At 33.2% G+C, this 57,671-nt stretch carries 51 protein-coding genes (2 of these 51 cut by a window edge); 37 read left to right on the plus strand and 14 right to left on the minus strand.

Features of this window, described 5'->3' with window-relative positions; genetic code table 11:
• Window positions 1-252, plus strand: partial view of a bifunctional metallophosphatase/5'-nucleotidase gene (locus DFR66_RS02245; RefSeq protein ID WP_114753229.1) — the 3' end only. 1,449 nt of this gene lie to the left of the window's left edge; 252 of the gene's 1,701 nt are visible here — the last part of the coding sequence; its start codon lies off the left edge, out of view; the stop codon is at window positions 250-252.
• A gap of 137 nt (window positions 253-389) precedes the next feature.
• A complete protein-coding gene (locus DFR66_RS02250) occupies window positions 390-1,820 on the plus strand; it encodes an OprD family outer membrane porin (protein WP_114753230.1) in 1,431 nt (476 codons plus the stop codon).
• A gap of 353 nt (window positions 1,821-2,173) precedes the next feature.
• On the opposite strand, the gene DFR66_RS02255 is transcribed toward DFR66_RS02250, so the two are convergent.
• Window positions 2,174-2,620 (minus strand): tellurite resistance TerB family protein, encoded by a 447-nt coding sequence (locus DFR66_RS02255; protein ID WP_114753231.1) that lies wholly within the window; start codon window positions 2,618-2,620, stop codon window positions 2,174-2,176.
• Between the two features lie 386 nt (window positions 2,621-3,006).
• On the opposite strand from DFR66_RS02255, the gene katG reads away from it, so the two are divergent.
• A complete protein-coding gene (katG, locus tag DFR66_RS02260; RefSeq protein WP_114753232.1) occupies window positions 3,007-5,259 on the plus strand; it encodes a catalase/peroxidase HPI in 2,253 nt (750 codons plus the stop codon).
• A 164-nt stretch (window positions 5,260-5,423) separates the two neighbouring features.
• On the opposite strand, the gene DFR66_RS02265 is transcribed toward katG, so the two are convergent.
• Complete coding sequence (locus DFR66_RS02265; RefSeq protein WP_114753233.1) at window positions 5,424-7,004, minus strand: NADP-dependent glyceraldehyde-3-phosphate dehydrogenase; 1,581 nt, start codon at window positions 7,002-7,004, stop codon at window positions 5,424-5,426.
• A 66-nt stretch (window positions 7,005-7,070) separates the two neighbouring features.
• The gene (locus tag DFR66_RS02270; protein ID WP_114753234.1) at window positions 7,071-7,382 is read right to left on the minus strand and encodes a rhodanese-like domain-containing protein; all 312 of its coding nucleotides are present in this window, start codon (window positions 7,380-7,382) and stop codon (window positions 7,071-7,073) included.
• Window positions 7,383-7,667: 285 nt separating this feature from the next.
• On the opposite strand from DFR66_RS02270, the gene DFR66_RS02275 reads away from it, so the two are divergent.
• The 9 genes from DFR66_RS02275 to DFR66_RS14120 all read left to right on the plus strand — a co-directional run bounded on the left by DFR66_RS02275 (window position 7,668) and on the right by DFR66_RS14120 (window position 13,116).
• A complete protein-coding gene (locus DFR66_RS02275; RefSeq protein ID WP_114753235.1) occupies window positions 7,668-8,294 on the plus strand; it encodes a Crp/Fnr family transcriptional regulator in 627 nt (208 codons plus the stop codon).
• A gap of 65 nt (window positions 8,295-8,359) precedes the next feature.
• Window positions 8,360-9,148: a sulfite exporter TauE/SafE family protein gene (locus DFR66_RS02280; RefSeq protein ID WP_114753236.1), complete on the plus strand. Its 789-nt coding sequence runs from the start codon at window positions 8,360-8,362 to the stop codon at window positions 9,146-9,148.
• A 79-nt stretch (window positions 9,149-9,227) separates the two neighbouring features.
• The gene (locus DFR66_RS02285) at window positions 9,228-10,643 is read left to right on the plus strand and encodes an MBL fold metallo-hydrolase (protein WP_114753237.1); all 1,416 of its coding nucleotides are present in this window, start codon (window positions 9,228-9,230) and stop codon (window positions 10,641-10,643) included.
• A 37-nt stretch (window positions 10,644-10,680) separates the two neighbouring features.
• Entirely contained in the window at window positions 10,681-10,872 is a 192-nt protein-coding gene (locus tag DFR66_RS02290) for a YgaP family membrane protein (protein ID WP_449404031.1), read from the plus strand.
• A 1-nt stretch (window position 10,873) separates the two neighbouring features.
• A complete protein-coding gene (locus tag DFR66_RS02295) occupies window positions 10,874-11,710 on the plus strand; it encodes a methyltransferase (protein ID WP_114753447.1) in 837 nt (278 codons plus the stop codon).
• 25 nt (window positions 11,711-11,735) lie between these two features.
• Window positions 11,736-11,942: a hypothetical protein gene (locus DFR66_RS02300; protein WP_114753239.1), complete on the plus strand. Its 207-nt coding sequence runs from the start codon at window positions 11,736-11,738 to the stop codon at window positions 11,940-11,942.
• Window positions 11,935-12,234 carry a thioredoxin gene (trxA, locus tag DFR66_RS02305; RefSeq protein ID WP_114753240.1) on the plus strand — a complete coding sequence of 100 codons (300 nt, stop codon included), beginning with the start codon at window positions 11,935-11,937 and terminating at the stop codon, window positions 12,232-12,234. The genes DFR66_RS02300 and trxA overlap by 8 nt, the downstream gene beginning before the upstream one ends.
• A gap of 150 nt (window positions 12,235-12,384) precedes the next feature.
• The gene (locus DFR66_RS14115; RefSeq protein WP_317048666.1) at window positions 12,385-12,885 is read left to right on the plus strand and encodes an LOG family protein; all 501 of its coding nucleotides are present in this window, start codon (window positions 12,385-12,387) and stop codon (window positions 12,883-12,885) included.
• 78 nt (window positions 12,886-12,963) lie between these two features.
• A complete protein-coding gene (locus DFR66_RS14120; RefSeq protein ID WP_317048667.1) occupies window positions 12,964-13,116 on the plus strand; it encodes a hypothetical protein in 153 nt (50 codons plus the stop codon).
• Between the two features lie 6 nt (window positions 13,117-13,122).
• Here the strand turns inward: DFR66_RS14120 and DFR66_RS02315 are convergent, their stop codons facing one another.
• Both DFR66_RS02315 and DFR66_RS02320 read right to left on the minus strand, forming a co-directional pair.
• A complete protein-coding gene (locus tag DFR66_RS02315) occupies window positions 13,123-15,237 on the minus strand; it encodes a PAS domain-containing hybrid sensor histidine kinase/response regulator (protein WP_114753241.1) in 2,115 nt (704 codons plus the stop codon).
• A gap of 491 nt (window positions 15,238-15,728) precedes the next feature.
• Window positions 15,729-22,469: a PAS domain S-box protein gene (locus DFR66_RS02320; protein ID WP_158634637.1), complete on the minus strand. Its 6,741-nt coding sequence runs from the start codon at window positions 22,467-22,469 to the stop codon at window positions 15,729-15,731.
• A gap of 348 nt (window positions 22,470-22,817) precedes the next feature.
• Here DFR66_RS02320 and DFR66_RS02325 point away from each other — a divergent pair, with 348 nt between their 5' ends.
• From DFR66_RS02325 to DFR66_RS02385, 13 genes are all read left to right on the plus strand, one after another.
• The gene (locus DFR66_RS02325; protein WP_114753243.1) at window positions 22,818-23,273 is read left to right on the plus strand and encodes a MarR family winged helix-turn-helix transcriptional regulator; all 456 of its coding nucleotides are present in this window, start codon (window positions 22,818-22,820) and stop codon (window positions 23,271-23,273) included.
• A 14-nt stretch (window positions 23,274-23,287) separates the two neighbouring features.
• Window positions 23,288-23,920 carry an NAD(P)H-dependent oxidoreductase gene (locus DFR66_RS02330; protein WP_114753244.1) on the plus strand — a complete coding sequence of 211 codons (633 nt, stop codon included), beginning with the start codon at window positions 23,288-23,290 and terminating at the stop codon, window positions 23,918-23,920.
• Window positions 23,921-23,965: 45 nt separating this feature from the next.
• Window positions 23,966-24,535: a YceI family protein gene (locus tag DFR66_RS02335; protein ID WP_114753245.1), complete on the plus strand. Its 570-nt coding sequence runs from the start codon at window positions 23,966-23,968 to the stop codon at window positions 24,533-24,535.
• 348 nt (window positions 24,536-24,883) lie between these two features.
• A complete protein-coding gene (locus DFR66_RS02340) occupies window positions 24,884-26,284 on the plus strand; it encodes an anthranilate synthase component I family protein (RefSeq protein ID WP_114753246.1) in 1,401 nt (466 codons plus the stop codon).
• 94 nt (window positions 26,285-26,378) lie between these two features.
• Window positions 26,379-26,945: an anthranilate synthase component II gene (locus DFR66_RS02345; RefSeq protein WP_114753247.1), complete on the plus strand. Its 567-nt coding sequence runs from the start codon at window positions 26,379-26,381 to the stop codon at window positions 26,943-26,945.
• A gap of 73 nt (window positions 26,946-27,018) precedes the next feature.
• Window positions 27,019-28,011, plus strand: coding sequence for an anthranilate phosphoribosyltransferase (gene trpD, locus DFR66_RS02350; RefSeq protein ID WP_114753248.1), 993 nt, complete (start codon window positions 27,019-27,021; stop codon window positions 28,009-28,011).
• 88 nt (window positions 28,012-28,099) lie between these two features.
• The gene (gene trpC, locus DFR66_RS02355; protein ID WP_114753249.1) at window positions 28,100-28,885 is read left to right on the plus strand and encodes an indole-3-glycerol phosphate synthase TrpC; all 786 of its coding nucleotides are present in this window, start codon (window positions 28,100-28,102) and stop codon (window positions 28,883-28,885) included.
• A 134-nt stretch (window positions 28,886-29,019) separates the two neighbouring features.
• Window positions 29,020-29,652: a phosphoribosylanthranilate isomerase gene (locus tag DFR66_RS02360; protein WP_449404032.1), complete on the plus strand. Its 633-nt coding sequence runs from the start codon at window positions 29,020-29,022 to the stop codon at window positions 29,650-29,652.
• Between the two features lie 12 nt (window positions 29,653-29,664).
• A complete protein-coding gene (trpB, locus tag DFR66_RS02365; protein WP_114753250.1) occupies window positions 29,665-30,846 on the plus strand; it encodes a tryptophan synthase subunit beta in 1,182 nt (393 codons plus the stop codon).
• 128 nt (window positions 30,847-30,974) lie between these two features.
• Window positions 30,975-31,292, plus strand: a complete 318-nt coding sequence (locus DFR66_RS02370; protein WP_114753449.1) for a gamma-glutamylcyclotransferase family protein — start codon at window positions 30,975-30,977, stop codon at window positions 31,290-31,292.
• 122 nt (window positions 31,293-31,414) lie between these two features.
• Complete coding sequence (gene trpA, locus DFR66_RS02375; protein ID WP_114753251.1) at window positions 31,415-32,176, plus strand: tryptophan synthase subunit alpha; 762 nt, start codon at window positions 31,415-31,417, stop codon at window positions 32,174-32,176.
• A 503-nt stretch (window positions 32,177-32,679) separates the two neighbouring features.
• Window positions 32,680-33,357 carry a hypothetical protein gene (locus tag DFR66_RS02380; protein WP_114753252.1) on the plus strand — a complete coding sequence of 226 codons (678 nt, stop codon included), beginning with the start codon at window positions 32,680-32,682 and terminating at the stop codon, window positions 33,355-33,357.
• 246 nt (window positions 33,358-33,603) lie between these two features.
• Window positions 33,604-34,119: a GNAT family N-acetyltransferase gene (locus DFR66_RS02385; RefSeq protein ID WP_114753253.1), complete on the plus strand. Its 516-nt coding sequence runs from the start codon at window positions 33,604-33,606 to the stop codon at window positions 34,117-34,119.
• Between the two features lie 91 nt (window positions 34,120-34,210).
• Here the strand turns inward: DFR66_RS02385 and DFR66_RS02390 are convergent, their stop codons facing one another.
• Entirely contained in the window at window positions 34,211-34,768 is a 558-nt protein-coding gene (locus DFR66_RS02390) for a DUF4494 domain-containing protein (RefSeq protein WP_114753254.1), read from the minus strand.
• Window positions 34,769-34,905: 137 nt separating this feature from the next.
• Here DFR66_RS02390 and DFR66_RS02395 point away from each other — a divergent pair, with 137 nt between their 5' ends.
• The 4 genes from DFR66_RS02395 to DFR66_RS02410 all read left to right on the plus strand — a co-directional run bounded on the left by DFR66_RS02395 (window position 34,906) and on the right by DFR66_RS02410 (window position 39,676).
• Window positions 34,906-35,604 (plus strand): TetR/AcrR family transcriptional regulator, encoded by a 699-nt coding sequence (locus DFR66_RS02395; RefSeq protein WP_114753255.1) that lies wholly within the window; start codon window positions 34,906-34,908, stop codon window positions 35,602-35,604.
• The gene (locus DFR66_RS02400; protein WP_114753256.1) at window positions 35,594-36,925 is read left to right on the plus strand and encodes a TolC family protein; all 1,332 of its coding nucleotides are present in this window, start codon (window positions 35,594-35,596) and stop codon (window positions 36,923-36,925) included. The genes DFR66_RS02395 and DFR66_RS02400 overlap by 11 nt, the downstream gene beginning before the upstream one ends.
• Before the next feature lie 10 nt (window positions 36,926-36,935).
• Window positions 36,936-38,015 (plus strand): HlyD family secretion protein, encoded by a 1,080-nt coding sequence (locus DFR66_RS02405; protein WP_114753257.1) that lies wholly within the window; start codon window positions 36,936-36,938, stop codon window positions 38,013-38,015.
• 77 nt (window positions 38,016-38,092) lie between these two features.
• Complete coding sequence (locus DFR66_RS02410; protein ID WP_114753258.1) at window positions 38,093-39,676, plus strand: DHA2 family efflux MFS transporter permease subunit; 1,584 nt, start codon at window positions 38,093-38,095, stop codon at window positions 39,674-39,676.
• Window positions 39,677-39,750: 74 nt separating this feature from the next.
• On the opposite strand, the gene yaaA is transcribed toward DFR66_RS02410, so the two are convergent.
• Window positions 39,751-40,509, minus strand: a complete 759-nt coding sequence (yaaA, locus tag DFR66_RS02415) for a peroxide stress protein YaaA (RefSeq protein ID WP_114753259.1) — start codon at window positions 40,507-40,509, stop codon at window positions 39,751-39,753.
• A gap of 170 nt (window positions 40,510-40,679) precedes the next feature.
• Between yaaA and DFR66_RS02420 the strand changes: the two genes are divergently transcribed.
• The 3 genes from DFR66_RS02420 (at window position 40,680) to DFR66_RS02430 (ending at window position 43,892) form a co-directional block, all read left to right on the plus strand.
• A complete protein-coding gene (locus DFR66_RS02420) occupies window positions 40,680-41,201 on the plus strand; it encodes a GNAT family N-acetyltransferase (RefSeq protein ID WP_114753260.1) in 522 nt (173 codons plus the stop codon).
• 3 nt (window positions 41,202-41,204) lie between these two features.
• Entirely contained in the window at window positions 41,205-42,485 is a 1,281-nt protein-coding gene (locus DFR66_RS02425; protein WP_114753261.1) for an MFS transporter, read from the plus strand.
• A 144-nt stretch (window positions 42,486-42,629) separates the two neighbouring features.
• Window positions 42,630-43,892 (plus strand): NAD(P)/FAD-dependent oxidoreductase, encoded by a 1,263-nt coding sequence (locus tag DFR66_RS02430; RefSeq protein WP_262510415.1) that lies wholly within the window; start codon window positions 42,630-42,632, stop codon window positions 43,890-43,892.
• 627 nt (window positions 43,893-44,519) lie between these two features.
• Here DFR66_RS02430 and DFR66_RS02435 read toward each other — a convergent pair.
• Window positions 44,520-44,990 (minus strand): NUDIX domain-containing protein, encoded by a 471-nt coding sequence (locus DFR66_RS02435; protein ID WP_114753263.1) that lies wholly within the window; start codon window positions 44,988-44,990, stop codon window positions 44,520-44,522.
• A gap of 236 nt (window positions 44,991-45,226) precedes the next feature.
• Window positions 45,227-46,846: a SulP family inorganic anion transporter gene (locus DFR66_RS02440; RefSeq protein ID WP_242008621.1), complete on the minus strand. Its 1,620-nt coding sequence runs from the start codon at window positions 46,844-46,846 to the stop codon at window positions 45,227-45,229.
• A gap of 281 nt (window positions 46,847-47,127) precedes the next feature.
• Here DFR66_RS02440 and DFR66_RS02445 point away from each other — a divergent pair, with 281 nt between their 5' ends.
• Complete coding sequence (locus DFR66_RS02445; protein WP_114753451.1) at window positions 47,128-48,546, plus strand: amidohydrolase family protein; 1,419 nt, start codon at window positions 47,128-47,130, stop codon at window positions 48,544-48,546.
• An 87-nt stretch (window positions 48,547-48,633) separates the two neighbouring features.
• On the opposite strand, the gene DFR66_RS02450 is transcribed toward DFR66_RS02445, so the two are convergent.
• The 4 genes from DFR66_RS02450 to DFR66_RS02465 all read right to left on the minus strand — a co-directional run bounded on the left by DFR66_RS02450 (window position 48,634) and on the right by DFR66_RS02465 (window position 53,824).
• The gene (locus DFR66_RS02450; protein ID WP_114753264.1) at window positions 48,634-51,102 is read right to left on the minus strand and encodes a zinc-dependent metalloprotease; all 2,469 of its coding nucleotides are present in this window, start codon (window positions 51,100-51,102) and stop codon (window positions 48,634-48,636) included.
• A gap of 222 nt (window positions 51,103-51,324) precedes the next feature.
• Window positions 51,325-51,855 carry a C40 family peptidase gene (locus DFR66_RS02455; protein WP_158634636.1) on the minus strand — a complete coding sequence of 177 codons (531 nt, stop codon included), beginning with the start codon at window positions 51,853-51,855 and terminating at the stop codon, window positions 51,325-51,327.
• A 309-nt stretch (window positions 51,856-52,164) separates the two neighbouring features.
• Window positions 52,165-53,208, minus strand: coding sequence for an RluA family pseudouridine synthase (locus DFR66_RS02460; RefSeq protein WP_114753266.1), 1,044 nt, complete (start codon window positions 53,206-53,208; stop codon window positions 52,165-52,167).
• The gene (locus DFR66_RS02465) at window positions 53,201-53,824 is read right to left on the minus strand and encodes a PASTA domain-containing protein (RefSeq protein WP_114753267.1); all 624 of its coding nucleotides are present in this window, start codon (window positions 53,822-53,824) and stop codon (window positions 53,201-53,203) included. The genes DFR66_RS02460 and DFR66_RS02465 overlap by 8 nt, the downstream gene beginning before the upstream one ends.
• A 241-nt stretch (window positions 53,825-54,065) precedes the next feature.
• On the opposite strand from DFR66_RS02465, the gene DFR66_RS02470 reads away from it, so the two are divergent.
• The 4 genes from DFR66_RS02470 (at window position 54,066) to DFR66_RS02485 (ending at window position 56,842) form a co-directional block, all read left to right on the plus strand.
• Window positions 54,066-55,046, plus strand: a complete 981-nt coding sequence (locus tag DFR66_RS02470; RefSeq protein WP_114753268.1) for a D-alanine--D-alanine ligase — start codon at window positions 54,066-54,068, stop codon at window positions 55,044-55,046.
• Window positions 55,047-55,661 (plus strand): zinc-ribbon domain-containing protein, encoded by a 615-nt coding sequence (locus DFR66_RS02475; RefSeq protein WP_114753269.1) that lies wholly within the window; start codon window positions 55,047-55,049, stop codon window positions 55,659-55,661.
• Window positions 55,662-56,117 carry a pantetheine-phosphate adenylyltransferase gene (coaD, locus tag DFR66_RS02480; RefSeq protein ID WP_114753270.1) on the plus strand — a complete coding sequence of 152 codons (456 nt, stop codon included), beginning with the start codon at window positions 55,662-55,664 and terminating at the stop codon, window positions 56,115-56,117.
• A gap of 146 nt (window positions 56,118-56,263) precedes the next feature.
• Window positions 56,264-56,842, plus strand: coding sequence for a PhnA domain-containing protein (locus DFR66_RS02485; protein ID WP_114753271.1), 579 nt, complete (start codon window positions 56,264-56,266; stop codon window positions 56,840-56,842).
• 181 nt (window positions 56,843-57,023) lie between these two features.
• Here the strand turns inward: DFR66_RS02485 and DFR66_RS02490 are convergent, their stop codons facing one another.
• Window positions 57,024-57,671, minus strand: partial view of a DEAD/DEAH box helicase gene (locus DFR66_RS02490; protein WP_114753452.1) — the 3' portion only. 699 nt of this gene lie beyond the right edge of the window; only the last 648 of its 1,347 coding nucleotides appear in the window; the start codon falls outside the window, past its right edge; it ends in the stop codon at window positions 57,024-57,026.

Raw genomic sequence — 57,671 nt, forward strand, 5'->3', positions numbered from 1 at the left:
ATACCATTAGAACTTGATAAAATGTATTCGATAATGGCCTGTGAACGGGACGGAGATCCTGTGGATATGCTTTGCAGAATGAAAGGCGTGATGGATGCTAAAAACACTAATGATACCTTACATTCAGTAATGAGAGACTATTTAACACAAAATTCTCCAGTAACTCCTACACCAGAAAAAAACGCAATCATTCTTGATGCTCCGGAAACATTGCTTTCGCAAGTTACAGGTGTTGATTATATTTTCAGATAGTAATTCAGTCATAAAGTCAAAAGTTATAAAGTCGAATGTGTAAAGCATTCGACTTTATTTTTTGAGCAAATGTGATAAAAGTTACTTCCCATGTATAACGATGTGAATATTTTTGTACCAAATCTAAAAGTTCAAAAATGAAAAAGTTTTTAACTATCATTTATATCATTATTACTTCCCTTTTTTCTATAAATACAAAAGCACAACATCAAGAAGTTTCAGAAAAACCAACAGTTTGGAAAGAGAAAGATGATGAAAAAATTGATTCCACTTCGATTTTAAATGCTTTCAAAAATGGAAATTTCAGCGGACATTTTCGTTATTTTTTTATGAATACAAATAATGAAAAGGGCTTGACTGATTATTATGCGAATGCACTTGGAGGTGGCGTTAAATTTGAAACCGCTAAATTTCATAATTTTCAATTTGGCGTTAGTGGTTATTATATTTTTAATATTGGGTCTTCCGATTTTACAAAAAAAGATTCTATTACAAATGCTAGCAATCGATATGAAATAGCCCTTTTTGACATTCAAAACCCGTCAAAAAAAGACAATTTAAGTAGGTTAGAAGAATTGTACTTGAAATACAATTATAAAAATTCGACGATAACTCTTGGAAAACAACTCCTGAATACTTCCTTTATAAACCTTCAAGACGGCAGAATGCGTCCCACAGAAGTAGATGGAATATGGATTGATTTTAATGAACTCGAAAAAACTAAGATTAATGTGGGTTACCTATACGGAATTTCTCCACGAAGTACCATGCAATATTTTAGCGTTGGAGAATCAATAGGAATCTATTCCACGGGCGTGAATCCTGACGGAACAAAATCCGATTATGCAGGAAATCTAAAAAGCAACGGAATTATTATTGTTGGCATACAAAATGAATCGATTCAAAATTTAAAAACACTTTTGTGGGATCAATACGTAGAAAATATATTCAATACGGCTTTGTTCCAAATGGACTATAAATATCCTTTAAATTCAAACTCAAAACTTCTTTTTGGGTTTCAGACGATATATCAAAACGCATTGAATTTTGGTGGAAATCAAAATCAAAGCAAAACTTATTTTGAAAAGAATGGTTCTTCTCAAACTTTTGGCGGAAGATTAGGCTGGCAAAATAAAACGTTAGAATTAACTTTAAACTATAACCGAATTACAGCTAAAGGAAGGTATTTAATGCCACGAGAATGGGGACGGGATCCTTTTTATACCTTTATGCCACGCGAACGAAATGAAGGTTTTGGAGATGTGCATGCGGTGACAACTAAATTACAATATACGAACCCTAAAAAGACTTTTAAATCAAACCTTGCTGTAGGTTATTTTGATTTACCAGATGTAAAAAATGCAGCTTTAAATAAATATGGTCTGCCTTCCTACCTGCAGACTAATTTAGACTTTCGGTATGAATTTCAAGGATTCTTAAAAGGTTTTGATGCACAGGTATTGTATGTACATAAGTTTAATGTGGGTGAAACCTATGGGAATAAAAATTATATTTTCAATAAAACGAATATGAGTACTGTTAATTTTATACTGAATTTCAATTTTTAAAACCCTTTTATTCCAAGTGATAAAATTTCATTATCAAATACTTCACTAGTAGATACAACAATGTACCTACCACAGCAAGGGATATGACAAAGCTAATCAAGTTAAGCACAATATTAGGAATAAACTTCAATCGCGGATGCGTGATGTAGGGTTCCCGATGTAGTCTTTGTTTGAATTTTTTCTTAGCGATTATGATTTTCTTTTTAATAGCCTTAGGTTTTTAAAAACAATAGTAATTGTAACTACTGATTCTGGTTTATTGATTTGATATTCTAAATTACGTAATATTTTTAAGATAGAAAACTACAATATGTATATCGACCGCATAAAGTATCATTTATGTCAATTAGCATTTATATACCTTTGATATTTCCTTTATTTTTCAAGAAAATGACTTCAATTATTTTACTTGTCATTTCAGAATCAATTTTAAGGTGATTGGATAAAATTTCAATTACATTTTTTTCTTCTTTTTCCAATGTTCCGTCTGCTAACAACACTTCTAATGCAAGAGCAAAGACAGTTTCTCTATTTTCCTCTTTTACTAATTCGCAACAGGCCGAAATGTACTTTAATTGTCCATGTTGTTTTCTTACATCAAATGCTTTCTTATATAAAGGAGCAATATCAATTCCTACAAACATCTGTTTCGAATACAACAATCTTGATAACGTTGCTGTTTCCGAATTCGAAATTTGATTATCAGCAGAAATACACGAATATAAAATACCAACCCATGCTTCAAGCTCTGAGGTTACAAAATTTAGTTGGCTATTATTTTTATCTTCAATTGAATTCATATTTTTATTTTTTACCAAAGTTACTATTTACCTGCCAACACATTGTTCGAGTTTAATAACAAATTACGATTTATTTTTTTTGGAACAGTAAACTTCCTAATATGTCACTACAAATTCCATAAAATTACACCCCTATTTATATGTGACATCCGATAATAGTTTGAAAATAATTAAAGTTTAAAGATAACGATTCTCCCAAATTAATGAATTTAACAATAAGGTTATAATATCCTGATAAACTGATATTGATTAAATTAAACATTTTTAGTAAATTTATCAATCACTAAAATCATTTCTAACTATAGTTTTTATCTATCGAAATTAAAATTAGGTAAGGAGACTTTTTGGTAAATTTGCTTTAAGAAAATTAAAAAATCAATCATACCATGGAAAATAATTCAAAATCAACCTCTTACAATGTCAACGGTGAAAGTAAATGTCCTTTCTCAGGAGCATCAGCTTCTGCTCCTAAACAAAGCGTTACTCACGGTAGAACTAATCGTGACTGGTGGCCTAATCAACTTAGTTTAAATATTCTGCGTCAAAACTCATTAGAGAACAACCCAATGGGGGCCAACTTTAATTATGCCGAAGAATTTAAAAAAGTAGATTTAGAGGCTTTAAAAAATGATATTAAAGAAGTAATTACAACCTCTCAAGACTGGTGGCCTGCAGATTACGGAAGCTACGGACCTTTCTTCATTAGACTAGCGTGGCACAGTGCAGGAACATACCGTATTGCTGATGGTCGTGGTGGAGCAGGTTTTGGAACACAAAGATTTGCACCATTAAACAGCTGGCCTGATAATGCCAACTTAGACAAAGCTCGTTTACTTTTATGGCCAATAAAACAAAAATATGGCAACAAAGTTTCATGGGCAGATTTGATGGTTTTAGTGGGGAACTGCGCCTTAGAATCAGCTGGATTTAAAACTTTTGGTTTTGCTGGAGGCCGTGTTGACGTATGGGAACCACAAGAAGATATTTATTGGGGACCTGAAAAAGAATGGTTGTCATTAAGCACAGAGCCGCACAGCCGTTACTCTGGAGATCGTGAGCTTGAAAATCCGCTTGCTGCAGTACAAATGGGTCTTATTTATGTAAACCCAGAAGGACCAGACGGAAATCCTGATCCACTATTAGCAGCACGCGACATTAGAGAGACATTTGCTCGTATGGCCATGAATGATGAAGAAACAGTAGCCTTGATTGCAGGTGGACACACATTAGGAAAAACTCACGGTGCAGCAGATCCTAATGTATATGTAGGCGCTGAGCCAGCAGGAGCATCTATTGAAGAGCAAAGTTTAGGATGGAAAAATACGTATGGTACAGGAAACGGTGCTGATACTATTACAAGTGGACTTGAAGGAGCTTGGACTACTACACCAGTAAACTGGAGTAATAATTATTTTGAAAACCTGTTTGATTTTGAATGGGAATTAACAAAAAGTCCAGCAGGAGCTCATCAATGGAAGCCAGTAGATAATGGCGGTGCGGGAACAATTCCTGATGCTCATGATGCATCAAAAACACACCAGCCAATGATGCTTACCACAGATTTATCTTTACGAGTTGACCCAGCATACGAGAAAATTTCTCGTCACTTTTTAGAAAATCCTGATGCGTTTAACGATGCTTTTGCTAGAGCATGGTTTAAATTGACTCACAGAGATATGGGACCAAAAGTGCGTTATTTAGGAAATGAAGTTCCAGCTGAAGAGTTGATTTGGCAAGATCCAGTTCCTAATGTTACACACGAATTAATCAATGAGCAAGATGCTGAAGCACTTAAAGCAGCTGTTTTATCATCTGGGTTAAATATTTCAGAGCTTGTAAGTACTGCATGGGCATCAGCATCTACTTTTAGAGGATCTGATAAACGTGGTGGAGCAAACGGTGCTCGTATTAGACTAGAGCCACAAAGAAATTGGAAAGTAAATAATCCTTCACAATTAGATCGTGTTTTAAAAACACTTGAGAACATTCAAAATGATTTCAATGCACAAAACACAAACAAGCAAGTTTCTATTGCTGATTTAATTGTACTAGCAGGAAACGCAGCCGTTGAAAAAGCTGCAGCTAATGCAGGTGTATCTGTACAAGTTCCTTTTGCTGCCGGACGTACTGATGCTTCTCAAGAGCAAACAGATGTAGAATCGTTTGCTGTTTTAGAACCACAAGCTGACGGATTTAGAAATTATGTAAAAACAAAATATACTGTTTCTGCCGAAGAAATGTTGATAGACAAAGCACAGTTATTGACATTAACAGCGCCAGAAATGACAGTTTTAGTAGGTGGAATGCGCGTATTGAATACTAATTTTGATAAATCTCAAAATGGAGTATTTACAAGCAGACCAGAAACACTTACTAATGATTTCTTTGTAAACTTATTAGATTTAAGAACTACATGGAAAGCCGTTTCTGAATCTGATGATGCTTTTGTAGGAAGTGATAGAATGGCTGGTGGATTAAAATGGATTGGAACAAGAGTTGATTTAATTTTTGGTTCTAACTCAGAATTAAGAGCACTTGCAGAAGTTTACGGATACCATGATGCACATGAAAAATTTGTTACTGATTTTGTTGCTGCATGGACTAAAGTAATGAACTTAGATCGTTTCGATTTGGTTTAATTTTAGATTTATAATTTGTTCAAAAAGGTGGTCTAGCAATAGGTCACCTTTTTTGATTTATAGCTTGCTTGAAGATTAATAAAAATCATATCACCAACCTTAACTCCAAAAAAAAGCCGCATCGAAAAAAACGACACGGCTTAGATTTTTTAATTAAAATTAAATTATAAAATATAATCGGTATTAATAAAATTAGATTCTTTACTGCTCAATAATTCTTGTAAAATAGCATTGTTATACTCATTGTCTTTAGACGCTACAAAGGTTCTAATCGAGAATGAACGCAAAGCATCATGAATACTCAATGTTCCTACAGCTGAATCTTTTCGTCCTGTAAAAGGTAAAACATCAGGTCCTCTTTGGCAAGAACTATTCAAGTTTACTCTGCAAACTAAATTTACCAAAGCATCAATGAGCGGTGCAATCGTTTTAATGTCTTTTCCAAACAAACTTACTTGTTGTCCATAATTAGATTCGGCCATATCATTCAAAGGCTCTTGAATGTCTTTGAAAGAAATAATAGGCACTACCGGTCCAAATTGCTCTTCGTGATACACACGCATTTCTTTATTTACGGGAAATAAAACTGCTGGAAATATATAATTAGAGGAATGCTTCCCTCCTTTTTCATTGATTATCGCAGCTCCTTTATTGGTAGCATCATCAATCAATTCCTGAATGTAAGCCGGTTTTTCTTTTTCGGGTAAAGGCGTCAAAAACACCGATGCATCCCACGGATTTCCAAAAACTAACGCATCCACTTTGGCAGCAAAACGTTTGTTAAACTCATCGGCAATAGACTCATGTACATACAACACTTTCAAAGCCGTACAACGCTGTCCATTAAACGATAAAGAGCCCGCAATACATTCTTGGATAGCCAAGTCTAAATCAGCATCTGGAAGGATTATCGCAGGATTTTTTGCCTCCAAACCTAATATCAAACGCAATCTGTTTTTATTAGGATGTTGGTCTTGTAATGCAATCGCTGATTTACTATTTCCTATCAAAGCCAAAATATCTACTTTTCCAGATTTCATTATAGGCGAAGCTACTTCACGTCCGCGACCATATACAATATTGATGGCTCCTTTAGGGAAACTGCTTCTAAAAGCTTCCAATAAAGGCGAGATCAATAAAACACCGTGTTTTGCTGGTTTAAAAATCACTGGATTCCCCATAATTAAAGCAGGAATCAGCAACGAAAAAGTCTCATTTAGCGGGTAGTTATAAGGTCCAAGACATAGAACAACACCTAGCGGTCCTCTACGAACCATTGCATTTATTCCTTGCACTTTGGAAAAATGAGCACTACGGCTGTTTAATTCTTTTAAACTATTAATCGTATCATAAATATATTCTACAGTTCTGTCAAATTCTTTTTCAGAATCACCCAATGATTTTCCAATTTCCCACATCAATAATTTAACAACTTCTTTGCGGGTTGTTTTCATTTGAGTAACAAACTTTTCCATACATTTGATACGATCTGTCACTTTCATGGTAGGCCATAATCCCTGACCGTTGTTATAGGCCGCACTGGCTGCATTTACTGCTTCCAAAGCTTCAGTTTCTCCCATAAAGGGGATTGATCCTAAAATAGTTGGACCATATTCTTCAGTAGATGAAATTGTTGAAAAAACCGGAGTGGTCTGACCAGTCCATTTTCTTAATTCTCCGTCCACTAAATAGGTGTCTTGATTTAATAAAGTACTTATTTGAAATTCTTCTGGTATTACATTCATACTACAGTTTATTGAGTTTTTAATTTAAATTATAAACAAACAAAGAGGCCATAGCCTCTTTGCACTTTATGGAGCAACTACTTCTCCATCCCAGTCTAATATACCTCCTACTAAGTTATATGCATTTTCAAAACCCAGTTCATTCATTATTTCACAGGCTTTTGCACTGCGCATTCCAGAGCGACAATACACATAATAGTTTTTAGTTTTGTCTAACGCTTCAACTTCTGAGATAAAACCTTGTCCCAAATGAATATCAATATTAATGGCGTTGGCTATAATTCCTTCGTTAAATTCGGCTTCTGTTCTTACGTCTAAAATTACTGCGTTTTCATCAGCCTCAAACTGTGAAACCCAATCTTCTTGTGTTAAATTCATAATAGTGTTTTTTGTAAAAATACAACGTTTTTACCGAACACTAATCGCAACAATTGTTAATTAGATAATAATCTTTAGAAAACGTTTTCGCAAAGCATTAACTATCAATAAACTATAAAATAAACATATATTTTTACAAAATATAGCCTATTAAATCCATAGGAAATACTTAAATAATTCATACCTAACCAAGGATTGTATTTTTAATAAGTCCAAAATATCCCATTCATTTTTGGGTTTTTTAGACTACATTTACCATACTAACGATAGAAAAAAAGACTAAAAATGCTTGACCCGATAAAGAAAATTTTTCCTTCATTTTCTAATGAATTAGTGAAAGAAATAGAAGTTAATGCAACTATTCATTCCTTTCAGACAGGTGATATAATCATTAGAACTGGACAATACATAAAAAACACGGTTTTAGTAATCAGCGGAAAAATAAAAATTTACCGTGAAGACGAAAATGGCGGTGAATTTTTTATGTATTATTTGCAACCTGGACAAGCCTGTGCCATTTCAATGATTTGTGCCACCAAAAACGAAAAAAGCCAAATAATGGCTAAAGTTGTTGAGGATGTTGAACTGATAATGATTCCACTTCCTTTAATGGATAAATGGATGATGATGCACCGCAGTTGGTATGAATTTGTGATTAGTTCTTACCGCAGTCGATTTGAAGAAGTATTAGAAGTAATTGATAGTATTGCATTCCGGGCCATGGATGAGCGCTTAGAATTTTATTTAAAACGCCATGCTGATGCATGTAATTGTAAAGAATTGAAACTTTCACATCAGGAAATTGCATCTGAGTTAAATACGTCCAGAGAAGTTATTTCACGTTTATTAAAAAAAATGGAGCAACGTGGTATTGTTTCCTTACATCGCAACAACATTGAGCTTTTAAAATAAATGGCTAAAGGAAGTCTATTTATTAAAGTTAAAATCGATAGAAATGTATTTCAATAAATTTTAAAATGGAATATTTAGGCTACATTGCTTCAATAATAATAGGACTTTCTTTAGGATTAATTGGTGGTGGTGGATCTATACTTACTGTTCCTATTCTGGTTTATCTCTTTAAAATAGATCCTGAAATTGCTACGAGTTATTCTTTATTTATAGTAGGAATCACAGCTTTATTTGGCTGTATCAGTCACTATAAAATGGGGAATCTCAAAATTAAATCAGCATTATACTTTGCCATTCCCTCGGTTTTTTCAATCCTAATCATTAGAAAAGTAATTTTTCCAAAAATAGCCGCAACAATTTTTACCATAGCGTCCTACCAAGTATCGAAAAGTTTTCTGATAATGATCGTTTTTTCAGTACTCATGATAGCAGCCGCAATAGCGATGATACGCAAAACTAAAACAGTACCTAACCCACCAAAAACAAATTATATTCAACTAGGATTAATTGGTTTTTTTATTGGAATTATAACTGGATTTTTAGGAACAGGAGGCGGATTCTTGATTATTCCTTCCTTATTGTTCTTTGCTAATTTACCCATGAAACAGGCCGTTGGCACCTCATTATTAATTATCTTTATAAATTCCAGTATCGGTTTTGGAGGAGATTTATACATTGGTACACCTATTGATTATTCCTTTTTAATAATGATTACAAGTATGGCATTTATAGGAATGCTTATCGGATTAAATCTTTCAAAAAAAATAGATGGAACTAAACTAAAACCAATCTTTGGTTGGTTTGTATTAATAATGGGAGTTTATATTATTATCAAAGAATTTTTCTTCAAATAAAAAATGGAATGTAACAATTATCACTGTTTTTCCTAAAAAACAAAGGTACATTTGTATTATAAAATTAAATAACACAATCATGCAAATAGAACAAATATATACAGGATGTTTAGCTCAAGGTGCTTATTATATTACCTCAAATGGTGAAGCGGCAATAATTGACCCGTTACGTGAAACTCAACCTTATTTGGACAGATTATCCAGAGATGGTGTAAAACTAAAATATATTTTTGAAACCCATTTTCATGCTGATTTTGTTTCTGGTCACGTAGATTTGAGTAGAGAAACAGGTGCACCAATAGTTTATGGTCCAAATGCAACTTGTGAATTTGAATGTATTTCTGCTAAGGATGGACAAGAATTCACCATTGGAAACATCAAAATAAAAGTATTGCACACTCCAGGACATACCATGGAAAGCTCCACTTTTTTATTAATTGACGAAAACGGAAAAGATCATGCAATTTTCTCTGGAGACACATTATTTATTGGAGATGTAGGAAGACCAGATTTAGCCCAGAAAGCGGCACACATGACACAAGAGCAATTAGCCGGAATTTTATTTCATTCTCTAAGAGATAAAGTTATGACTTTAGCAGATGATGTAATTGTTTATCCTGCTCACGGTGCTGGAAGTGCCTGCGGAAAAAATATGAGTAAGGAAACTGTTTCTACTATAGGTAACCAAAAAGCAACGAATTATGCATTGCGTGCCAACATGACTGAAGCCGAATTTATACAAGAAGTAACCGAAGGTTTATTGCCTCCTCCAGCCTATTTTGGAATGAATGTGGCAATGAATAAAAAAGGATATGACAGTTTTGAAAACGTATTACACTTAGGAATGCGCGCGTTATCAGTCGTTGAATTTGAAGTGGCTGCCGAAGAAACTGGAGCCTTAATATTAGATACTCGAAAAAATGGTGAATTTGCTAAAGGATTTATTCCTCAATCGATAAACATAGGAATTGATGGCGATTTTGCCCCGTGGGTAGGTGCTTTAATTGCCGATGTAAAACAAACTATTCTAATTTTGTGTGAACTGGGTCTCGAGGAAGAAACAGTTACACGTTTAAGTCGTGTCGGTTTTGATAACTTAATAGGTCATCTTGATGGAGGTTTCGATGCTTGGGCAAAAGCAGGAAAAGAAATTGACACTGTAAATAGAATCACAGCCGAACAATTTGCCAAAGAAGTTAAAATTGGCGTAAGCAAAATAATTGATATTCGTAAAGAAAGTGAGTACAGCGCAGAGCATATAGATGAATCCTATAGTAAGCCACTTTCGGCTATTAATGAATGGATCAAAGATATAAATCCAAAAGAACATTTTTACCTGCATTGTGCCGGCGGATACCGCAGTATGATTGCGTCTTCTATTCTGGAAGCACGAGGTTTTAGAAATTTTACCGAAATTGAAGGCGGTTTTAATGCTATTGCAAAAACGGATGTTCCTAAAACGGATTTCGTTTGCCAAAGTAAAGTTTTGAAATAAATGATTAACTAAATAATTTTATACAATGATAAAAAATATGGGATCAACAGACAGAATTATTCGTATCGCATTGGCAGCAATTGTAGCCGTGCTATATTTTACGAATACTATTAGCGGTACTCTTGCACTTGTTTTAGGAGCATTTGCAATTATTTTTATAATCACCAGTTTTGTGAGCTTTTGCCCTTTGTATTACCCGTTTGGAATTTCAACCCGAAAAAAAGTATAAAATGTCTGATTTAAAATGTTGTGTCGTTTCCTGCGATAGACCAATCGATGCGGCCTATTGGGATGCGCAATATGAAGCTAAAACTACCGGTTGGGATTTAGGACAAGTATCGCCACCCATACAAGCTTACGTGGATACAATTGCAAATAAAAACAGTCGTATTTTGATTCCTGGTTGTGGCAACAGCTATGAGGCCCATTATATTCTGGAACAAGGGTTTACGAACATTACTGTTATTGATATTGCACCCACATTAGTTACTGTTTTAAAAGAAAAATTCAAAAACAATACTAATATTCAAATTGTTTTAGGTGATTTTTTTGATCATCAAGGAAAATATGATTTTATCATAGAGCAGACCTTTTTCTGTGCTTTGCCTCCAACAATGCGTCAAAAATATGTGTGGAAAATGCACCAACTTTTGTCTGACGACGGCATTTTAGCTGGATTGCTCTTTAATAGAACATTTGAATCCGGTCCCCCTTTTGGCGGAAGCAAAGAAGAATATGAAATGCTTTTCAAAGATACTTTTGATTTTTTGAAAATAGATGTATCTAAAAATTCAATTGCACCAAGAGCGAATTCTGAGTTATTTATCGAATTAAAAAAGAATAGTCTGATTAGTGTAAGTTTATATGAATTAGAAGGGATCATGTGTAGCGGTTGCATGGAAACTATCACTGAAAAAACACTAGCAATTGAAGGTGTATTAAATGTAAGTATCAGCAATAATTTTGCTGAAGTTTTAATAGTCAGTAAAAATGAAATTACACTAAAAACATTAGAACAAGCGATTGCTCATGAGGAAAAATATAAAATCAAAAAAATAAACACGTAAAACTAAACTCCTTTTTTCTAAAAAAATGAAAGCATTATTATTTACCAATTGGCATCTTATGCGCTGGGTTCGTCTGGTGTTTGCCTTATTTTTATTTGCACAAGCCTATATTTTGAAAGAATGGATGTTCATTGGTTTTGGACTGTTCTTCTTCATTCAGGTCGTTTTTAATTTAGGCTGTGGTTCTAATGGCTGTTCTATTCCTAACAATAAATACAATAAAAATGAATAATTTCGATACAATTATCAATTCAAACAAACTTGTATTGGTAGACTTTTTTGCCACATGGTGCGGACCTTGCAAAATGCTTAGCCCCATTTTGAAAGAAGTAAAAGACAGCTTAGGGGATAACGTTTCCATAATCAAAATTGATGTGGACAAAAACCAACAAATTTCAAGTCAATATCAAGTTCGAGGTGTTCCAACGATGATTTTGTTCCAAAACGGAAAACAATTATGGAGACAATCCGGTGTGGTTTCTAAAGAAGAAATCATTAAAACTATTTTAGAAAAAAAACAATAGAAAACTCAAAGTATTTGCATCAAAGAGGTTATTTTTAGTTCAATCTATTGCAATTTTGCGAAAAGTCTTTTTTTTTTTATAAAGTGGCATTTGAGTTTTGTTTTTTAACTTTCAGAATTAAACTATTATTTTTCCTAAATTAGTGTCACAATGGAAAAACCACGCCAATATAGACTTTCAAAATCCGAATCATTATTTGTAAGAGGACCTTTGACACGACTAAAAAACTTGTTTTTCACATTCAAAGTTCAATATAACTTCATAAGAGCATTTCAGAAAATGCATTTTATTGGACCTTGCGTTACTGTTTTTGGTTCTGCGAGATTTGGTCCAGAAACTGGACATTACAAAAATGCTGAAAAAATTGGTGCCGAAATTGCAAAATTAGGGTTTACAGTAATGACTGGTGGCGGTCCTGGAATTATGGAAGCGGCAAATAAGGGTGCTTATGAAGCCGAAGGTTATTCTGTGGGATCTAACATTGTTCTTCCTATTGAACTAAAACCAAATCCATATTTGCATAAATGGATTTATATTCCATACTTTTTTGTGAGAAAAGTAATTTTAATAAAATACTCCTATGCTTTCGTTGTTATGCCTGGTGGAATAGGCACGCTTGATGAACTTTTTGAAGCACTAACACTAATTTAAAATAAAATAATTAATAATTTCCCTATTGTAATTTTTGACACTGAATATCATAAAGAGTTGCATCATCATATTCAAGTTATGTCAAAAAATGAGAGTATCAGTACCGAAGATATGAGCCTTTTATTTGTAACTGACTCTGTCGAAGAATTAGTTGAGCATCTTAAAAAACATGCCATCACAAAATTTGGTTTAAAAAAACAGACGTATAAACCTAAAAAATGGTTTGAATAAAAAGTATCAATTTTTTATCCATTTAAAAAGTACCTTTTCTAAGTTGGAACGTATAATGGGTTTCGCAACATAATCATCCATTCCTGATTCTAAGCACTTCTCCTTTTCCCCAATCATTATACCAGCAGTTAAGGCAATTATTGGAATATTATTGTATTTTTTTAGCTGTTTAATTTCAATAGTTGTTTCATAACCATTTTTATGTGGCATTTGTATATCCATTAAAATTAAATCCAATTTTTCTTTTTTATATAATTTAATTGCTTTTTTGCCATCTGAAGCCTCTAAAATTGTACAACCTGGCAGTATTGATTTCAGTAATGTTTTTACCAAAAGCATGTTAATTTTATTATCCTCGACAACTAAAATTGTCTTTTTTGATAATTTTTTGACAAAAGGAATTCCTTCTTTGACCTCAACATTGTTATCAGAATTTTTTAAATCTTTATTATGATTTAATTTTTTTAATTTAACAGTAAAGAAAAACTCACTGCCTTCTCCAAACCGACTTTTTAGTTCTAACTTACTATTCATCAATGCTAAAAGCTGATTTGTAATCGCCAGGCCTAAGCCTGTTCCTCCAAATTTTCGTGTAATTGTAGTGTCTTCTTGTATGAAAGATTGAAATATTTTTTCATGATTTTCTTCTTTTATTCCTATACCAGTATCTTTAACTAAAAATTTCAATTGACATTGATTTTCATTTCCTAAGAAAACCGGACTAACATTTAAAATAACGGAACCTTCTGTTGTAAATTTCATTGCATTCCCAATTAAATTCACCAGAATTTGTTTTAATCGAACAGAATCGCATAGAACATAATTAGGCACCATTGCATCAATATTTACTTTTAAGTCTATTGAATTTAATTTTGCCTGATATTTAAAAATATCGATTACACGATAAATTAATTCAAAAAGATTAACCTCTTCTAAATTCAATTCTAATTTACCTGATTCAATTTTAGAAAAATCTAAAATATTATTAATAATTTCAACTAATATTACAGCTGATTCATGAACCATATCCATATATTCACTTTGGTTTTTATCGAGATTTGTTTTCATCAACAAATCTGTAAAACCAATAATTCCATTTAAAGGAGTTCTAATTTCGTGACTCATATTAGTCAAAAAAATGGATTTTGATTTACTTGCAGCTTCGGCTTGATTGCTCACTTTAATCAATTCAATTTCTAATTTTTTTAGCTCAGTGATATCAGTAAAACAGATTACAACTTCTTCAATTTCTCCGATATCATTAAAGACTGGAAAACCATTAATCAAAAACCATTGAATGGAAGCGTGATGGCTTTTTTTAAATCCAATTATAAAATTCTTTAAGATTTTTTTAGTCCTTAAAATTTCATTTACTGGATAATTTTCTTGAGTCAAAGGCTGATTATCACTTTGTATGAATTCCCACTCAGGGTTAATTTTTTTTCTCCCAGTTATCTGATCTACTTCTAAACCTATTAATTCAGATGCTTTAGTATTAGAAAAAATTATCGACTTGTCTTTATTATACAAGACAATACCTACATCTAAATTGTTTAATAATTCTCTATTACGTTTTTCACTTTCTTTAAGAGCACTTTCTGTCAATTTTAGTTGTGTAATATCTACTGATGTTATTAGAGCTTCATTTTTATTCTCTGAGAGAACCCCAGAGAGGTAAACATTTATTGTGCTATTATTTTTTAACAACAGTTTTACTTCACAACATTCTTTTTGACTGGTTTTGAATATAGTATCTAGAAATTCAATAAAGTATGACTTTGTATCGTCCGAAATAAATAATCCAAATTGATGGTTTATTAATTTTGATTTTTCTGTTTGTAATAATTGGGAACCGGTAAAATTAAGATATGTTATTTTTCCTGCATTAGTTAGTGTAAAATAACCAGACGGAGCAAAATCATACAATTCTGCATATTTTTGGGTCGCTATTTCTGCTTGTTCTTTAGCTACAATAAGTTCTTCCTTTTGCAGCTCTAATTCTATCTGATGCATTTCTAATTCATGGATCAGTTTTAATGTTTCGTTTTCTGAAAGTTTAGAAACATTTATAGCGTTCTTTTTTTGTTGAAAATTCCCCCCAAAATCTTCAATATTTTCCATAGATTCTACATTTTAATTAAAATTGAGAATTTGACACTTATTTTTTGCTTATTCAATACTTTTTCATTTATAAAATTAAAACTTAAGTAATTCAGACTAAAAGACAAACTTACAAACCTTATATCTCTTTTTTAATGTATGATGATTCGAAAACTTATTAGAAATAAATTAAAAACTTATCGATTTTAATAATTATTTATCTTTTTATTAAATAATAGAAAAATTTAACCTTAAAATAAATTACATTTTTAATTATTTACGAATCTTCATTGTAATTAATTAAAAAAATAAACTACAATAAGCCATAAACTATGTTAAATATAATAAAAAAATATATTTCTTACAAACAATTAAAAATCTAGTTAGATAAATATTCCACAAAAAAATCACAAGCAACTTTACCATGTTTTACTATTGAAAAAAATAAAAATTCATAAAAAAAGGCGAACATAAATTGAACACCTTTTATATCAATAAAAAAAAAGACAGTTTTAATTCTTTTTTAACCATTTGTATAATATTTTTTCTAAATCCAATTGAATAATAGGTTTAGGTAAATAATCATTCATTCCTGCGTCAAGACATTTTTCTTTATCGCCTACCATTATTCCGGCTGTAATTGCAATTATTGGAATATTTTCAGAACCTTTTAACTGTCTAATTTCGTTTGTTGCTTCGTATCCATTTTTATTTGGCATTTGAATATCCATTAAAATCACATCTGGAGATTCCTTTTTATACAGCTCAACTGCCTCATTGCCATCCTTAGCTTCAAAAATAGTACAATTAAGTATAATTCTTTTAACTAATGCTTTGGCTAAAAGCACATTAACTTTATTGTCTTCAACTATTAATACTTTATACCCATTCAAAGTGCTTAAAGGTGTTATCGTATCAACTAGAATCGATTTAGCTATTGATGCATCCGCATTTTTTTTATGTTTGGCCTTTTTAAATTTAATGACAAAAAAGAAATCACTTCCATCGCCATACTTACTGATTAACTGCAGCTTACTATCCATTAAAGCCAACAATTGATTTGAAATAGCCAAGCCTAATCCAGTACCGCCAAATTTTCTATTGGTTGAATTATCCTCCTGAACAAACGAATTGAATATTTTTTCGTTATTGCCTGATTTAATTCCTACTCCGGTATCTTTAACAGAGAACTTTATGGTTGACCATTTTCTATCAGAGACCTCTATCTCATTAATATCTAATCTTATCTCTCCAAAAGTGGTAAATTTTACAGCATTGCTTAATAGATTTACCAATATCTGTTTCAGTCGTACTGAATCAGCAAGAATATGTTGTGGAACACTCTTACCAATATCAAGCTTTAAGTCAATCTTTTTTTGTTTTGCTTGAAATTTAAATAAATCGATGACCTGATTTGTCAATTTAAACAGATTTACTTCTTCAATATTCAAATCTAATTTTCCAGATTCAATTTTAGAAAAATCCAAAACATCATTAACAATATCCATCAATGATGTTGCTGATTCATTTACAGTTGTCATGTATTCAGCCTGATTTTTTTTCAGATTAGACTTCATTAACAAATGAGTAAAACCTATTATCCCATTTAATGGAGTTCGTATTTCGTGACTCATATTAGCCAGAAAATCTGTTTTAGCTTTATTGGCTCCTTCGGCTTGCTCTTTAGCATTTATAAGTTCCATTTCCATCAGTTTTTGTTCTGTGATATCAACAAAACTTATTACAATTTCATTTATATTACCATCAGAATCCATATCTGGAAAACCATTGATCAAAAGCCATACAACGTCATTATTCGCAGGTCGATTGACTCCAAGTTTAAAATTTTTGATTGCTCGCTTGTTAGCTATAATTTGGTTAACAGGATAATTTTCTGTCTGCATTACTGAGTTATCTTCATTCAAAAAATCCCAAGTTGGATCATAAGCTGTTACACCCTTCATTTGATCATCAGTTAAGCCCAATAATTCAGAAGCTTTTAGATTATTCACAATAATTGATGTATCCGATGCGTGAACAACAATTCCAGCGTCTAAATTATTTAATAAACCACGGTACCTTTCCTCACTTTTAAAGAGCGCAAAATCGGATTCTTTAGCATTGGTAATATCTCTGGAAAGACAAATAAAATGTATATCATGCTCCAAACTTTCCTGCATTGGCGCTATTGAAAGTTCAAACCAACGTATACCTGTTTCAAATCGTAATGAATACTGTCTTCCTGCCGAAAACCCTTTTTCTGAAGCCTCTCTTATCGCTGACAAACACAAATTAGCTGCATCAGGAGGTAAAATATCTATGAAATTTTTTCCTAAGAATTGACTGTCTGACATTTCTAACAAATCATTTCGACGAGAATGATAATTATAAATTTTACCTTTCAAATCTACTTCAAATAACATATCTGGGATTGCACCGAGTATAGCCTCAAGCTTTTTATGCATTTTCTTAAACTCATCATCTATTTTCTTACGCTCACTTACATCCCTTACTATAGCTACAATCCTACCATCACCAATCATTTTAGCCGTAATTTCTACCGAAATAATAGAGTGGTTCTTATGAAGCATTTTTCGTTCTATTAACGTTTTTTCACCGCTAATCAATTCTAAGTACATTATTGGTTTTGCAATAAGTTCCTCCTCAGAATATAAATCTGTCACGTTTTTTGAACAGAGTTCCTCTTTAGTGTATCCTAACATAACGCTAGCACTTTCATTTACCTCAAGTAAATTTCCTGAAACATCATTTATAAAAATAGCATCAGAGGCTTGCTCTATAAGACTCTTATATTTTTCTTCACTATTGATTAATTGCTCTTTAATGTTTTTTAATTCTGTAATTTCAATTAATGCTCCGTTTAAACGAATTGCTTTTCCAGTTTCATCCCGAGATATAAATATTCTATAATAAAAGATCCCGTAACTCCCATCATTTTTTTGAAAACGAAACTCGTCAGACCATAAATTTGTTGTGCCTAAAATTGAATCTTCTAATTTTTTAATCACTCTAGCTTTATCATCTGGATGAATCTTTGAGCGCCATAATCCATTGTAATTAGCCCCATAAAGTTCATTGCTTCCAAAACCGAAAAGATTTACAAACGCTTTATTATTCCAACTTTCTCCAGTTAGTAAATTCACTTCAAAAACAGCATCATTAGTCGCTGCAGAAATCATTTCGAATCGTTCATTAGCAATTTTAATTTTTTCTTCTGCTTTTTTAATATCAGACAGATCCAACCCAATTCCCAATAAACATTCTTTTCCTTGATACTCAATTGCATGAGAATTGATATAATATGGAATTTTATTTTTGTTTTTTGTAAATAATTCGACTTCTATTCCTGGTAATTTTTTTTCAAATACGGTCTTTATTCTTGTTCTTATTATTTCTTTAAAATCTTCATCATAAAAATTAATAGGTTCCATTTGAGCTATTTCTTCTGCGGTATAGCCGCTAACGGTCTCAAAATTTTTATTCCATTTTACAAAAGTCGCAGAACGTTCATAAAGATAAAAAACACCTGGAAGATTATTAATTATGGTTTCTGATAATAGTTTCTCTTTCAAAATTGCATCTTCGGCAATCTTCCGCTCGGTGATATCAGTTATAGTACCAATATATCCTATAATTTCATTTCTAACATTTTTTTCAGGAATAGCTTGCCCCATAACCCATGCTACTGAACCATCCGGACGAACAAAACGATACTCTGACAATGACTTTTTTTGATTATTAGAAGCATTCTCCCATCCTTCTAACAATGTTTTTTTATCCTCTTCGTGAACAGCTTTAAACCAACCATTTCCTATGGCTTCTTCATAAGACAATCCGGAAATTTGACACCACATTGGGTTAACATAGGTTGTATATCCAGTTACATCTGTATGAAAAATTCCAACCGGAACATGTTCTGTAAGGGTATGATAGCGCTGTTCGCTAACTTTAATTGCTAACTCTGCTCTATTTCGTAATGCCTCTTTCTCAAAAATGTCTAAAGCAAAAGCCACGTCATCAGTCGCTTCCTCTAATAATGCAATTTCCTCATCATCAAAATAATTTATCTCATCAGAATAAAAAGTAAATGTTCCTACAACTGTTCCAAAATGTCTAATTGGTAACACCATTGCAGATAAAAAGTTCCTTTTTAATGCTTCTTCTTTCCAAGGAACCATCATGGGATCGTTTTCAATATCATTACAAATGACATATTTGTCCTCTCTAATTACCGTTCCTTCTGGACCTCTTCCCTCAGGAATAGTAGCATCCGTTGAAATTGATTTTATAGTCTCAAAGTAATCCATATCATCCCCTGCCATCATTGCCGGAATTACTTCTTTGCTAATTGGAGAAATTGTACTAATCCAAGCCAATTTAAATTTTCCAAATTCTATAGCAATAGCGCAAGCTTCTTTATAAAGTGTTTCTTTATCCTTGGTACGAACAATCATTTGATTAATCTGACTGATGAAAGCATAAAGACGATTTGCTTTAATAACTTTTAGCTCTGCATTTTTATTCTCAGTAATATCAGTTAGAAAACCGTGATACACTACTTTTTCTAATTCAATGACTGGTTTAGAATTACCTTCTAACCATATTATACCTTTGATGGGATGATGAAATCTAAACTGACATCTCCAATTTGATTTTGTTGAAACAGCTTCATTTACACTTTCCATTAAAAGCTGAATGTCTTCTCTATAAATTAAACTAAAAAACAAATTAGAGTCCGCTATTACATCATTTTTATATAGGCCTAATAAATCATATATCGCGTCACTTATGTAAGTAAAATAGTCTATTCCTTGCTCATCTCTGTAAAAAGAATAGATTAAACCGGGCAGTGTTGAAGAAATAATTGAAAATTTATTACGTTCTCGATTAATAGCTAATTCTGTTGCTACTCTTTTAGTAATATCAGTAACAATTCCATGACATATTACCGTTCCTTGCTGTTCCTGCTGGGGTAATGAATTTACCTCATGCCAAAGTAGTCCCTTTTCTGGATGATCATATCGATATTGGCACTTGAGTGGTACTAAATTTGTCTTAGTGTCATTGATACTATCCAGTACCAATTGCAAATCTTCAGGATGAATACGATTGAAAATTAATTCTGTATTATTTTCAATTTCTTCAAAAACAAAGCCGTAAATCAATTCAACCGCATGACTGGCATAGATATAACACAATGAACCATCTTTATTTAGACGCATGGAATAAATAAGACCTGGAGAAGTAGCAGCTATTTTACTAAACTTCTCTCTCTCTTTAATCAAGATTTCGTTCGCTTCAACTCGCTCCGTCACATCTCTTAAATTAGAAATGATGCCTTTCACATTTTTGTGGCTTAATTGATTATTCAATACACCCTCCAGCCAGATGAAATGCCCTTTTTTATGCCTTACCTGAAACAAAACTGGAATTTGGACCTCGGGGTTATCCAATGTTTTTTGAATAATGCCATTCATGTAATCTACATAATCTGGATGGTAGTAATCATTATTAGAAATTTTTCTTAATTCTTCGTTAGTGTACCCAGTAATACGTTGTGAAGAGGGACTGCGGAACAGCGCATTAAAATTTTCATCAAATACGGTAATAATACCATCATTATTTTCAACTAAAGAACGAAAATATTTTTCATTATTTTCGATTGTCGCCAACGCTTTTTTGTTCTCCGTTATATCCCTAAAAAAATTTGATAATCCATCAATTGAAGGATAAATATGGTTTTCAATCCAGACTCCCGTTGAAGGGTAGAAAATCTCATTATAAACATATTCTTGCTTTTCTAAAGCCCGATGACAATCATTATAAAACTCTTTGTTAACAGATTCCGGAAATTCTTCCCAAATATTTTTACCAAGTATTTCATGAGGATTACGCTTTAATATTTCTCCCGCTTTTTTGTTCATATAGGTGTAGCACCAATTATTATCTATAGCTACAAAGGCGTCCGTAATACGTTCAAAAGTATTTATTAATAATTCTTTTGCTGCTTTACTCTCTGTTACATCCTTCGAAAACACTAAAAAACGATTATCTGATAGCTTTACAGCGTCAATCGACATCCATCTTATTTCTCCATTTTTGTGGATTCCTTTAATTTCTCCCCTTACACTTCCTGTTTCTAATAGAAAATTAAAAATCCTTGAAGAATCCTCTTTCATATCAAGGGAAAATAGGTCACCAAAATTCATTAAAAAAAGTTCTTTTTTTGAATATCCCGTCAATAAAGTAAATGCGGGATTAGCTTCTAAATAATTCCCTTTCTTATCAACAACAAAAACCGCATCGGGGGCATTTTCAATATAATTCTTGAACTTGGCATTACTTTCCTCTTTGATAATGGCCAGCTTATACTCGGCCTCTGTCTTCTCTTTTACACGTAGGTTTTTAGTATATTCTATTTTCTCGGTAATGTCCTGAGTATTTCCTATTAAAGCACAAACATTACCAGAATTATCAAGTACTGGAATTACAATTGCATGTATCCATTTTTTATTTTTATCTGATAAAATGAGACTTTGTTCAAGTTCAAATTGATTTTTATCAGTAATACATTGATCTATTTTATTTAAAAAAGATTTGACATCATCTTTTGAAAAAAGATTTAAAAATTCATGAAATAAATTTTGGTCAGGTTTATTATCGATTTCATAAATCGAATACAATTCCTTAGACCAAATCATTTTTTTTGTTATCAAATTAAATTCCCAACTTCCTATTTTAGCTATTTTTTGGGCTTCATTTAATAATTTTTGGTTAGCAATTAAATGTTCTTCATTTTTTTTAATTAAAGAAATATCTCTACCTATTCCATAAACAAATTCTTGTGAAGGAGATACCGTAATTGTCCATTGTAGGGTAACTACTTCTGTGTTTTTATTTATAAATCGGTTTTCAAAATATACTGATGACTGTGATTGTGATAACAATACTATTTCCTGATTTGTTTTCTCTACATCATCGGGATGAATAAATGTTGAGATTGGATTCGTTAGTAACTCTTCCTCAGTATATCCAAATATTTGAGTAAAAGAAGGATTAATCTCTTTAAAGAAACCATCAAAACTAATAATACATACTAAGTCCTGAGTACGATTCAGGTAGAAATCAAAATTACTTATCGCTTGTTTATATTTTAATAAACGATTTATTTCTGATTCTTGCTGTTGAATTATATTGAGTAAATCGTCATTTGAAAGTTTGTCTTTTTTCATACTCATTTATTTCAATTAAATTTTAAATATAACTATTTATAATTATAATTTAAAAAAAATATTTTCGAAAAATCACTAAAACTATTCAATACCATAGTTTTAAATTCAATCACATTTACATATTTATTAAAAAAAAGCAAAACTGTTGGGTAAAATTGCTAATTCCAAATTTGAAAAATAAAAAAAAGAATTTCGGCTTAATTTTTGAGCAATTTGCATTTAAAGCATCACATAAAATAACAGTTCAAAAAACATCAATAAATTATTTTAACAAAAAATTAATTCACATTTGTATATACAAACAAAAAATGAGTTACATTTGTATCAACAAATTACATATATACAAATATGAAAATTGAAGAGATCTTAAAATCAACTGTGCCAATGGATAATTCTAAAAAAATTATTCTAAATGTTTTGTATACTCAAAATGTAATTACAGAAAATTTTAATGAATTATTAAAGCCTTATGAAATTTCCGGAGAACAATATAATGTCCTTCGAATTCTAAGGGGACAAAAAGGAAATCCTGCAAATATGTGCATGATTCAAGAACGTATGTTGGCCAAGACAAGTAACACAACTCGATTAGTAGATAAACTACTATTAAAAGATTTTGTGACTCGAAAAGTATGCACAGAAAACAGAAGGAAAATAGAAGTTTTAATTACACAAAAAGGTCTTGATGTGTTAGCAACATTAGATCCAAAAGTAATTGCACATGAACAGTTTTTTTCAAAAAATTTAAACACTGAAGAAATAAATCAATTAAATCAATTATTAGAAAAATATAGAAACCAATAAATATTCAATACATTATGAGTACTTTTTTAGAAAATCAAAATTGGAGATATGCAACAAAAAAATTTGATGCTACCAAAAAAATAACTACCGAAGATTTAAGCACACTGAAAGAAGCAATTCGCTTAAGTGCTTCTTCTTACGGATTACAACCTTATAAAATCCTTATTGTTGAAAATCCTGAACTAAGAGCACAGCTTCTAGGTGCAGCGTATGGTCAATCCCAAGTAGTAGACGCTTCACATTTAATTGTTTTTGCTAATGAAATCAATTTTGGCGAAGAAGGAATTGTGAATTTTGGTAAAAACATCAGTGAAACCAGAGAAATTCCATTAGAAAGTATTCAAGGTTATGTAGAATACATGAAATCTAACATTGTTTCTCTTCCTGAAGAAACCAGAAATATTTGGTCCGCAAAACAAACGTATTTAGCATTAGGTAATTTATTAAATGTAGCAGCAGAACTTAAAATAGATGCTACTCCTATGGAAGGTTTTGTTCCTTCTCAAGTTAATGAGATATTAGGACTTGACAAATTAGGACTTAATGCTTCTCTTATTGCTACTTTAGGGTACAGACATGAGGAAGACGCTACGCAACATTACAAAAAAGTTAGAAAATCAAACGAAGACTTATTCATTACACTATAAATCACTTATTCTAAATCAAATATTAATTAAAACAAATTTCGACAAATGAAAAATTTCAAAACAATTGCATTAGCATTAGTAGTAGTATTATCTACATTATCAGTAACGGCGCAGACTAAAAAAATAAACACTGCCGCAAGTACAATCAACTGGGTTGGGAAAAAAGTAACAGGTGCTCATGAAGGAACTATCAATCTTAAGGATGGTGCTTTAGTTTTCAAAGGAAAAAAACTAATTGGAGGTACATTCAATGTAAACATGAATTCTATCACAGTTACTGATTTAAAAGCTGGTCAAGGAAAAGAAAAACTAGAAGGACACTTAAAAGCGGATGATTTTTTTGGAACTGATAAATTTGCTACAGCAACTTTAGTTTTCAAAAAAGTAGTTACTAAAGCTGCAAATTTATATACTGTAACAGGTGATTTAACTATCAAAGGGATTACTAAACCAGTTACTTTTGATTTAGCTACAACAACTAATACAGCTACAACTAATGTTGTTATTGACAGAACAAAATACGATATTAAATATGGTTCTGGAAGTTTCTTTGACAGCTTAGGAGACAAAGCTATCAATGACGATTTCAATTTAGCAGTAGCTTTGAAATTTTAATTTAAACTCAAAACACACACTAACCTCAACAAGAAATTGTTGGGGTTTTGTTTTTTGTAAAGGTTTCTAACTACAAAAACCATAATTTAACAAAAAACCTTTCTTTTTAAAATATTTTAACTACTTATTTATTTGAATAATCGAATTTCATTTATATATTTGTTGCAACAAAATAAAACATGAAAACAATTTTAAACAATACTTGGTGGTGGAACAATTTACGTCAATCGTCGTGAACGAAGCTCCTGTAGTATTATTAAAACTATAAATATAAAAGGCTTGTCATCACGACAGGCCTTTTTTTTGTGCTTAATAAACCTTAACAGACAACATTTAAAAACATATAAATTGAAATCATTTACTTTAAATACAAATTATAAACAAATCTTGGCTGATACAATAACACCTGTAAGTGTGTATTTCAAAATTCGAGATAAATTCCCAAATAGTCTTTTACTTGAAAGTAGCGATTATCATGGAAACGACAACAGTTTTTCTTACATCTGTTGCAATCCAATCGCTTCCATCAAAATAGAAAATGAAACCATTTACAAGACTTTTCCTGATGGCAGTTTTGAGAAAATTGCAATTGATGCCACAACTAATATTCCTGAAGTAATTCAAGAATTTTCAGGTCAGTTCAAATCCGAGAAGAATGATTTTAAATTCATTAATAATGGACTTTTTGGTTACATTTCATATGATGCCGTTCGTTATTTTGAAAAAGTCTCTATTGCCAAAAAAGAAAACAGCAATACCATTCCTGATGTGTATTATGCTGTGTACCAAAACATCATTGCCATCAATCATTTCAAGAATGAAGCGTATATTTTCTGTCACAGTTTAGATGGAAGAAACAATATTTCGGAAATCGAACAATTATTACAATCCAGAAATATTGCTTCTTATAAATTTTCGAAAGAAGGCGAAGGTTTTTCAAATCTGACCGATGAAGAATTCAAGCATAATGTAGCTTTGGCTAAGAAACATTGTTTTAGAGGTGATGTGTTCCAATTAGTTTTATCCCGCAGGTTTACCCAAGGTTTCAAAGGTGATGAATTCAACGTCTACAGAGCATTAAGAAGCATTAATCCTTCGCCATATTTATTCTTTTTTGATTATGGCGATTTTAAAATATTTGGTTCTTCACCCGAAGCACAGATTATTGTCAAAAACCGTAAAGCCGAAATTCATCCTATCGCAGGAACTTTCAAACGCACGGGAGATGATGAAAAAGATGCTATTCTTGCCAAACAATTATCCGAAGACAAGAAAGAAAACAGTGAACATGTGATGTTAGTAGATCTAGCCAGAAATGATTTGAGCCGACATGGACATCATGTCAATGTGGAGAAATATAGAGAAGTACAGTTTTTCTCTCACGTAATACACTTGGTTTCAAAAGTAACAGGACATTTGCATGAAAATGCTACAACGATGCAAGTGGTAGCAGACACTTTTCCGGCAGGAACTTTGAGTGGTGCGCCTAAACACAGAGCCATGCAACTGATTGAAGATTATGAAAAAACAAATCGAAATTTCTATGGCGGTGCCATCGGTTTTATGGATTTTGAAGGTAATTTTAATCATGCGATAATGATTAGGACTTTCCTTAGTAAAAATCACCAATTGCATTCACAAGCAGGAGCTGGAATTGTAGCCAGTTCTGATGAAGAAAGCGAAATGCAGGAAGTCTACAATAAATTACTGGCACTGAATAAAGCATTGGATTTAGCGGAAACAATATAAAATAATTTAAAGATTCAATAATTTAAGAATTTAAAGATTGCTGAAACACTCGAATTTTTCAATCTTTTAATCTTTCAATTTTTCAATAATAAAAATGAAAAAAATACTAGTCATAGACAATTACGATAGTTTCACTTATAATTTAGTGCATTATCTCGAAGATTTAGATTGCGAAGTAACCGTTTACAGAAACGATGAATTTGATATTGATGAAATTGCAGTTTTTGATAAAATACTACTTTCTCCTGGACCTGGAATACCGGACGAAGCAGGATTATTGAAAGCAGTGATTCGGAAATACGGACCAACCAAAAGTATCTTTGGCGTATGCTTAGGTCAACAAGCTATTGGAGAAGTTTACGGTGGAACGCTTTCTAATTTAGACAAAGTGTATCACGGTGTGGCTACAAATGTAAAAACAGTAGTCGATGATGAACTTTTATTTGAAGGATTAGGAAACGAATTTGAAGTAGGACGTTACCATTCTTGGGTGGTAGACACAAATTTACCGGATGTTCTGGAAGCAACTTCTTTTGACGAAAACGGACAAGTAATGTCTTTGCGCCACAAAACGTACGATGTGCGCGGTGTACAATTTCATCCCGAAAGTGTTTTAACTCCAAATGGAAAAAAGATATTAGAGAATTGGGTGAAAAACTAGTCATAAAGTCAAATGTCATAATGTCGAAAGACTTTAAGACTTTAAGACTTTCAACTTTAAGACATATATAAAAATGAAAAATATATTAAACAGATTAATCAACCACGAAATCCTGTCGAAAGAAGAGGCAAAAAACGTATTGGTTAATATCTCCAACGGAAGTTACAATACGAGCCAAATTGCTTCTTTTCTCACCGTTTATATGATGCGAAGCATAAGTATAGATGAGCTTGCTGGTTTTCGTGAAGCGTTGCTAGAATTGTGTATTCGGGTAGATTTATCCGCTTACAATGCCATTGATTTGTGCGGAACCGGTGGTGATGGAAAAGATACTTTTAATATTTCAACCTTGGCTTCATTTGTAGCTGCAGGCGCGGGAATTAAAGTAGCGAAACACGGAAATTACGGAGTTTCGTCAATTTCAGGATCGAGTAATGTAATGGAGAAACTGGGAATCAAGTTTAGTAATGATACTGATTTCTTAGAAAAATGTATCGACAAAGCAGGAATTTGTGTTTTACACGCACCGCTATTTCACCCTGCTATGAAAAACGTGGGACCAATTAGAAAAGAATTAGCTGTAAAAACATTCTTCAATATGTTGGGACCAATGGTAAATCCATCGTTTCCACAAAATCAATTAGTCGGTGTTTTTAATTTGGAATTGGCCAGAATGTATGCGTATTTGTATCAAAACACAAATACTAATTTCACTATTCTGCATTCGCTTGACGGGTATGACGAAGTTTCGTTGACAGGTCCTACAAAAATAATTACCAGTTCCATGGAAGGAATGTTAAATCCAGAAGATTTTGGTGTTCGCCTTTTGCTGCAAAGCGAAATCGAAGGTGGAACAACCATCGAAGAATCTGCACAAATGTTTACTGATATTATTTCGGGAAAAGGAAACGAAGCTCAAAATAATGTGGTTTGTGCCAATGCGGCCATGGCCATTGCAACCGTTACAAAATGTTCTCCTTTAGAAGGATTTCAAATAGCGAAAGAAAGTTTATTATCCGGAAAAGGACTTGTAGCTTTGAACAAATTAAAAGATTTAAGTAAATAAAAATAGTTTGAAGTTCAAGGTTTTAAAGTTGTTGGAATTTCGAACAACTTGAAAACTTAAACAAAGAAAACTTGAAACAAAAAAATAAATGAACATTTTAGACAAAATCATAGTTGACAAAAAAAGAGAAATCATCCTCAAGAAAGCAATCATTCCCGTTTCGCAATTGGAAGCTTCGGTTTTCTTCGAAAAAAAGACTATTTCTTTGAGCGATAATTTAAGAAACAGCACATCAGGAATTATAGCTGAGCACAAACGCCGTTCACCTTCCAAAGCAGAAATCAATTATAGCTTTACGGTTGAAGAAGTAACTAAAGGCTATGAAAATGCTGGTGCTTGTGGTATTTCGGTCTTGACAGATGGAAAATACTTTGGTGGTTCGTTAGACGACTTACTTTTGGCAAGAGCCACAGTAAATATTCCATTATTGAGAAAGGAATTCATTGTCGATGAATACCAAATATTAGAAGCAAAAGCCCACGGAGCCGATTTAATATTGCTTATCGCAGCAGTTTTAACAAGAGAGGAAATCAAAACCTTATCTGAATTTTCTAAAAGTTTAGGACTGGAAGTTTTACTGGAAGTGCACAATCAGGAAGAGTTGGAAAAATCGATTATGCCCACATTGGATATGATTGGTGTAAACAATAGAAACCTGAAAACATTTGAAGTGAGTTTGGATTTCAGCAAGCAATTAGCAGCACAAATCCCGGATGATTTTGTGAAAGTTTCTGAAAGCGGAATTTCATCTATTGAAGCCATCAACAAACTAAAACCTTTTGGTTACAAAGGATTTTTAATTGGAGAAAACTTTATGAAAACGGATAATGCCGGTAAAGCAGCAGCGGAATTTATATCAAAATTAAAAAATTAAAACTAGCCACGAATTTCACAAGTTAACACAAATTCAATTAGTGAAAATTCGTGAAATTCGTGACAAAAAAATAGATGAAAAAAAACACTGACAATCAAGATACCTCGGCTCACTCCCCTTCGGGGAGGGCTGGGGTGGGGATAAAAATCTGTGGCATGAAATATTCCGATAATATTCTCGAAGTAGGTTCGCTCCTACCCGATTATATGGGATTTATTTTCTGGAAGAAATCAACTCGCTATTTTGACGGTGTGATTCCAGAACTACCGAAGTCGATTAAGAAAGTTGGAGTTTTTGTAAACGAAACCATCGAACTAATTTTGGCGAAAGTCAAAAAATACGATCTTCAAGCCATTCAATTACACGGATACGAATCCGTTGAATTTTGTTTAAATTTAAAAAATGAATTAGACTCTAAAATCGAGATAATTAAAGTTTTTTCGGTCGATGAAGATTTTGATTTTGAAGTATTAAAACCATTTGAAACCGTTTCTGACTATTTCCTTTTTGATACCAAAGGAAAATTACCCGGAGGAAACGGAACCACATTCGATTGGAAAGTTTTAGAAAAGTATCCTTCTAGCAAACCGTTTTTTCTGAGCGGAGGAATTGGAATTGAGGAAATGGATGCCGTGAAAGAAATATCAAAAACCAATTTACCGCTGTATGCCATTGATGTAAACAGTAAATTTGAAATTGAACCGGGATTAAAAAACATAAAAAAATTAGATAGTTTCAAGAATAACTTGATAACTTTAAACTTATAAACTTTAAACAATATGAGTTACAACGTCAACGAAAAAGGCTATTACGGAGAATTTGGAGGCGCTTTCATTCCTGAAATGTTATATCCAAATGTGGAAGAATTACGCCAAAATTATTTAAAAATTACAGCAGAACCAGAATTTCAAGCTGAATTTGATGCTTTGCTAAAAGAATATGTAGGTCGTCCTACGCCGCTTTATTTTGCCAAACGCTTATCTGAGCAATACAATACTAAAATCTACCTGAAAAGAGAAGATTTATGCCACACTGGTGCCCACAAAGTCAACAACACGATTGGGCAAATTTTGTTAGCCAAACGCTTAGGCAAAAAACGAATCATTGCAGAAACAGGAGCTGGTCAACATGGAGTTGCAACAGCTACAGTTTGTGCCTTAATGGGACTGGAATGCATCGTGTACATGGGTGAAGTCGACATCAAACGTCAAGCGCCAAATGTGGCTCGTATGAAAATGTTGGGTGCCGAAGTTCGTCCGGCGATGTCAGGTTCAAAAACTTTAAAAGACGCCACAAACGAAGCCATTCGAGACTGGATTAACAATCCTGTTGACACCTATTATATCATTGGATCTGTGGTGGGACCACATCCTTATCCGGATATGGTGGCGCGTTTCCAAAGTGTTATTTCTAAGGAAATCAAAGAACAATTACTAGAAAAAGAAGGTCGTGAAAATCCCGATTATGTGATTGCCTGCGTAGGTGGTGGAAGCAATGCTGCCGGGACATACTATCATTTTCTAGACGATGAGGATGTGAATATCATTGCGGTTGAAGCAGCAGGTTTGGGAGTTGATTCTGGCGAAAGTGCTGCAACTTCAGCCTTAGGAAAAGTGGGTGTTATTCACGGAAGTAAAACCTTGTTGATGCAAACAACGGATGGCCAGATTACCGAACCATATTCTATTTCAGCAGGATTAGATTATCCGGGAGTTGGTCCTATGCACGCTAATTTATACGCCACAGGAAGAGCACAATTCATCTCCATTACGGATGATCAAGCCATGCAATGGGGAATCAAATTATCTAAAATGGAAGGATTAATTCCCGCCATTGAAAGTGCGCATGCCTTTGCAGTTCTGGACGAAATGAAATTCAAACCAGAAGATGTGGTAGTCATCAATCTTTCCGGTCGTGGCGACAAAGATTTGAATACGTATATCGATTATTTTAAATTATAAAAAAAGCATAATTTGGGCGTTCCCAAAGGGTCGGGCTGTCCGCTATATCTTTTTTATGGCAGAAAAAGCCATAAAAAAGGATGCCGCTTCCATCCCTAACGCAGACAAATAACTATAAAACACTATTTATGGAACAGCTATTCTCTTACGGTACATTGCAGTCAAAAGAAATTCAAATACAGGTTTTTAATAAACTTTTAAGCGGAACTGAGGACAAGCTTTTAGGATACAAACTAAAAGATTTTCAAATAGAAGAAGAATTTGGAATGGAAGATTATTTTGTTGCCGTTCCAAGTGAAAATGCTTCGGATGTAATAAATGGTATCGCTTTTTCTGTAACCAACGAAGATCTCATAAAAGCAGATCAATTCGAATCTAATTCATACAAAAGAATCCAAATAAAATTGCAATCTGGACTAACGGCCTGGATTTATATAGAAAGTTAATAATCAAGAAAATTAGTTACGATTTAAACAACTTACTTGATTTCTAAGACCAAATTTCGAACACAAAATTAATACCCAAAAGGTTTTGGAAACCTCGCAGGAATAAATAAAATTATATTAAAATGAACAGAATAAATCAAAAATTACAAGAGACTAAAAAGATACTTTCCATTTATTTTTCAGCGGGATATCCTAACCTCAATGATACCGTACAAATCATTCAAGATTTAGAAAAAAATGGTGTTGACATGATTGAAATCGGATTACCATTCAGTGATCCATTGGCTGATGGACCTACAATTCAAGCCAGTTCCACACAAGCTTTGCATAACGGAATGACAACACAAGTGTTGTTTGATCAACTAAAAGACATTCGTAAAACGGTTGCTATTCCATTGGTGATTATGGGGTATTTCAACCCGATGTTGCAATTCGGAATAGAGAATTTCTGCCAGAAATGCGCAGAGATTGGTATCGATGGATTAATCATTCCTGATCTTCCCGTTGATGTCTATGCTGATGAATACAAAGCCACTTTCGAGAAATACAGCTTAAAAAATATATTCTTGATTACGCCACAAACCGCTGTAGAAAGAATCCATTTCATTGACAGCGTATCCGATGGATTTATCTATATGGTAAGTTCAGCGAGTGTAACTGGTTCGCAAACAGGTTTTGGAAGCGCACAAGAAGAGTATTTCAAACGCATTGCCGACATGAATCTAAAAAATCCTCAAGTAATTGGTTTTGGAATCAACAACAAAGAAACTTTTAATCAAGCCACACAATTTGCCAAAGGAGCGATTATAGGAAGTGCTTTCATTCAGCACCTAACCGAAAACGGAACCGGAAAAATCGAAGATTTTGTAAAAGCGATTCGATAGAGAAATTTCTATTTAAAGTGTCAAACGGCGTTTAAACTTGATTTAAACGCCGTTTTTTTTTAATTGTTACATCGTCAAACATAGTCTTACTTGTTATTGATTTAAATATCTTAAGTCAAAAAATGAATAGAGCTAAACAGCAAATAAGTAAGCAAACCTGATGGATCCCAAAATTTATTAAAAACTACAACTTCAAGATAATAACAAAGTAAATACTAAATTCATCAGCACATCTATATATTAACCATGAAAAAAACATCAAGTAATAACGTACCTACATAGTAAATGTAAAAATTATTTTGAAGAAAGTTATCTAAACCATAATTAATATTTAAAGTATATTAATTTAAGTAGAGTATCTACTCTAAAATCACTTGTCAATTGCTAAACGACTAATAAACTGATTGTTAGCCATTAAAAATGTTGATTAATTTACCATTACTCTGTATTTTGATTAAATTTTATTAGTACTTTTATATTACGCTTAATTTTAATGCTAGTCTATGAAACCATTTTTAACTTTATTAGTACTTGCTTGTTTTGCTTCTGCTTTTGCGCAGGTTGGCATCGGAACCACAAATCCTACCTCAACATTAGATGTAAATGGTGATTTACGAATACGGTCGACTAATACTACTTTTACTGATTCTGCTCCAAAAGACTCGATAATTGTAGTTAATAATCTTGGTGTTTTACAAAGAACAAATTCAAAATCGATAGTCAATAGTTACTTAAAAACGATTGTAAAAGGTGTATTTTCTTCTGCCTCATTGGTGGATTTAAATCTTCTTGCAGGGACAATTAAGATTCCTTTTAATTTAGTTGAATTTGATAGTAACGCTGAGTTTGATACTAATACAAATACTTTTACTGCAAAAGAAAATGGAATTTATGCCCTTAATGTTCAAATTAAAGCTGATGCTACATTGGGTGTAACCACAAATTTTGGAGTGGCCATTTTAAAAAATGGAGTTGTAATCGCACGAAATAGTTTTGCAAATGTAGGAGTTACTATTGCATTTGTTGAAACGAAAGTCTCTTCTCCATTGCGCTCATTACAAAGTTTGATACAACTCAACAGTAATGACACAATAACTTTTAATGTAGTTAGTGATCTAGCTAATGTTAAACTACTTGGCACAAAAGAAGATTGCTTTTTTTCGATTCAACAAGTGCGATAACTTATTTTTAATAAAATTATCCTTTTTAAAACTAAACCGATTTACAAAGAGTTCTTCTAAAAAAATAATTTTCTCGCTAATGCTGCGTAATGTCTCTGAATTTTGATGCAATGACTGCAAAAACTTCCACTTTGCTATATAATCTTCCAAATAATAACTACATTTCATAATACAGATTTTTCAAAATTCAAACTTTGTTTTGTACTTTTAAAGCACACTCACTAACTGAAAACTCAAATTACAATAATGCATTATCACTTTAGAAAAGCGGAACTATCTGAAATAGCTCCTATATGGGAAATTTTACAACAAGCTATACAACGCAGAAAAGAAGATGGCAGTACCCAATGGCAAGACGGTTATCCAAATCCTGAAGTCGTACAAAAAGACATTGAAAAAGGGGAAGGATTTGTTTTAGAAGACGGAGATACTATTATAGGTTACAGTGCAGTAATTATCAATTACGAACCAGCTTATGAGAATATTGAGGGAAAGTGGCTGACAAATGATGATTTTGTTGTCATGCACCGCGTAGCCATTTCTGAGAAATATTTGGGCAAAGGACTCGCCAAATTGATGCTAAAAAACATAGAAGATTTTGCGTTAAGCAACAATATTTACAGTGTAAAAGCAGACACTAATTTTGATAATATTGCCATGATGAAAATTTTTGAAAACTTAGGTTATATCTATTGTGGCGAAGTTTATTTTAGAGGAAGCCCCAGAAAAGCATTCGAGAAAGTATTACACAAACAAAACTGATTGAAATTAAAAAACCGCAAATTTGCAAATAAAAACAGCTGAAACTGTTTCGATACTTTGCAATTTTGCGGTGAGTTTTTTTAAAACAATATTAAACTACGGCTTCTTCTTCAGGGGCCGTTTCAAATTCCATGTGATCCTCAATTTCCGTTGCCACTTCCGGTTTTGATGCTTTGAGCGCATTAAATCTTTCTAGTTGTTCCAATTCACCTTCTTCTCCACTGAAATATGGAAATACATCCATAATCGGTGATTCTGAAATTGCAGGAACAGTGTAGTCGCCCATCGTACCTTTCATCACGCTAATGGTGTTATCATAAGCCTCTTTTACATCATTAGCTTGCACTAATAAATACATATTAGTTTTGCGTTCTTTACCGCTTTCTTCGTCATACGCCAATAACGAGACTTTAGATCTGAACCAACGATCCGCATTTTCAAAAGGATGAATCTCAGCATAATTAGCCACTTTTATATTTGTGATTTTAAATTCTTCACTGATATACGCCGACATCTCTTCATTGATTCTGCTTTCGGCTTCCGTGTAAGATAACGCATCTACCAAATACGGTTCCGTTCTAATCTTCTGTCCGCCTGTTTCGTCTGTTTTTCTATATTTTACTTTGCATTCGTACCAAGTTGTGCTCATTTCTTTTTTTTTAAGGATGTCAAAGATAGATTTAAAAGAAAAAAAACAACAGCATTACTAAAATAGATATTCACAATTTTAGACAAAGATTAGTGTTGCTATAAACTTCTTTCTGTTTTATTTACAGTGTTAAAATTATGTTAAACAAAACTAAACAACTGTTTAATTTAAACAGTTGTTTAGTTTTGTTTAACGAAAATAATATTCCATTGAAAAGTAATTTTAACGAAAAACAAATTCAGATTCTGGTAGTTGCAGAAACTCTTTTTGCAGAAAAAGGATTTGATGGCACATCCATTAGAAATATAGCAAAAATGGCGAAAATTAATATTGCCATGGTTTCCTATTACTTTGGTTCCAAGGAGCGTTTGCTTGAATCTCTTATTGTTTACAGAACTTCAGATCTCAAAAATCAATTGGAAAATATAGTACAAGAAGATCTAGAACCAATCGAAAAAATCAATAAGTTAATAGAACTTTACGTCAATAGAATCAATAGTAACAGAGGTATTTACAGAATTTTACATTTTGAATTCACTTCTAAAAAAAGGGAACAAAATCTACAAGCTTTTTCTGAATTAAAAAAAGGAAATCTAAAATCCCTTGAAATCATTATCGAAGAAGGTCAGAGAAAAGGCATTTTCAGAAAAGATGTGATTATTCCGCTCATTACGCCAACTATTTTGGGTACATTCTTTCATTTTCACATGAACAAACCATTCTTCGAAAATTTATTAAACCTGAAAACCGAAGATTTATACAATAATTACATCAAAACCAATTTGACCAAGCACATACAACAAACTATAAAAGCACTTCTGATTTATGAAAGTTAGTCAATTTATGCTCTTTGGGATTTTCTTCGTTGGAATTTCATCAGTAGAAGCACAAGAAAAAAAAAGTTTAACATTGAACGAAGCCATTAATCTGGCTTGGAACAAAAGCAATGAAGTTACGCTGGCCAATACGAAAGTAAAAACCAAAAAGTACGAATTGCAATCTACTAAAAACAATCAATATCCTGATTTAAAGCTCTCTGGACAGTACCAAAGATTAGCAAATGCATCAGTAGATTTTAAATTGAGTCAAGACAATTCAGGAACACCACAAGCGCTTCCTATTGTTAATCAGCTCATGATTGGCCAGCTGAATGCCAGCGTTCCTGTTTTCTCTGGTTTTAAAATCCAAAATAGCATTAAAGTGTATGAGAATTTATACGAAGCGGAAATGGCTACAGCTGCTCAAACAAAGGAAGAAATTGCTTTGCGGGTGATTGAATATTATGCAAGTTTATACAAAGCACAAAAAACAATCGAGTTACTGAAAGAGAATCAAAAAAGCGCTAAGCAACGTGTTAAAGATTTTGTAGAACTCGAAAAAAATGGAATCATTCCCAGAAATGACCTGTTGAAATCAAAACTGCAAGCTTCAAAAATACAATTATCATTAGATGAAACGACTAATAATTTAAAAGTAATCAACTTTTATTTGGTTACACTTTTAAAATTAAATCCAGATACCAAACTTGAAATTCGGGAAGATGATTTTGCTGATTTCCAAATGGTAAATGTCCCAATCAATGAAATACCGGCATTAGAAAATCGCAAGGATTTAGAAGCCATTAGGTTTAAAGGAAAAGCCAGTGAAGCAAATATAAAAATAGCAAAAGGATCCTATTATCCAGCAATTGCAATCATAGGCGGATATACTGCACTTGACTTGAGCAATGTAATCACTGTTCAAAATGCAATGAATATAGGTGTGGGAATTTCATATGATTTAAGTGCTATTCTAAAAAACGGAACCTTAGTACGATTCGCAGAAAATAAGTTTTTAGAAGTACAAAATTCTGAAGCCATACTAACTGATTATATTAAAGTTCAGGTTCAAAAAGCGATTGAAGATTACGATTTGGCATTGAAACAAACCGTAGTTTATGAAGAAGCTCAGGAACAAGCGACTGAAAATTTCCGAATTGTAAAAGATAAATATGACAATGGACTTTCGGATACCAATGATCTGCTTGAAGCTGATGTGGAACAATTAAATTCAAAAATCAATCAAGCTTTGGCGAAAGCCAATACTATCCAAAAATATTACGAGTTACTTTCGGTAACTGGACAATTATCTCAATCATTCAATCTAGCTCAAAAATAATCATACTTCCATGGAAAAGAAAAAAACGAACTCAAAATTTATTATTATCCTTGTGGCAATGGTAGTGTTAGGTGGTACATACGGAACTTATAAATACATGCATTCTTTAGCACATGTGGAAACTGACGATGCGCAAATTGAAAAAAACATGAATCCTATTATTCCAAGAGTTTCTGGATATGTGGATAAAGTGTACATCAAAGACAATGATTTTGTAAAGAAAGGCGATACGCTTTTTACCATCGACAAAAGAGATTATCAATTGAAAATTGAAGAAGCTAATGCTGCAATGGTGGGTGCTGAAGGCAATTTTGAAGTTTCTAAAGCAGATATAGGAAGTGCCCAGGCTAGCATCTCCGTTTCTGAAGCCAATGTACAATCAGCAGGTGGAAATATCGAATCGGCAAAAATAAGATTGGGACGCATTACTAGTGATTATAACCGATACGAGAATTTATACAAAAGCCATTCGATAACAAAACAACAATACGAGCAAGCTCTAGCAGCTAAATTAGAAGCAGAAAGCCAAGTACGTGTATTACAGCAACAACAGCGAGCTTCGGCTTTTCAAAAATCAGTTATTGTCGCTAAATCAAAAGTTTCCGATAAACAAACAGAGGTGGCTGCTGCCAATATCAAAAGAGCACAAGCAATACTTGAAGCCGCCAAGTTAAATTTGAGTTACACTGCAGTTACTGCTGCGATTGACGGCCAAGTATCTAAAATAGATATCCAACCGGGACAATTAGTACAACCGGGACAATCGTTATTTTACATCATCAATAACAAAGAGGCTTGGGTAATTGCTAATTTTAAGGAAACGCAATTGAACAAAATGGTAATTGGTCAAAAAGTTACTGTAAAAGTAGACGCGTATCCTGATTATGATTTCCAAGGTTCAATCACGTCGTTCTCTCCTGCTACTGGGTCACGATTTTCATTACTCCCTCCTGATAATGCTACCGGAAACTTTGTAAAAACAATCCAAAGATTACCAGTCAAAATCAGTTTGAGCGCTGCAAATGATCCTGAAAAAATAAAATTACTTCGCCCAGGAATGAATGTCGATGTTGATGTACATTTAAAATAAATCAAACTTTGACAGCTTTTAAAATGTCAAAAAACGGCAATACTTTTAAGAAAATGTTAGTTTACAATTTAGTATAAATGACACAAAACGGAGAAGACGATTTAGTAGAATATGGTTATAAACGAGTTCTTATAACGATTACGGCGATTCTATGTACGCTGCTTGAAATAGTAGACACCACTATTGTTAATGTAGCTCTAACTAATATGCGAGGAAGCTTAGGTGCTACGCTAAACGATGTTGCTTGGGTTATTACCGCTTATGCTATTGCTAATGTTATAATAATTCCAATGACTAATTGGTTGTCACAACAATTTGGTAGACGTAATTATTTTGTCACTTCAATTATCATATTTACTATAGCTTCTTTTTTATGTGGAAATGCAGATAATATTTGGGAACTTGTCACTTTTAGATTTATCCAAGGATTGGGTGGTGGCGCATTGCTGGTTACATCTCAAACCATAATAACTGAGAGTTACCCTATTGCAAAACGTGGAATGGCACAAGCAATATATGGAATGGGCGTCATTGTAGGACCTACTTTAGGCCCTCCATTAGGAGGTTATCTTGTTGATAATTTTTCATGGCCTTATATTTTTTATATCAATATACCTCTTGGAATTATTGCCACCATTCTAGCATTGACCTTTGTAAAAAGCCCTAAATATGGCGAAAAGTTAAAATCTAATCAAGTTGATTGGTTGGGAATATTCCTTTTAACCGCTTTTATTGGTTCTTTACAATATGTATTAGAGCACGGTCAACAAGACGATTGGTTCAACAATAAAACAATTATACTTTTAAGCATCATAACTGTATTTGGCTTACTATTGTTTATTTGGAGAGAATTAACTTATGAATACCCCATAGTTAACTTGAGGGTTTTAAAGGATGGCAATCTACAAATTGGAACAGTCATGTGTTTCATTTTAGGATTTGGACTCTATGGCTCCACATTAATAATTCCCATTTACACCCAAACTATTTTAGGGTGGACTGCCACAGATGCGGGGTTGTTACTTATTCCAGGTTCAATAACTACAGCTTTCATGATGCCAATTGTTGGAAAATTACTTCAAAGAGGTATTCCTCAAAGCTATATGGTAGGACTTGGTTTTTTAATTTTCTTTTTCTTCACTTACATCGTTCAAAATAGTATGACGACAAATACTGGTGTTGAGCATCTATATTGGGCTTTAATCTTAAGAGGAATTGGAATAGGACTACTTTTTGTGCCCATTACTACATTGTCCCTTTCTACTTTAAAAGGAAAAGATATAGGCGAAGGTGCTGCATTTACCGGAATGATGCGACAATTAGGAGGCTCTTTTGGAATTGCTATTATTACAACATTTATCACACGATTCAACCAAGAACATAGAGTAAATTTAGTTTCGCATCTAGACACTACCAGATTAGAAGTACAACAGCGTGTTTTAATGTTGCAAAAAGGGTTTATGTCTAAAGGTTTTTCAGCTAATGAATCAGTAAAAAAAGCCTATCAAGTAATGGATTACTCTGTGATGAAACAAAGTGCAGTTTTATCGTACATGGATATTTTTATGTATCTCGGAATTATGTTTCTGTGTTGTATTCCAATTATCTTTTTTATTAAAAAAGGAAAAAACAAAATCAATCCTGCTGATGCTATGCATTAATCCTAAAAATAAAATCAAAAAAAATGCCGTAATCATTAATGAAAACGGCATTTTTTATGTTTGTTCAAATGATATTATCGGGTAAAAACCAAATTATTTCCTTCTGATAAATTAGTGTCAAATTGATAGCCATCGTAGTTGAAACCTCTTAAATCTTCTAATGTTTTAGCATCCGTATCAATAATATAACGCACCATCATTCCTCTTGCCTTCTTGGCAAAAAAACTAATTATCTTTAATTTACCATTTTTATAATCTTTAAATTCTGGAGTGATTACAGGAACTTTGAGAGCTTTGACATCAATGGCAGAAAAATATTCAGTACTAGCTAAATTGACAAATAACTCCCCAGTTTTGAGTTCGCTATTTAATGCTTTTGTAATTGTAGATTTCCAAAATTCATAGAGATTTTTGCTTTCGCCAATGTGTAATTTGGTTCCCATTTCCAGTCGGTAGGCTTGAATCAAATCCAATGGTTTTAGTAATCCGTACAAACCAGAGAGGATTCTTAAACGATCTTGTAAAGCTTCTATTTTTTTTTCTGGAATCGAATAAGCATCTAATCCAATATACACATCACCATCAAAAGTATAAACGGCAGGACGTGCGTTTGAAGTTGTAAAGGGGGTTTTCCATTCTTGATTACGTTTCCAGTTCAAATCAGCTAGTTTATCTGAAATAGCCATTAAACCCGATAAATCAGCGGGCTTCTTCTCTTTTAAGACTTTATGAATCTGTCTCGATTCTTTTAAGAACAAAGGTTCAGAGAAATGCTGAGTAGGTAACTCTTTTTCAAAATTTAATGACTTGGCTGGCGATATTACAATTTTCATACACAATACTCTTTCGAGCTCTTAATATTAATTCTTTCAAAAGTACTAATTGCAATTAATAAATCACGAATCATTAAATTGATTTGTTTAATAGTGTTATAGATAATGAGAATTGTGCACCAATTTATTTATTTTTGAGCTTTAACTAATTAAAACACCCGTTCAGAAATATGAATACAATTGAAATAATAAAGGCGAAAGTATCAGATCTGGAAACAATTCAAAAGATAAGTATCCAAACTTTCATTGAAACTTTTGCCGCTGTAAATACTCCAGAAAATATTGACAATTATATCCAAAACAACTTAAATACGGCACAATTAACGACTGAATTAAACAATATTAATTCTCAGTTTTATTTAGCATATTTGAATGAAGAAGTTGTTGGTTATTTAAAAATAAACTTTGGTGAGGCTCAAACCGAAACTATCAACGATAATGCTTTAGAAATCCAACGAATATATGTTTTACAAAATTTTCATGGAAAAAACATCGGTCAACTATTACTTGACGAAGTAAAGAAGATTGGACAAAATACAAATGTCGATTATATTTGGCTTGGTGTATGGGAAGAAAATCACAGAGCACTTCGATTTTATACTAAAAATAGCTTTGTTGTATTTGACAAACATGTTTTTATGATGGGTAATGAAGAGCAGACAGATTTATTGATGCAACTTTTAATTAAATAATACATGACCAAAACATTATCCTCCGAAACAGAAAAACCGGTGAGAATCTTAAATGCTGCCGTAATTGTAGCCGCACTAGGGTATTTTGTTGATATTTATGATTTATTACTCTTTGGAATCGTTCGTACTGATAGTCTAAAAGACTTAGGGATAACGGGTGATGCTATCAGGAATCAAGGAGAATTTTTGATTAGTATGCAAATGTTTGGGATGCTTTTTGGAGGTATACTTTGGGGAATCTTAGGCGATAAAAAGGGACGGATTTCTGTTTTATTTGGTTCAATTTTGATTTATTCAGTAGCAAATATAGCAAACGGGATGGTAACTACCGTTGATGGATACGCGTTCTGGAGATTAATAGCAGGAATTGGTCTAGCTGGAGAATTAGGCGCTGGAATCACTTTGGTTACCGAAAGTTTACCCAAAGAAAAACGCGGCTATGGAACAATGATTGTTGCATCTGTAGGTGTTTCGGGTGCTGTGGTAGCCTATCTAGTCTATCAAATTTTTCAAGATTGGCGTTTGTGTTATTATGCAGGAGGCATTTTAGGACTGCTATTATTGTTTTTACGAATCAGTATTTCGGAATCAGGAATGTTCAAAAAAGTATTAGAAAGTGACGAAAAAAAAGGCGATTTTTTGTCTTTATTTACAAATAAAAAACGCTTTTCTAAATACGTACAATGTATTCTTATCGGAATTCCGTTGTGGTTCTTAGTAGGTGTATTAATCACTTTTTCTCCTGAATTTGCAAAAGCATTAGGTGTTCAGAATTTTGAAACTATTGCAGCTGGAAAAGCCATTGCATGGTGTTATGGCGGATTGATTTTTGGAGATATTGCCAGTGGATTGCTTAGTCAATGGTTGAAAAGTCGAAAAAAAGTAATGTACTTATTTCTGACTTTCAATTTAATTATGGTTTATGTTTTCCTAAATGCATTTGGGATTACAGCATCTACTTTTTATCTCCTTTGTTTTATCATGGGATTTTCAGTAGGCTACTGGGTATTATTTGTCACTATTGCAGCAGAGCAATTTGGAACCAATATTCGTGCAACCGTAACTACAACCGTTCCAAATTTTGTTCGTGGTTCACTCCCACTCATTATTATCATTTATGGCTTTTTCAGAGACACTATTTTTAACGGTGAAATATTAAAATCAGCAATGATTGTTGGAACACTATTATCGATAATTTCAATTTTAGCACTTAGAAAATTAAATGAAACCTTTCATACGGATTTGAATTATTCCGAAAACGAAACTCAGACTTTGGCACAGTAATAATTCAAATAATATTATTTAACATCATAAAAATTTAATAGTCCGTAATTCATGTGTAAATCTTAATTTCCTGACAAAAAAAATAATTTCAATTTATAAATTGTTACTGCTTTAAGCATTTTAAAAAATCTATTTGGCTTATTTTTGTACCAAACAGTATCAAAAACTATGAAACAGGATGTAATTATTGTGGGAGCCGGACTAGCGGGATTATCAGCTGCCGTTCATTTGCACCGTCAAGGACGAAAAGTTCTCCTTCTAGAAGCTAGTGATCGTGCGGGAGGAAGAATAAAAACCGATTATCATGAAGGTTTTCTTTTGGATAGAGGTTTTCAAGTGCTTTTGACTGCCTATCCTGAAACGCAAGCTTTATTAAATTATGATCAATTAAAACTAAAAAAAATGCTACCGGGAGCAACTGTGCTTTATGATGGAGGCAGTTTTGAAATCGCAGATCCATTCCGAAGACCATCGGCAACATTTGCTACCCTTTTTGCTCCCGTAGGCACTTTAAAAGATAAAATTAATACCCTTTGGTTAAAAAATAGGTTGCAAAAATTAACCATTAAAGAAATTTTCGAACAACCGGAACAAACAACTAGTAAACAGTTGGCTGAATACGGTTTTAGTCCAAAAATGATTCAACGTTTTTATGCTCCTTTTCTTTCCGGTATATTTTTAGAAAATGAACTAAAAACTTCCCGAAGAATGTTCGATTTTGTAATGAAAATGTTTTCGGATGGTGATGTGGCGGTTCCTGAATTAGGAATGGAGGAAATTCCAAAACAATTAGTTGCCATGCTTCCGGAAAGCAGTATCCAATACAATACCAAAGTTACCGCTATTGATGGCAATACGATAACTACTGAAGACGGCACTGTTTTTGGAGCCAACCAAATACTTTTGGCTACGACCGCAAATGCTTTGACCCAAAAATACTTTCCAAAGCAAAAAATGACTTCGCATCAGGTAACCAATATTTATTTTGAAACCACTGAAGCGCCCACGAAGAAAGCAGTTGTCATTTTAAATGCTTCACCCCAGAAAAAATGGGTAAATAATTTAACCGTAATATCAAATGTTTCTGAAGCTTATGCTCCAAAAGGGAAAGTGCTTATTTCCGTTTCCTATAACGGAATTCCAACTGTTGATGACGCGACTTTGGCTGAAAACATGAAACAAGAATTGAAACAATGGTACGGTGATAAAGTAAATTCGTGGAAAATGCTGAAAGCGTATCGCATTGAATATGCTTTACCAACTCAGGAAAGTGTACGAAATGAAATTGCTGCTTCAGAGATTACAATCTCTGATACGCTGTTTATTTGCGGAGATAGCTTGCTGAATGGTTCTATCAATGCCGCAATGAAAACAGGACGATTAGCTGCTGAAGCGATGAAATTATAACTTCTTATTTTTAAAATAAACCACCATGAAATGAAAGTTCATAATTTTGGTTGGCGTACTAAAAGTCTGCACCGTTGTATCACTTATTTATTCGCCACAAATTTCACAAATTATCACGAATTAATTTGTGAAAATTTGTGAAATTCATGGCGAAGCTTTTTTAATTATTATTATTAACTTATATCTATTTGAGCTACACAAGATAATCTAGTACACTTTTAATAATTTCATCGATGGCTTTCTTACGCTGTTAATAATGAAGATAAAACACACAAATTGGAAGCTTAATTTCATCATTATATTTACCATTTTATGTATTTGTTAAAACACTCTTGAAACGTCAAGCTTTCAAAGGTATTAATCAATAATATAAATAAACATACTACATAATTCCTGTGCAAATTATTAAACGTAAATAAGCAATCAATCACGTTCGTAAATTGCGTATACCATAAAATAGCATCATAAAATCTTAGGTTGAAGAAATAACACAATTGAAGATAATTTTAATCAAATAAAATATTAGCTGCCGGAAATAACGGTTTTGAAGGGCGAGTGACTTTAAAATTCCATCTAACATCAAGCACTTACTCGATAAATGAATGTTATTTGATTAGAGAAGATCTCTTACTGATATTTTCTAAACGCTTGTAATGCACACATGCTTGCTTGATCCCATAACATTTCTTTGTTATCAAGCATATTTTGAAATTCAGTCTGGTTTACCCATTTCGCATTTGTAATATAATCCTCATCAGGATTTTCTGGTGGGTTTTCCATTACAATAGGATTTTCTGCAATAAAGTAATGCATCGGTCTGTTACCAAAAATGCGTTCTGATGAGTACAGATGGTAAACTACGTTAGACTCCATGGCTACTTCTTCAGCAAGCTCCTCTACAGCGTGTGTCTGTATATCTTTATCTACTTTGTCAACGCCACCGCTAACAAATTTCCAGAACTTTCTATCGTAGCCGTGAATGTACTCTTGAATTATAAAAATTTCTTTGGTTTTGGTATTAAAAGGATACACAATCACAACCTCGCGTTCTTTCCTACTCGGTTTCTCTTTCAACTTTGTTTGAAGTATTTCTAACATAATATAATAATAATCAATTCATTAATTGGGGTGCAAAAGTAAGGAGAATTACCGGAGAAAAAAACTTGAATTTCCCAAATATTTCCGAAATACACCAGCCCGAGCTATTCCTTTTGTGCCGCCACCCGAAAGGGCTAGGCCAATTTTTTTTAATCCACTGTTCATTGTTTTAAAATATTAATTTAAACCATAAAAAAACTTCCTAAAATTCAATTCTTAGGAAGTTTTTTTTGAAATTAAATTCTATCTAATACAACTTTATAGTTTGGGTCTTCCATAATATTCACATCAACAATCGCTTCTGCATTCTTAAGTAACAATATACAATCTTTACTTAAATGACGCAGATGCACTTTTTTACCTTGCTTAGCATATCTGTGCGTTAGAACATTTACCGCTTCAATAGCACTCATATCTGCAATTCTACTGTCTTTAAAATCAATTATAATTTCTTCAGGATCAGTTAATACGTCAAATTTTTCAGCAAATCCGGTTGTAGAACCAAAGAATAATGGTCCATAAATTTCATAATGCTTTACTCCATTTTCATCAACAAATTTTCTGGCACGAATACGCTTGGCATTTTCCCAAGAATATGCTAGAGCAGATAAAACAACTCCAATGATTACTGCAACAGCTAAATTGTGCGTGATTACTGTTATTAATGTAACCAAAACCATAACTATTACATCTATGCGAGGCATTTTCTTGAAGGTTTTCAAACTGGCCCATTCAAAAGTTCCTATGGCAACCATGAACATTAATCCAACTAATGCAGCCATTGGAAGCATTTCAATCAGGCTAGACCCAAACATAATAAATAAGAGCAGAACGACTGCGGCGATAATTCCAGATAAACGAGCTCTTGCTCCTGCTGAAATATTAATTAAACTTTGTCCTAGCATTGCACAACCACCCATTCCAGATAAAAATCCAGATGCAATATTTCCGGCACCTTGTGCAATACATTCTCTATTAGTTTTACCTCGGGTCTCAGTAATTTCATCAATTAAGTTTAAAGATAACAAACTTTCAATTAATCCCACACCAGCCATAATAAAGGCATACGGCATAATTAATTTAATATTTTCCCATGTAAACCCAATGTTTGGAATGGTTAACGGAGGAAAGCCTCCTTTTATAGATTCTCCTGCATTTAGTGTATCTGCTACAGTGGTTGTATTAATGTCAAAACCGATAATAATACCTGCCACTACCAAAATAGCTACTAATGATGAAGGCACTGCCTTGGTTATTTTTGGTAACCCCCAAATTATAAGCATCGTTAATAGTACAAAGCCTAACATGGTTAAAAATTGAGTACTTTCTAATAAAGTAGAAGATCCTTTTTGATAAAAATTTGGAAATTGCGCCATAAATATAATGATAGCTAAACCATTAACGAATCCAAACATTACGGGATGTGGAACTAATCTAATAAATTTACCTAACCGCAGAATACCAACTAGAATTTGTATAGATCCCGCAAAAATTACAGTAGCAAAAACATATTGCAAAACACCTTCTGATGTAATATCAGGATTAGCTATGCGTAATTCATTAATTAATCCCAGGAATATTACGGCAACCGCTCCGGTTGCCCCAGATATCATACCTGGTCTCCCTCCAAAAATAGCAGTAATTATCCCCAAGACAAATGCGGCATACAAACCTGTTAGCGGTGAAAACCCAGCTATCATCGCAAAAGAAATTGCTTCAGGAACTAATGCAATTGCCACAATTAACCCTGAGAGAATTTCTGTTTTATATTCTACCTTTTGTTTTAAATCGAATAAATTGAAAATTTGTTTCGTTGTAAATAAATGTATTGTTTGGCATACAATCTTACATTGCACACCGTGAAGTTTAATAAATTATAATTGAGAAAATCCCTCGATTTAAAGACTATAAATCAAGGCGGAGTACCTTCAGAGATTACTACTATAGTATTTTTCATAAGTGGTGCAAAAGTAAAACTTTTTTATCGGTTGACCAAACAGAAAGTGAAATTGCTTAAATTTGGCAAAAATTACAACTTTTTTTAAAGTTAATTCCATTTTTAGGTGCTGCATCATTAAAATCAGTGACTGGTTTAAAAAAATTAGCAAATAAAAAACAAATGATATAAATGAAAAATATGAAATTATTATACACCTTATTATTCACTCTTCTTTTAAACTTAAGTTACTCGCAATCGACAAATGACTTTTTAGAAAAGATTAGAAATAATGAAGCTGAACTAACTGCTTTCTTTTCCCAAATGCCAAAAGGTGGCGATTTACATCATCATTTTTCAGGTTCTATTTATGCTGAACCTTTATTGCAACGTGCAATCGCAGACGATTTTTATCTCAATATTGAAACGATGGATGTGTTAAAAGAAAAACCAGCAACTGGAAACTGGGAATTATTTTCGACATTAAAGAGCAACGGAACATTAGAAGTTTACAAGCAAAAAATCATGCAAAAATGGTCTGTAAAAGACTATAATCATGTCGATTACCCATCGGACAAGTTATTTTTTGAATCGTTTATGAAGTTTGAGCCGGCCATCAAAGGGAATTTTGGACAGGGATTATTGGAGCTAAAGAACAGAGCCATTTCAGAAAATGTCAGTTATATAGAAACCCAATTATCTACCATTCCTACTACAATGAATACGGATGATTTGACAAAATTTAATTCCAGATTGCGAAAATTAGCTTTGGCAAAAGACGAAAAAGCCATTCTAAAATCATTAGATTCTGTATACAATTCATTACTAAAAAAAGATGCTGCATCCTACGCCAAAGATTTCAATACTAATTTTGTAGCAAAGCTTCACAAAGACCTCAAAATTGATGATAAGCAATTTACGATGCGCTATCAAAATTTTGTATTGCGTTTTATGGAACCTGTAGATTTATTTAAAAATCTGGTAATCGCATTCATTTCAGCAGATGAAAGTCCGCTAATGGCAGGTGTTAACATTGTTTCTCCGGAAGATGGCGAAACTTCGATGAAGGATTATTGGTTACACATGCTTATGTTTAAATATTGTCACTCCCGTTATCCAAATGTAAAATACACCATGCATGCTGGCGAACTAACACTTGGTTTGGTGCAGCCAGAGGAGTTAACATGGCACATTGGCGCTGCTGTTTATACTGCTGGAGCCAATCGAATCGGTCACGGAGTCGATATGGCGTACGAAAAAGATTCCTACGATTTATTACGTAATATGGCGAAGAAAAACATTCCTATCGAAATTAACTTAGTGAGTAACGAATTCATTTTGAAAGTAAAAGAAAGCCGTCATCCGCTGACTTTGTATAAAAAATTTGGTGTCCCAATCGTAATTAGTACTGATGACGCGGGCATTTTGCGTACAAATATGACCGAGCAATATGTCTTGTTAGCCAAAAGATATAAAGACGTTACCTACTCCGATATTAAGCAATACGTTTACAACAGTATCAACTACAGTTTTATAAAAGAAGCTTCTGTCAAAAAACAATTGTTAAGGGATTTGGATTCCAGATTCAAAACTTTTGAAGCAAATTTTCCTTTGAAATAAAAAGACAACTTCGATCAAGATTAATTTTTATACACAAAAAATCCGCTACGAAGCGGATTTTTTGGTAAAACAGCATTTACATTATAATTATCTTGGATTTAAAATCAATTCAATTCGTTTGATAGCATCTTCATAATGGTATTTTGTTTCTGCATTTACAGCTATGGTTTTAGCTACTGATAAAGTAGTTCTTAAAGCATTTAATTCACCTCTCACCAATCCTCTCAAATCAGACTGAGCCACATTGTAAAAATCAGATGGACGACCAGATTTGATTTCTTCTTTCATCAAATACGCCATTCTTTCGATGTATGCTCTTTGTAAATTTCTTCTATAAATCGTCACGTTTGATGGCAAATTAGCCTCTTTCCAAATTCCTTTGCGCATATCACTCAACAAATCCAAAGCTTTATAATTAGTAACTCCCATGATTTCTGCATCCATCAATCGACCAAGGCGCTCCAAACTCAAGACACTATTTAAATGTCTGGCTTGTAGGTTTCTAAAACGTTCTGTGTATCCCGCATAATTTATGTTTTTCAGTGTACTAACATTTACCAACCACGTTGGGGAAGCAAAAGCATTTTCTTGCAACCATTGCATCGCTTCTTGCTGTTTTGCTTTTGGTACAATCTCATAAATACTTCCTTTTTGGTTTGGTTTTTTGGTTGCTTCATAAACACCTCCAACATTAGTAACCACATGGCCTACATACCTACTCCAAACGCCCAACATTTCTTCGTACAACTCCTCTAAATCTTCGTAATTATTAGTCACATCACTGGTCCATTCAGGTAAATGTGCCGCCACATATTGTAAGTTTTTAAGTCCGTACGAACCCGCTTTCATCGAATTATTTCCAATATCTTCTGTTTGCGAAGTTGGGTCAAAACTACTGCTTTGTGATCCAAATTTATACATAGGATTTCCAGCCTTTTCCATAATCCATTTGTCTAATGTAGGCACCTCGGCTTCAGGAGAAGCCATATTTGGAAGGTATCTATACCCCCAGTTGGTAGCATAATGATCGTAAGGTCCCATCTGGCGAATAAAACGCACGTTTTTATCTCCGGGTTGGGCAATATAATTAAAACGAGCATAGTCCATCAAACTCGCTGCAATTCCGTTTTTCTGTGTAAAATCACCGTTTCTGTAATCTTCAGTGTCATAGGCACAACTAGCACCCATGTTATGAGGAAAACCAAGAGCATGTCCCACTTCATGCGCAATAACCATACGCATCATTTCACCCATTTCCTCGTCACTAGTATTTAATGTTCTTGCTGAAGGATTTGCCGCTCCAGTTTCTAACAAATACCGATTTCTGTACGAACGCAAGTGGTTGTGGTACCAAATCACATCACTCTCAATAATTTCTCCAGTTCTTGGGTCTGAAACACTTGGTCCAACCGCATTTCGTGTTGTACTCGCTACATAACGTATCACAGAATACCGAATGTCTTCCGGGCTAAAATCAGGATCTTGTTCTTTTGTTGGAGGATCTTTGGCTAGAATAGCATTTTTAAAACCAGCAGTTTCAAACGGCTTTTGCCAATCTTCAATTCCTTGCTTGATGTACTTGCGTAATTTTTCAGGCGTGGCAGGATCTAAATAATAAACAATAGGTTTGATAGGTTCCACCAGTTCCCCTTTTGCGTAAGCGACAGGATCTTTAGGCTCCAATTTCCAACGGCGGATATAGGTTTTACTGTCGGATTTTAATTCGTTACTTCCATAATCAATTTGATTCATCGTAAACCAGCCCACTCTAGGATCTGCTAATCGGGGTTGCATAGGTTTTTCAGGAAGTAAAATCATCGATTGATTCATCTGGATGCTGATTGTTTCTGAATCTGCCTGAACTGGCGGTTTTGAAGCATTATAAGTAAAATCCTGAATTACTTCAATGTTCATGGGGAAACTTTTTATAGTGTTGATAAAACTACGGGTTTCATCCAGTCCTTTTACTTTATAAGTTTCTCTCATTTCACCTGATAAACCACTGATTGATTTTACATCGGTGCCATAAAATTTAGTCACATCAATCACCGTATTTGCAGAATCTTTACTGAACGCTACAATATCAAAAGCAAATAAAGTAGGTTCATAATTATTTGATTTTACCGAAATACTGATAGGTAAACTGTCATTAGCTACTGCACTGAAGGATTTCAATTTGATAAGGATTTTATCTTGAAAACGCTGCCAAACAATCAACTGTTCATTAGTTTCAGAACCGGCATTTACATATCCGCCTCCTAAATTAGCAGGGAGTTTAGCTAATCTACTAACCAAAAGCATGTCTTTATCTAAGTACTTATTGGGGATTTCGAAGAAATATTTTTTATCTACTTTATGAACCGTAAACAAACCCTCGTCAGAAATAGCATTTTTAGTAATTACCTTACTGTATTCCTTAATTGTGCCTTCCGGTTTCTTTTCCGGTGGCGGAGCTATAGTGGTATTTTTATCTTTTTTTCTTTTGGATTGTGCAAATTGGTTGGTAGGCACGAGCATCATCGCAGCAATTGCTGTTAAAATGAAAAATTTCTTCATTTAATGGTTATTTAATGGTTAATCAATATCAAAAATATGTTTTAGTGTCTGCAAATTAAATTGTAATCATTGGTTTAACTTTTAATTAACAAACGTTTTATTTAATATTTTTCTTTTTAATATCAGTTATTTTACACCATAAAAAACAACTTTCTAGATTTGGTTTTAGTATTAAACTATCTGTTTTACATTAAATAAATCCTGAATCTCGAACAAAATTTATTACAAAACACGTATCGCTTTTACAAATCTACGATTATAGCCCGGCTTTTTTAAGCTGGTAATAACCACTTTCATTTCACGACCTGAAGTAGAATGAATAAAATCACTTTCCATACCTTTTGGATTTGTTACAATTCCCATATGGCCGATGACATTTCTGGTAGGACTCAAAAACAACAAAATATCACCTTTTTTCACATCAGAAATTGGGATTTCTTTTCCAAAATACTCAAATTGTGACGAGCTGCGAGGAACCTTAATTTTAAAATTATTATAGACATAAAACACAAATCCGGAGCAATCGAACCCATTCTTGCTACAGCCCGCTGCAACATAAGGTGTTCCTAATAATCCCATTCCAAAATTGACAATCTTGTTTCCCAAGGAATCATCATTTTCAATCGGATCTACAAATGTCTTAGTGACAGTGTTTTCATTTCTTTGAGGAGACGATATAGCTGATTTAAATGCACCGTAGGTAAGGCTACCCAAAACAAACAGCGATAAGCAAGTGAATACTAACAATTTCATGGTATTTATATTTTTAAATTTCATAACAAAAATCAAATTAGTATTCTTTAAATTTCTATAATTGGAATCTCTGCATGGTGTATTTTATATCTGAAACTGTACACTTATGGAATACCATAAAGTTCCCCTTTAAAAACCTCACTAAATGATGTCAATTGCAGTGAAATCGCTTCATAAAGTCCAAGTGCAAAAAGACAAACAATAAATATACCAATAAAATTATGGTATAACATGATTTATATGCCTTTAAATACAATCAATCCTAATTACTTTCCACAAAAAAACCCCAATTTTGGGGCTTCTCCTATTCTATTCTTCTACTTCGTCTGTACCATGGGATTTTGAATATCCTCTCCATTTCTCGATACAATCCTGAAAATCCTGAGGAAGTTCTGTATCAAAACGCATCATCTCTCCAGTTGTAGGATGCACAAAACCTAATGTTTTAGCATGTAAAGCCTGTCTTGGCAAAGCTTTGAAACAATTGTCAATAAACTGTTTGTATTTTGTAAACGTAGTTCCTTTTAAAATTAAATGACCGCCATAACGTTCGTCATTAAATAAAGGATGTCCAATGTGTTTTAAGTGTGCACGTATCTGATGTGTTCTTCCGGTTTCCAGTTGGCACGAAATCAATGTTACGTATCCAAAACGTTCCAATACTTTGTAATGCGTCACAGCAGGCTTTCCTATTTCAGGATCAGCAAAAACCGCCATTTGCATGCGATCTTTCAAGTGTCTTGCTAAGTTTCCTTCAATTGTACCTTTGTCCTCGGCAACATTTCCCCAAACTAAAGCTACATACTCTCTTTCAGAAGTTTTGGCTTCAAATTGCTTGGCTAGATGCGTCATCGCTGCTTCAGTTTTAGCAATCACTAAAAGACCTGAAGTGTCTTTATCAATTCGATGAACTAAACCTGGACGTTCACTGCTATTCATTGGTAAATTCTCAAAATGAAAAGCTAATGCATTCACTAATGTTCCCGTATAATTCCCGTGACCCGGATGTACTACCAATCCTGGCGGTTTATTAATCAATAAAAGCGTAGCATCTTCATAAACAATATTTAATGGAATGTCTTCGGGATCTACTCGGTTTTCAAAAGGAGGATGTGATAACATAACACGAACCACATCATTCGCTTTTACCTTGTAATTCGACTTTACAGTGGCGTCGTTTACAAAAATATTTCCTTCGGTAGCTGCAGTTTGTATTTTGTTGCGAGTCGCATTCTGAATTAGACTCATCAAGTATTTATCAATTCGCAAGGACGTTTGCCCTTTAGGAACTTCAAATCTAAAATGTTCAAATAACTCGTCTTCTAAATCTATTGTATCTATATTATTATTCATCAACTGGTATTTCTTCTTCTATTGGTGATGCAAGCGTATCAGCAGCATTTTCTTCTTCTTCGTAACTCATTTTTCCGTCTCCTAAAACCAAATCAATTTTAGATGATTTTAAGACTCTGTCCCCTGCATTCAGGTTTCTTCCTTTGAAACGCATTTCCAGTACCATGTCTTTACCAAGATTTGGAACATACGTAACCGTCCCTTCCTCAAGTCCTAACGCTTTCAATGTTGGAACGGCTTCACGATACGTTTTATTTACTAAATCAGGAATTCGCACGGATGAAAATCCTGAAGTATTTATTTTGATATATATTTTTCTTCCCACTTTTACCTTAGTACCCGGCGTTGGATTTTGCTCAACCACACTGTATTGTGGAAAATCACTTCTATAATCTACACTATCCAATAGCACATAATTTAAATCTAAATCGTCCAGCTTTTCCTCCACTTGCTCTTCAGTCAATTTACTCAAATTTGGAACTTCAATTTCATGTCCATGATCTGTTGTAAAAGTCAACCAATGCATAAACAAATAGACCAGAGTTACAATTATGGCTAAAACAATTAATACTTGTACAAAAAAGACACGGCTGGTAAGATACTTACGTAAACTCATAAATTTATTTTTATATGTGGCAAAGATAAAGCTATTTCGTTTCAAAAAAAATGATAATTTTGTTTAATCGTTTTTAGGTATTGTACACGCTATTTTCTAGGAGCTTAATCCAGCTATTCGCTTGTATCTTTGCTTTTTTAAAGAAAAAAAACAAAGGATACCGCTGCTATCTGGGCTAAAACAAATGGTAACAAAACAGACTATTTTTTAACTAAAAGAATATCACTTTAAAACTCAAAAAATGAAAAATATTGCCATCATCATGGGCGGGTATTCCAGCGAATATAAAATCTCTTTAATCAGCGGGAACGTTGTATATCAATTTCTGGACAAGACAAAATACAACGGATTCCGAATCCATATTTTTAAAGAAAAATGGGTATATGTTGATGCTAATGACACTGAATTTCCTATCGATAAAAATGATTTTTCAGTAACCGTAGATGGTAACAAAATCAGTTTCGACTGTGTATTCAACGCTATTCACGGAACCCCCGGCGAAGATGGATTGATGCAGGCGTATTTTGAATTATTAAATATTCCGCAAACTTCCTGCGATTATTATCAAGCGGCTTTGACGTTTAACAAACGTGATTTACTGTCGGTTCTAAAACCATACGGCATAAAAACTGCGACATCTTATTACTTAAACAAAGGCGATGTCATCAACACGGATGAGATTGTGGCTAAAGTTGGTTTGCCTTGTTTTGTAAAACCAAATAAAGCAGGTTCCAGTTTTGGAATTTCCAAAGTAAAAACTGTTGCCGAATTGCCAATAGCAATTGAAGTAGCTTACAAAGAAGACAACGAAATCATCATAGAAAGTTTCCTTGACGGTACCGAAGTCTCAGTTGGTGTGATCAATTACAAAGGAACTGTAACTGTTTTACCAATCACCGAAATCGTTTCTGATAATGATTTCTTCGATTATGAAGCTAAATATTTGGGTAAATCACAAGAAATAACTCCGGCAAGAATCTCAGATGAAATGACACAAAAAGTAAGCGAAATAGCCAAACGCGCATACGAAGTCCTCAAAATGAAAGGTTTCTCCCGAAGCGAATTTATATTGGTAAACGGAGAACCGCACATGCTTGAAATGAATACAATTCCTGGACTTACGACGGAAAGTTTGATACCACAACAAGCGAAAGCAGCAGGAATAACACTTGAAGATTTATTTACTAATGCAATTGAATTAGCACTAAACAATTACAATTAAATGATATTTTACGGAACAAAATCAACTGCAATTAAAAATGGACTAATAAGAAATGTTACCTGTCCACATTGTCAAACAAATACAGAAATGAATTATACTGTATTTGGAAGATATGCACACATTTACTGGATTCCGTTTTTCCCGATTGGAAAACAACAAATATTAGAATGCAATCATTGTAAATCGACTTATGAACTAAAAAATTTACGCGAAGTTATTAAACAAAAGTTCTATAAAGAGCAAGAACAAAATCCTATAAAAACACCAATAACACATTTTACTTTTTTAATTATAATAGGGTTAGGTATTGCATTTGCCTTTTTTTCCAGCCTAAAAAGTGATTCTGATAGTACAGCATTTTCAGAAAATCCGAAAGTTGGGGATGTCTTTTTTGAAACGACAAGTACTGGAAAATACTCCACTTCGAGGGTTACAAAAGTAACGAAAGACAGTGTTTTTGTTTTAGTAAACAATATGGAAATAGAACAAAAATCAAGTATTGATAAAATAAATATCGACAGCAATTTTACAACCGCTAAAGGTCGCTATAGCCGAAAACAAATCATAGATTTCTATAAAGAAGGAAAAACAATTTATAAAATTCAACGAAAATAAATGAGAAAAGCTATATTCCCAGGTTCATTTGACCCAATAACTTTAGGACACGAAGACATCATCAAAAGAAGCATTCCTTTATTTGATGAAATCGTAATCGCCATTGGTATCAATGCCGAAAAAAAATACATGTTTTCACTAGAAGACAGAAAACGTTTTATTGAAGAGACTTTCAAAAACGAACCTAAAGTTTCAGTAATAACTTATGAAGGATTGACAATTGATTTGTGCCATAGATTAAAAGCAGATTTTATACTTCGTGGTTTGCGTAATCCCGCCGATTTTGAATTCGAAAAAGCAATCGCCCACACCAATCGCCGTTTATCAAAAATAGAAACCGTATTTTTACTAACAGCCGCAAGAACTTCTTACATCAGTTCTAGTATAGTGAGAGATGTAATCCGAAATGGAGGACAATACGAAATGCTGGTTCCTGATGCTGTTAGAGTGAAATAATTTTAAGAGATTTTGTCAAGTCGAGCGCAGTCGAGACGTATCATTTAGTCTCGACTGCGCTCGACTTGACAAATAAACAGTATCAATATTACTTGTGAAACGAGGCAATAAGCCGTACTTTCACCAAAAAATAAAAGCCATCAAACATGAGTGTAGAAAGAGAATTAAGTAAACGTAGCGGATCAAAATGTGAACTTTGTGGCGCAACCGAAAACTTAAAAGCATATCAAGTTTTACCAACTAAAAAAGGTGGACTTGACGAAAGTATTATGGCTTGCAGTACGTGTATTGACCAAATTGAAAATCCAGATAATGTAGATCTTAACCATTGGAGATGTTTGAATGACAGCATGTGGAGCGAACATGCTGCCGTACAAGTTGTTGCATGGAGAATGTTAAGCCGTTTGCGAAATGCAGGATGGCCTCAAGAATTATTAGACCAAATGTATCTTGATGAAGATACTTTAGCTTGGGCGCAAGCTACAGGCGAAGGTGAGGAAGACGAAAACAAAATCATACACCGTGATAGCAATGGAGTAATACTAGAAACAGGAGACTCTGTAGTATTAATCAAAGATTTAAAAGTAAAAGGTTCCAGCATGGTGGCCAAACAAGGGACTGCAGTGCGTAACATCAGATTAGACCATGAAAATGCGGAATACATTGAAGGTAAAGTAGATGGTCAGACTATTGTCATTATTACGCAATACGTTAAGAAAATATAATTCTTATTTTAGTGAAAAGTGAGTGGTGAATCATGAATTGTGAATAACTCAGATGTACACTGACTTCCAAAAGAATCATTTTTAATATAAAAAATCGTTAGCAGTAAGACTTTACTACTAACGATTTTTTTTTATAAACATTAGAAAAGGAATCAGTATTTTTATCACTTCTCACCACCTACTACTCTTCCTCTTTCTTAATCACTTTTCGGGCAACTTCGATTTTAAATTTCTTGCCTTTCATTTTTTCGTCTTTAATGGCATGCAACAAATCTTTTACTTTATTGAATTTCACGGCAGCAAATGAGATAAAATCTTTCACTTCTATTAAACCTAAATCGCCTTTTTCTAACTTCCCTTTTTGGGAAAAGAAACCTACGATATCAATTTTATTCAGTTTATTTTTCTTTCCACCACTGATATAAATGGTTTGAAATTCAGGTGGTTTTGGTAACGAAGTGGAGTTTTCTACTTTTAAAACTTCCATGCCATAATCAATGTAATCCATTTTTTTCTCACTTTCGTGAGCAATGATATAGGCAGTACCAGAAGCTAACATACGCGCTGTACGTCCGTTTCTATGCGTAAATTCGTCTTCTTTAGAAGGCAAATGATAATGAATTACATGATTCATTTCCGGGATATCAAGTCCACGAGCAGCCAAATCAGTTGTGATTAAATAACTTACACTTCCGTTTCTAAACTGGATGAGTGCGCGTTCTCTTTCGTCCTGATCCATTCCTCCATGATAATACGTGGCGTAAATTCCTTTTTCGTTTAGCGTATCGCTAATTCGTTCTGCACCATCACGATGGTTACAAAAAACAAT

Source organism: Flavobacterium glaciei (assembly GCF_003350545.1).
Lineage (GTDB): Bacteria > Bacteroidota > Bacteroidia > Flavobacteriales > Flavobacteriaceae > Flavobacterium > Flavobacterium glaciei.

What these genes read in the sequence shown, in the direction of transcription:
- DFR66_RS14120 (WP_317048667.1), top strand. Translation starts at nt 12,964, where the DNA reads ATGTCAAAAAATGAGAGTATCAGTACCGAAGATATGAGCCTTTTATTT.
- DFR66_RS02275 (WP_114753235.1), top strand. Translation starts at nt 7,668, where the DNA reads ATGCTTGACCCGATAAAGAAAATTTTTCCTTCATTTTCTAATGAATTA.
- DFR66_RS02380 (WP_114753252.1), top strand. Translation starts at nt 32,680, where the DNA reads ATGAAACCATTTTTAACTTTATTAGTACTTGCTTGTTTTGCTTCTGCT.
- DFR66_RS02470 (WP_114753268.1), top strand. Translation starts at nt 54,066, where the DNA reads ATGAAAAATATTGCCATCATCATGGGCGGGTATTCCAGCGAATATAAA.
- DFR66_RS02300 (WP_114753239.1), top strand. Translation starts at nt 11,736, where the DNA reads ATGAAAGCATTATTATTTACCAATTGGCATCTTATGCGCTGGGTTCGT.
- DFR66_RS02445 (WP_114753451.1), top strand. Translation starts at nt 47,128, where the DNA reads ATGAAATTATTATACACCTTATTATTCACTCTTCTTTTAAACTTAAGT.
- trpD (WP_114753248.1), top strand. Translation starts at nt 27,019, where the DNA reads ATGAAAAATATATTAAACAGATTAATCAACCACGAAATCCTGTCGAAA.
- DFR66_RS02400 (WP_114753256.1), top strand. Translation starts at nt 35,594, where the DNA reads ATGAAAGTTAGTCAATTTATGCTCTTTGGGATTTTCTTCGTTGGAATT.
- DFR66_RS02385 (WP_114753253.1), top strand. Translation starts at nt 33,604, where the DNA reads ATGCATTATCACTTTAGAAAAGCGGAACTATCTGAAATAGCTCCTATA.
- coaD (WP_114753270.1), top strand. Translation starts at nt 55,662, where the DNA reads ATGAGAAAAGCTATATTCCCAGGTTCATTTGACCCAATAACTTTAGGA.
- DFR66_RS02455 (WP_158634636.1), bottom strand. Translation starts at nt 51,855, where the DNA reads ATGAAATTGTTAGTATTCACTTGCTTATCGCTGTTTGTTTTGGGTAGC.
- DFR66_RS02320 (WP_158634637.1), bottom strand. Translation starts at nt 22,469, where the DNA reads ATGAAAAAAGACAAACTTTCAAATGACGATTTACTCAATATAATTCAA.
- DFR66_RS02265 (WP_114753233.1), bottom strand. Translation starts at nt 7,004, where the DNA reads ATGAATGTAATACCAGAAGAATTTCAAATAAGTACTTTATTAAATCAA.
- DFR66_RS02270 (WP_114753234.1), bottom strand. Translation starts at nt 7,382, where the DNA reads ATGAATTTAACACAAGAAGATTGGGTTTCACAGTTTGAGGCTGATGAA.
- DFR66_RS02390 (WP_114753254.1), bottom strand. Translation starts at nt 34,768, where the DNA reads ATGAGCACAACTTGGTACGAATGCAAAGTAAAATATAGAAAAACAGAC.
- DFR66_RS02285 (WP_114753237.1), top strand. Translation starts at nt 9,228, where the DNA reads ATGCAAATAGAACAAATATATACAGGATGTTTAGCTCAAGGTGCTTAT.
- trpB (WP_114753250.1), top strand. Translation starts at nt 29,665, where the DNA reads ATGAGTTACAACGTCAACGAAAAAGGCTATTACGGAGAATTTGGAGGC.
- DFR66_RS02435 (WP_114753263.1), bottom strand. Translation starts at nt 44,990, where the DNA reads ATGTTAGAAATACTTCAAACAAAGTTGAAAGAGAAACCGAGTAGGAAA.
- DFR66_RS02295 (WP_114753447.1), top strand. Translation starts at nt 10,874, where the DNA reads ATGTCTGATTTAAAATGTTGTGTCGTTTCCTGCGATAGACCAATCGAT.
- katG (WP_114753232.1), top strand. Translation starts at nt 3,007, where the DNA reads ATGGAAAATAATTCAAAATCAACCTCTTACAATGTCAACGGTGAAAGT.
- DFR66_RS02410 (WP_114753258.1), top strand. Translation starts at nt 38,093, where the DNA reads ATGACACAAAACGGAGAAGACGATTTAGTAGAATATGGTTATAAACGA.
- DFR66_RS02485 (WP_114753271.1), top strand. Translation starts at nt 56,264, where the DNA reads ATGAGTGTAGAAAGAGAATTAAGTAAACGTAGCGGATCAAAATGTGAA.
- DFR66_RS02335 (WP_114753245.1), top strand. Translation starts at nt 23,966, where the DNA reads ATGAAAAATTTCAAAACAATTGCATTAGCATTAGTAGTAGTATTATCT.
- DFR66_RS02290 (WP_449404031.1), top strand. Translation starts at nt 10,681, where the DNA reads ATGGGATCAACAGACAGAATTATTCGTATCGCATTGGCAGCAATTGTA.
- DFR66_RS02425 (WP_114753261.1), top strand. Translation starts at nt 41,205, where the DNA reads ATGACCAAAACATTATCCTCCGAAACAGAAAAACCGGTGAGAATCTTA.
- DFR66_RS02475 (WP_114753269.1), top strand. Translation starts at nt 55,047, where the DNA reads ATGATATTTTACGGAACAAAATCAACTGCAATTAAAAATGGACTAATA.
- DFR66_RS02250 (WP_114753230.1), top strand. Translation starts at nt 390, where the DNA reads ATGAAAAAGTTTTTAACTATCATTTATATCATTATTACTTCCCTTTTT.
- DFR66_RS02405 (WP_114753257.1), top strand. Translation starts at nt 36,936, where the DNA reads ATGGAAAAGAAAAAAACGAACTCAAAATTTATTATTATCCTTGTGGCA.
- trxA (WP_114753240.1), top strand. Translation starts at nt 11,935, where the DNA reads ATGAATAATTTCGATACAATTATCAATTCAAACAAACTTGTATTGGTA.
- DFR66_RS02345 (WP_114753247.1), top strand. Translation starts at nt 26,379, where the DNA reads ATGAAAAAAATACTAGTCATAGACAATTACGATAGTTTCACTTATAAT.
- DFR66_RS02420 (WP_114753260.1), top strand. Translation starts at nt 40,680, where the DNA reads ATGAATACAATTGAAATAATAAAGGCGAAAGTATCAGATCTGGAAACA.
- DFR66_RS02330 (WP_114753244.1), top strand. Translation starts at nt 23,288, where the DNA reads ATGAGTACTTTTTTAGAAAATCAAAATTGGAGATATGCAACAAAAAAA.
- trpC (WP_114753249.1), top strand. Translation starts at nt 28,100, where the DNA reads ATGAACATTTTAGACAAAATCATAGTTGACAAAAAAAGAGAAATCATC.
- DFR66_RS02280 (WP_114753236.1), top strand. Translation starts at nt 8,360, where the DNA reads ATGGAATATTTAGGCTACATTGCTTCAATAATAATAGGACTTTCTTTA.
- trpA (WP_114753251.1), top strand. Translation starts at nt 31,415, where the DNA reads ATGAACAGAATAAATCAAAAATTACAAGAGACTAAAAAGATACTTTCC.
- DFR66_RS02395 (WP_114753255.1), top strand. Translation starts at nt 34,906, where the DNA reads ATGTTAAACAAAACTAAACAACTGTTTAATTTAAACAGTTGTTTAGTT.
- DFR66_RS02460 (WP_114753266.1), bottom strand. Translation starts at nt 53,208, where the DNA reads ATGAATAATAATATAGATACAATAGATTTAGAAGACGAGTTATTTGAA.
- DFR66_RS02315 (WP_114753241.1), bottom strand. Translation starts at nt 15,237, where the DNA reads ATGGAAAATATTGAAGATTTTGGGGGGAATTTTCAACAAAAAAAGAAC.
- DFR66_RS14115 (WP_317048666.1), top strand. Translation starts at nt 12,385, where the DNA reads ATGGAAAAACCACGCCAATATAGACTTTCAAAATCCGAATCATTATTT.
- DFR66_RS02370 (WP_114753449.1), top strand. Translation starts at nt 30,975, where the DNA reads ATGGAACAGCTATTCTCTTACGGTACATTGCAGTCAAAAGAAATTCAA.
- yaaA (WP_114753259.1), bottom strand. Translation starts at nt 40,509, where the DNA reads ATGAAAATTGTAATATCGCCAGCCAAGTCATTAAATTTTGAAAAAGAG.
- DFR66_RS02255 (WP_114753231.1), bottom strand. Translation starts at nt 2,620, where the DNA reads ATGAATTCAATTGAAGATAAAAATAATAGCCAACTAAATTTTGTAACC.
- DFR66_RS02325 (WP_114753243.1), top strand. Translation starts at nt 22,818, where the DNA reads ATGAAAATTGAAGAGATCTTAAAATCAACTGTGCCAATGGATAATTCT.
- DFR66_RS02465 (WP_114753267.1), bottom strand. Translation starts at nt 53,824, where the DNA reads ATGAGTTTACGTAAGTATCTTACCAGCCGTGTCTTTTTTGTACAAGTA.
- DFR66_RS02450 (WP_114753264.1), bottom strand. Translation starts at nt 51,102, where the DNA reads ATGAAGAAATTTTTCATTTTAACAGCAATTGCTGCGATGATGCTCGTG.